Source organism: Stutzerimonas azotifigens DSM 17556 (genome assembly GCF_000425625.1).
Lineage (GTDB): Bacteria > Pseudomonadota > Gammaproteobacteria > Pseudomonadales > Pseudomonadaceae > Stutzerimonas > Stutzerimonas azotifigens.
In genome coordinates, this window is record NZ_KE384415.1 from 41,061 (window position 1) to 95,787 (window position 54,727).

General features: G+C 67.9%; 56 protein-coding genes and 2 pseudogenes. 26 read left to right on the forward strand and 32 right to left on the reverse strand.

Features of this window, described 5'->3' with window-relative positions; translation table 11 throughout:
- Positions 1–251: 251 nt before the first annotated feature.
- The 3 genes from nfuA to H610_RS0118130 all read left to right on the forward strand — a co-directional run bounded on the left by nfuA (position 252) and on the right by H610_RS0118130 (position 2,939).
- Positions 252–836, forward strand: a complete 585-nt coding sequence (gene nfuA, locus H610_RS0118120) for a Fe-S biogenesis protein NfuA (protein ID WP_028240970.1) — start codon at positions 252–254, stop codon at positions 834–836.
- Positions 837–997: 161 nt separating this feature from the next.
- Complete coding sequence (locus H610_RS0118125; protein ID WP_028240971.1) at positions 998–1,981, forward strand: response regulator; 984 nt, start codon at positions 998–1,000, stop codon at positions 1,979–1,981.
- A gap of 1 nt (position 1,982) precedes the next feature.
- Entirely contained in the window at positions 1,983–2,939 is a 957-nt protein-coding gene (locus tag H610_RS0118130) for a sensor domain-containing diguanylate cyclase (RefSeq protein WP_028240972.1), read from the forward strand.
- On the opposite strand, the gene H610_RS0118135 is transcribed toward H610_RS0118130, so the two are convergent.
- The 7 genes from H610_RS0118135 to H610_RS0118165 form a co-directional block, all read right to left on the reverse strand.
- Positions 2,927–4,111: an MFS transporter gene (locus H610_RS0118135; protein ID WP_028240973.1), complete on the reverse strand. Its 1,185-nt coding sequence runs from the start codon at positions 4,109–4,111 to the stop codon at positions 2,927–2,929. The genes H610_RS0118130 and H610_RS0118135 overlap by 13 nt on opposite strands.
- Complete coding sequence (locus H610_RS0118140; RefSeq protein WP_028240974.1) at positions 4,108–4,338, reverse strand: DUF1272 domain-containing protein; 231 nt, start codon at positions 4,336–4,338, stop codon at positions 4,108–4,110. The genes H610_RS0118135 and H610_RS0118140 overlap by 4 nt, the downstream gene beginning before the upstream one ends.
- A gap of 12 nt (positions 4,339–4,350) precedes the next feature.
- Positions 4,351–5,343, reverse strand: coding sequence for a GlxA family transcriptional regulator (locus H610_RS0118145; protein WP_028240975.1), 993 nt, complete (start codon positions 5,341–5,343; stop codon positions 4,351–4,353).
- Positions 5,344–5,472: 129 nt separating this feature from the next.
- Positions 5,473–5,637 carry a hypothetical protein gene (locus H610_RS25835; protein ID WP_169338866.1) on the reverse strand — a complete coding sequence of 55 codons (165 nt, stop codon included), beginning with the start codon at positions 5,635–5,637 and terminating at the stop codon, positions 5,473–5,475.
- Between the two features lie 114 nt (positions 5,638–5,751).
- Positions 5,752–6,447, reverse strand: a complete 696-nt coding sequence (locus tag H610_RS0118155) for a DUF421 domain-containing protein (protein ID WP_028240976.1) — start codon at positions 6,445–6,447, stop codon at positions 5,752–5,754.
- A 12-nt stretch (positions 6,448–6,459) separates the two neighbouring features.
- On the reverse strand, positions 6,460–6,747 hold the full coding sequence (locus H610_RS0118160; protein ID WP_028240977.1) for a hypothetical protein: 288 nt from the start codon (positions 6,745–6,747) through the stop codon (positions 6,460–6,462).
- A 16-nt stretch (positions 6,748–6,763) separates the two neighbouring features.
- Complete coding sequence (locus tag H610_RS0118165; RefSeq protein WP_028240978.1) at positions 6,764–7,048, reverse strand: hypothetical protein; 285 nt, start codon at positions 7,046–7,048, stop codon at positions 6,764–6,766.
- A gap of 605 nt (positions 7,049–7,653) precedes the next feature.
- Here H610_RS0118165 and H610_RS26090 point away from each other — a divergent pair.
- A complete protein-coding gene (locus H610_RS26090) occupies positions 7,654–7,785 on the forward strand; it encodes a hypothetical protein (protein ID WP_256380916.1) in 132 nt (43 codons plus the stop codon).
- On the opposite strand, the gene H610_RS24175 is transcribed toward H610_RS26090, so the two are convergent.
- Positions 7,782–8,135 (reverse strand): BRO-N domain-containing protein, encoded by a 354-nt coding sequence (locus H610_RS24175; RefSeq protein ID WP_201768377.1) that lies wholly within the window; start codon positions 8,133–8,135, stop codon positions 7,782–7,784. The two genes, H610_RS26090 and H610_RS24175, sit on opposite strands and share 4 nt — an antisense overlap.
- 221 nt (positions 8,136–8,356) lie before the next feature.
- Between H610_RS24175 and H610_RS0118180 the strand changes: the two genes are divergently transcribed.
- Entirely contained in the window at positions 8,357–8,776 is a 420-nt protein-coding gene (locus tag H610_RS0118180; protein ID WP_028240979.1) for a transcriptional regulator, read from the forward strand.
- Positions 8,777–9,216: 440 nt separating this feature from the next.
- On the opposite strand, the gene H610_RS0118185 is transcribed toward H610_RS0118180, so the two are convergent.
- On the reverse strand, positions 9,217–9,804 hold the full coding sequence (locus H610_RS0118185; RefSeq protein WP_028240980.1) for a hypothetical protein: 588 nt from the start codon (positions 9,802–9,804) through the stop codon (positions 9,217–9,219).
- Between the two features lie 458 nt (positions 9,805–10,262).
- Between H610_RS0118185 and H610_RS0118190 the strand changes: the two genes are divergently transcribed.
- The 3 genes and pseudogenes from H610_RS0118190 to H610_RS26170 form a co-directional block, all read left to right on the forward strand.
- The gene (locus H610_RS0118190) at positions 10,263–11,453 is read left to right on the forward strand and encodes a sugar transporter (RefSeq protein WP_028240981.1); all 1,191 of its coding nucleotides are present in this window, start codon (positions 10,263–10,265) and stop codon (positions 11,451–11,453) included.
- 92 nt (positions 11,454–11,545) lie between these two features.
- Positions 11,546–12,832 carry a beta/alpha barrel domain-containing protein gene (locus H610_RS0118195; protein ID WP_028240982.1) on the forward strand — a complete coding sequence of 429 codons (1,287 nt, stop codon included), beginning with the start codon at positions 11,546–11,548 and terminating at the stop codon, positions 12,830–12,832.
- A gap of 62 nt (positions 12,833–12,894) precedes the next feature.
- Positions 12,895–13,086: pseudogene (locus tag H610_RS26170) on the forward strand (sensor domain-containing diguanylate cyclase); the annotation flags it as partial.
- 75 nt (positions 13,087–13,161) lie between these two features.
- On the opposite strand, the gene H610_RS0118205 reads toward H610_RS26170, so the two are convergent.
- The 9 genes from H610_RS0118205 to H610_RS0118245 form a co-directional block, all read right to left on the reverse strand.
- Positions 13,162–13,497, reverse strand: a complete 336-nt coding sequence (locus tag H610_RS0118205) for a DUF3325 domain-containing protein (protein ID WP_051231863.1) — start codon at positions 13,495–13,497, stop codon at positions 13,162–13,164.
- A complete protein-coding gene (locus H610_RS0118210; RefSeq protein ID WP_028240985.1) occupies positions 13,494–15,104 on the reverse strand; it encodes a PepSY-associated TM helix domain-containing protein in 1,611 nt (536 codons plus the stop codon). The genes H610_RS0118205 and H610_RS0118210 overlap by 4 nt, the downstream gene beginning before the upstream one ends.
- Positions 15,104–15,391: a hypothetical protein gene (locus H610_RS0118215; protein WP_028240986.1), complete on the reverse strand. Its 288-nt coding sequence runs from the start codon at positions 15,389–15,391 to the stop codon at positions 15,104–15,106. The genes H610_RS0118210 and H610_RS0118215 overlap by 1 nt, the downstream gene beginning before the upstream one ends.
- Positions 15,388–16,302, reverse strand: a complete 915-nt coding sequence (locus tag H610_RS0118220) for an alpha/beta hydrolase (RefSeq protein WP_028240987.1) — start codon at positions 16,300–16,302, stop codon at positions 15,388–15,390. Before H610_RS0118220 ends, H610_RS0118215 begins: the two co-directional genes overlap by 4 nt.
- Before the next feature lie 7 nt (positions 16,303–16,309).
- Positions 16,310–17,608, reverse strand: coding sequence for a class I SAM-dependent methyltransferase (locus tag H610_RS24180; RefSeq protein WP_043238998.1), 1,299 nt, complete (start codon positions 17,606–17,608; stop codon positions 16,310–16,312).
- Positions 17,609–17,747: 139 nt separating this feature from the next.
- Positions 17,748–19,742, reverse strand: a complete 1,995-nt coding sequence (locus H610_RS0118230; RefSeq protein ID WP_084166503.1) for a TonB-dependent receptor domain-containing protein — start codon at positions 19,740–19,742, stop codon at positions 17,748–17,750.
- Between the two features lie 190 nt (positions 19,743–19,932).
- Complete coding sequence (locus tag H610_RS0118235) at positions 19,933–21,264, reverse strand: HAMP domain-containing sensor histidine kinase (protein ID WP_028240989.1); 1,332 nt, start codon at positions 21,262–21,264, stop codon at positions 19,933–19,935.
- The gene (locus H610_RS0118240; RefSeq protein WP_028240990.1) at positions 21,264–21,965 is read right to left on the reverse strand and encodes a response regulator transcription factor; all 702 of its coding nucleotides are present in this window, start codon (positions 21,963–21,965) and stop codon (positions 21,264–21,266) included. The genes H610_RS0118235 and H610_RS0118240 overlap by 1 nt, the downstream gene beginning before the upstream one ends.
- A 1,185-nt stretch (positions 21,966–23,150) precedes the next feature.
- Positions 23,151–24,503, reverse strand: coding sequence for a class II 3-deoxy-7-phosphoheptulonate synthase (locus H610_RS0118245; RefSeq protein ID WP_028240991.1), 1,353 nt, complete (start codon positions 24,501–24,503; stop codon positions 23,151–23,153).
- A 122-nt stretch (positions 24,504–24,625) separates the two neighbouring features.
- Here H610_RS0118245 and H610_RS0118250 point away from each other — a divergent pair, with 122 nt between their 5' ends.
- From H610_RS0118250 to H610_RS0118260, 3 genes are all read left to right on the forward strand, one after another.
- Entirely contained in the window at positions 24,626–25,375 is a 750-nt protein-coding gene (locus tag H610_RS0118250) for a spermidine synthase (RefSeq protein WP_028240992.1), read from the forward strand.
- A 273-nt stretch (positions 25,376–25,648) separates the two neighbouring features.
- On the forward strand, positions 25,649–27,322 hold the full coding sequence (locus tag H610_RS0118255) for a DEAD/DEAH box helicase (protein WP_028240993.1): 1,674 nt from the start codon (positions 25,649–25,651) through the stop codon (positions 27,320–27,322).
- Positions 27,323–27,340: 18 nt separating this feature from the next.
- The gene (locus H610_RS0118260; protein ID WP_028240994.1) at positions 27,341–27,958 is read left to right on the forward strand and encodes a tRNA-uridine aminocarboxypropyltransferase; all 618 of its coding nucleotides are present in this window, start codon (positions 27,341–27,343) and stop codon (positions 27,956–27,958) included.
- On the opposite strand, the gene H610_RS0118265 is transcribed toward H610_RS0118260, so the two are convergent.
- Both H610_RS0118265 and H610_RS0118270 read right to left on the reverse strand, forming a co-directional pair.
- The gene (locus tag H610_RS0118265) at positions 27,955–28,359 is read right to left on the reverse strand and encodes a YbaN family protein (protein WP_028240995.1); all 405 of its coding nucleotides are present in this window, start codon (positions 28,357–28,359) and stop codon (positions 27,955–27,957) included. The genes H610_RS0118260 and H610_RS0118265 overlap by 4 nt on opposite strands.
- Before the next feature lie 13 nt (positions 28,360–28,372).
- Entirely contained in the window at positions 28,373–28,960 is a 588-nt protein-coding gene (locus H610_RS0118270) for a UPF0149 family protein (protein ID WP_028240996.1), read from the reverse strand.
- 176 nt (positions 28,961–29,136) lie between these two features.
- Between H610_RS0118270 and recQ the strand changes: the two genes are divergently transcribed.
- Positions 29,137–31,257, forward strand: coding sequence for a DNA helicase RecQ (recQ, locus tag H610_RS0118275; RefSeq protein WP_028240997.1), 2,121 nt, complete (start codon positions 29,137–29,139; stop codon positions 31,255–31,257).
- Between the two features lie 27 nt (positions 31,258–31,284).
- Here recQ and H610_RS0118280 read toward each other — a convergent pair whose 3' ends face one another.
- Positions 31,285–31,986: a FadR/GntR family transcriptional regulator gene (locus H610_RS0118280; protein ID WP_028240998.1), complete on the reverse strand. Its 702-nt coding sequence runs from the start codon at positions 31,984–31,986 to the stop codon at positions 31,285–31,287.
- A 52-nt stretch (positions 31,987–32,038) separates the two neighbouring features.
- On the reverse strand, positions 32,039–32,773 hold the full coding sequence (locus H610_RS0118285; protein WP_028240999.1) for an SDR family NAD(P)-dependent oxidoreductase: 735 nt from the start codon (positions 32,771–32,773) through the stop codon (positions 32,039–32,041).
- A 168-nt stretch (positions 32,774–32,941) separates the two neighbouring features.
- Here H610_RS0118285 and H610_RS0118290 point away from each other — a divergent pair, with 168 nt between their 5' ends.
- The 13 genes from H610_RS0118290 (at position 32,942) to H610_RS0118350 (ending at position 46,057) form a co-directional block, all read left to right on the forward strand.
- On the forward strand, positions 32,942–33,739 hold the full coding sequence (locus H610_RS0118290; protein ID WP_028241000.1) for a shikimate dehydrogenase family protein: 798 nt from the start codon (positions 32,942–32,944) through the stop codon (positions 33,737–33,739).
- Positions 33,740–33,811: 72 nt separating this feature from the next.
- The gene (locus tag H610_RS0118295; protein ID WP_028241001.1) at positions 33,812–35,041 is read left to right on the forward strand and encodes a branched-chain amino acid ABC transporter substrate-binding protein; all 1,230 of its coding nucleotides are present in this window, start codon (positions 33,812–33,814) and stop codon (positions 35,039–35,041) included.
- A 90-nt stretch (positions 35,042–35,131) separates the two neighbouring features.
- Positions 35,132–36,073 carry a branched-chain amino acid ABC transporter permease gene (locus tag H610_RS0118300; RefSeq protein ID WP_028241002.1) on the forward strand — a complete coding sequence of 314 codons (942 nt, stop codon included), beginning with the start codon at positions 35,132–35,134 and terminating at the stop codon, positions 36,071–36,073.
- A 10-nt stretch (positions 36,074–36,083) separates the two neighbouring features.
- Positions 36,084–37,370: a branched-chain amino acid ABC transporter permease gene (locus H610_RS24185; RefSeq protein WP_043239003.1), complete on the forward strand. Its 1,287-nt coding sequence runs from the start codon at positions 36,084–36,086 to the stop codon at positions 37,368–37,370.
- A complete protein-coding gene (locus tag H610_RS0118310; protein WP_028241003.1) occupies positions 37,367–38,128 on the forward strand; it encodes an ABC transporter ATP-binding protein in 762 nt (253 codons plus the stop codon). Before H610_RS24185 ends, H610_RS0118310 begins: the two co-directional genes overlap by 4 nt.
- Complete coding sequence (locus H610_RS0118315) at positions 38,128–38,838, forward strand: ABC transporter ATP-binding protein (RefSeq protein WP_028241004.1); 711 nt, start codon at positions 38,128–38,130, stop codon at positions 38,836–38,838. Before H610_RS0118310 ends, H610_RS0118315 begins: the two co-directional genes overlap by 1 nt.
- 71 nt (positions 38,839–38,909) lie before the next feature.
- Positions 38,910–39,689 carry an SDR family NAD(P)-dependent oxidoreductase gene (locus H610_RS0118320; RefSeq protein ID WP_028241005.1) on the forward strand — a complete coding sequence of 260 codons (780 nt, stop codon included), beginning with the start codon at positions 38,910–38,912 and terminating at the stop codon, positions 39,687–39,689.
- 22 nt (positions 39,690–39,711) lie between these two features.
- Positions 39,712–41,892, forward strand: a complete 2,181-nt coding sequence (locus tag H610_RS0118325) for an alpha-ketoacid dehydrogenase subunit alpha/beta (protein ID WP_028241006.1) — start codon at positions 39,712–39,714, stop codon at positions 41,890–41,892.
- Between the two features lie 42 nt (positions 41,893–41,934).
- Positions 41,935–42,411 carry a VOC family protein gene (locus tag H610_RS0118330; protein WP_028241007.1) on the forward strand — a complete coding sequence of 159 codons (477 nt, stop codon included), beginning with the start codon at positions 41,935–41,937 and terminating at the stop codon, positions 42,409–42,411.
- 4 nt (positions 42,412–42,415) lie between these two features.
- On the forward strand, positions 42,416–43,723 hold the full coding sequence (locus H610_RS0118335) for a pyruvate dehydrogenase complex dihydrolipoamide acetyltransferase (RefSeq protein WP_028241008.1): 1,308 nt from the start codon (positions 42,416–42,418) through the stop codon (positions 43,721–43,723).
- A gap of 18 nt (positions 43,724–43,741) precedes the next feature.
- Complete coding sequence (lpdA, locus tag H610_RS0118340) at positions 43,742–45,136, forward strand: dihydrolipoyl dehydrogenase (protein WP_028241009.1); 1,395 nt, start codon at positions 43,742–43,744, stop codon at positions 45,134–45,136.
- A 281-nt stretch (positions 45,137–45,417) separates the two neighbouring features.
- Positions 45,418–45,762, forward strand: a complete 345-nt coding sequence (locus H610_RS0118345) for a MarR family transcriptional regulator (protein WP_408055005.1) — start codon at positions 45,418–45,420, stop codon at positions 45,760–45,762.
- 13 nt (positions 45,763–45,775) lie between these two features.
- Positions 45,776–46,057 carry a SelT/SelW/SelH family protein gene (locus H610_RS0118350; protein WP_028241011.1) on the forward strand — a complete coding sequence of 94 codons (282 nt, stop codon included), beginning with the start codon at positions 45,776–45,778 and terminating at the stop codon, positions 46,055–46,057.
- On the opposite strand, the gene H610_RS24190 is transcribed toward H610_RS0118350, so the two are convergent.
- The 9 genes and pseudogenes from H610_RS24190 to H610_RS0118395 form a co-directional block, all read right to left on the reverse strand.
- The gene (locus tag H610_RS24190) at positions 46,042–46,971 is read right to left on the reverse strand and encodes a DMT family transporter (protein ID WP_084166504.1); all 930 of its coding nucleotides are present in this window, start codon (positions 46,969–46,971) and stop codon (positions 46,042–46,044) included. The genes H610_RS0118350 and H610_RS24190 overlap by 16 nt on opposite strands.
- On the reverse strand, positions 46,968–47,303 hold the full coding sequence (locus H610_RS0118360) for a tRNA-binding protein (RefSeq protein ID WP_028241012.1): 336 nt from the start codon (positions 47,301–47,303) through the stop codon (positions 46,968–46,970). Before H610_RS0118360 ends, H610_RS24190 begins: the two co-directional genes overlap by 4 nt.
- Positions 47,304–47,370: 67 nt before the next feature.
- Entirely contained in the window at positions 47,371–48,129 is a 759-nt protein-coding gene (locus tag H610_RS0118365; RefSeq protein ID WP_028241013.1) for a helix-turn-helix domain-containing protein, read from the reverse strand.
- A 234-nt stretch (positions 48,130–48,363) separates the two neighbouring features.
- Positions 48,364–48,789, reverse strand: coding sequence for a type II toxin-antitoxin system death-on-curing family toxin (locus H610_RS0118370; protein WP_028241014.1), 426 nt, complete (start codon positions 48,787–48,789; stop codon positions 48,364–48,366).
- A 10-nt stretch (positions 48,790–48,799) separates the two neighbouring features.
- The gene (locus H610_RS0118375; protein ID WP_028241015.1) at positions 48,800–49,021 is read right to left on the reverse strand and encodes an AbrB/MazE/SpoVT family DNA-binding domain-containing protein; all 222 of its coding nucleotides are present in this window, start codon (positions 49,019–49,021) and stop codon (positions 48,800–48,802) included.
- A gap of 241 nt (positions 49,022–49,262) precedes the next feature.
- Positions 49,263–50,651, reverse strand: a complete 1,389-nt coding sequence (locus H610_RS0118380; RefSeq protein ID WP_028241016.1) for an adenylate/guanylate cyclase domain-containing protein — start codon at positions 50,649–50,651, stop codon at positions 49,263–49,265.
- A 166-nt stretch (positions 50,652–50,817) separates the two neighbouring features.
- Positions 50,818–51,135, reverse strand: a pseudogene (locus tag H610_RS24195) (phosphohydrolase); the annotation flags it as partial.
- A complete protein-coding gene (locus tag H610_RS26040) occupies positions 51,129–51,656 on the reverse strand; it encodes a hypothetical protein (protein ID WP_236614324.1) in 528 nt (175 codons plus the stop codon). The gene H610_RS26040 and the pseudogene H610_RS24195, both read right to left, overlap by 7 nt.
- Positions 51,657–51,699: 43 nt before the next feature.
- Entirely contained in the window at positions 51,700–52,020 is a 321-nt protein-coding gene (locus H610_RS0118395; protein WP_028241018.1) for an Mpo1-like protein, read from the reverse strand.
- A gap of 117 nt (positions 52,021–52,137) precedes the next feature.
- Here H610_RS0118395 and H610_RS0118400 point away from each other — a divergent pair, with 117 nt between their 5' ends.
- Positions 52,138–53,139: an AraC family transcriptional regulator gene (locus H610_RS0118400; RefSeq protein WP_028241019.1), complete on the forward strand. Its 1,002-nt coding sequence runs from the start codon at positions 52,138–52,140 to the stop codon at positions 53,137–53,139.
- Positions 53,140–53,143: 4 nt separating this feature from the next.
- Here H610_RS0118400 and H610_RS0118405 read toward each other — a convergent pair whose 3' ends face one another.
- Entirely contained in the window at positions 53,144–54,595 is a 1,452-nt protein-coding gene (locus tag H610_RS0118405; RefSeq protein WP_028241020.1) for a TrkH family potassium uptake protein, read from the reverse strand.
- Positions 54,596–54,727 lie beyond the last annotated feature (132 nt).

A 54,727-nucleotide genomic window follows, 5' to 3' on the forward strand; every position in this document is an offset into this window, starting at 1 on the left:
CCGAGGTAGCACGAACCCTGTGATCTCGACCGCGAACCGGCATGCACCAGGCCGCGGGCAAACGCCATACCATCCCCCTCTCCCTTCGGGAGAGGGCCGGGGTGAGGGCTTGCGTGCACGCGTCCCTCATCCGGCCCTGCGGGCCACCTTCTTCCGCGGGGAGAAGGGAGAGACATACTTGACCGATTTGCTTGGTCTTTAAATGCACAGTCGCATTGCGTACACTGCCGGCATATTTGCGAGGAGTCCCCATGAGCGCCATCACCGTCACCGACGCAGCCCACGATTACCTCGCCGACTTGCTGGCGAAGCAGAACACCACCGGCATCGGCATCCGCATCTTCATCACCCAGCCGGGCACGCCCTACGCGGAGACCTGCATCGCGTACTGCAAGCCGGGCGAGCAGAAGCCCGACGACATCCCGCTGGGCCTCAAGAGCTTCACCGCCTGGATCGATGCCCTCAGCGAGCCGTTCCTCGAGGACGCCGTGGTCGACTACGCGACCGACCGCATGGGCGGCCAGCTGACCATCAAGGCGCCGAACGCCAAGGTGCCGATGGTCAACGAGGACAGCCCGCTTAACGAGCGCATCAACTATTACCTGCAGACCGAGATCAACCCCGGGCTGGCCAGCCACGGCGGGCAGGTCACCCTGGTGGACATCGTCGAGGAAGGCGTGGCGGTGCTGCAGTTCGGCGGCGGCTGCCAGGGCTGCGGGATGGTCGACATGACCCTGAAGGACGGCGTCGAGAAGACGCTGCTCGAGCGCATTCCCGAGCTGAAGGGCGTGCGCGACGTGACCGACCACAGCAACCGCGAAAACGCCTATTACTGATCGGCCCCCGGCCGCCCGCGTGCGGCCGGGGCAAGCACTTCAGCGCCTTCTTCGGGCCCTTTTGTGCTTCCTCTTTGTGGCGATATGCCAGTATATTCGGCAAGGCGCGCCAAGGTCGGTGCAGCCCCGCCGGGCCGGTGCCGGCACCGAGAGGTCGTTCAATGCCCGTCACCTCCGTACTCATCTGTGATGACTCGAGTCTCGCGCGCAAGCAATTGCTGCGCGCGCTGCCGGGTGGCTGGAATGCCGAGATCGAACAGGTCAGCGACGGCCGCGAGGCCATAGAGCGGATCCAGCAAGGCGGGATCGAGCTGCTCTTCCTCGACCTGACCATGGAGGAGATGGATGGCTTCCAGGTGCTGCAGGCCCTCGACGCGCAGGAAATCCGCCTGCCGGTGATCGTGATCTCGGCCGACATCCAGGACGAAGCGGTGCGCCGCGTGCTCGACTACGGTGCGCTGGCCTTCCTCAAGAAGCCCGTCGATGCCGAGCAGCTGCACCAACTGCTGGCCAGCCATCGGCTGATCGATCCGCACACGGCGTTGGCGGAGCGTTCTTCGGACCAGCCGCTTCCCTTCCGTGAGGTCTTCGCCGAGGTGGTGAACGTCGGCATGGGCCGTGCCGCGGCGCTGCTGGCCCGCGTGCTGGGCGTCTACGTGCAGCTGCCGATCCCGAACGTGAACATGCTCGAGGTGGGCGAGCTGCAGATGGCGCTGGAAGACGCGGCACGCGGCGAGAAGCTCACCGCCGTGTGCCAAGGCTACATCGGCAGCGGCATTGCCGGCGAGGCGCTGCTGATCTTCCACGATTCCGAAGTGGACGACATGGCCCGTTTGATGCAGCTGCAGCGCTACCAGGAAATGGAGATGCTGCTCGACCTGTCCAGCCTGCTGATCAGCGCCTGCCTCAGCGGCATCGCCGAGCAGATCGGCGTGGTGTTCTCCCAGGGCCACCCGCAGGTGCTCGGGCAGCGCGCCTCCATCTCCGAGCTCATCCACCTGAACCGGCAGCGCTGGAACAAGACGCTGGCGGTCGAGATCAGCTACAGCCTCGAAGGGCACGACATCCATTTCGACCTGCTGCTGCTGTTCACCGAGGATTCGGTCGGCCTCCTGTCCCGCAAACTGTCCTACCTGATGAACTGACATGACCGACGCGCTCGATCTAGGCGAATTTCACTGGATGCTGGCGATCGTCCAGAGCATCGACGTCGGCGTGGTCGTGTTCGACCGCGACTACCGCGTCGAGGTGTGGAACACCTTCATGGAAAACCGCTCCGGGCGCCTGCCGGCCGACGCGCGCCTGCAGTCGTTCTTCTCGCTGTTCCCCGAAGTGGAGGAGCAGTGGTTCCGGCACAAGGTCGAGAGCGTGGCGACACTCGGCACCCCGTCGTTCACCATCTGGGAACAGCGGCCCTATCTGGTGCGGTTCAAGAACTACCAGCCGATCACCGGGCTGGAGGACTTCATGTACCAGAACACCACGCTGCTGCCGCTGAAGGCCACCAGCGGCGAGATCGAGCACATCGGGCTGATCATCTACGACGTCACCGACGTGGCGATCAACCGCAAGCGCCTGCAGAAAGCCAACGAGGAACTGCAGTGGCTGTCGAGCACCGATCGGCTCACCGGGCTGTTCAACCGCGGGCACTGGGAGGAGCGGCTGCGCCAGGAGCATCTGCGCCACAGCCGCTACGGCGGACGCGCCGCGCTGGTGATGTTCGACATCGACCATTTCAAGCGGATCAACGACACCTATGGCCATCAGGCCGGCGACCGGGTGATCCGCACGGTGGCCGACGTGATGCGGGCCGGCATGCGCGACACCGACGTGGCCGGCCGCTATGGCGGCGAGGAGTTCGCCCTGCTGCTGCCGGACACCGACTGCCGCGGCGCCGCGATGGTCGCCGAGCGCCTGCGCCAGGCGGTGGAGAGCCTGGTGGTGGAGTACCAGGAACAGGACATCCGCTTCACCATCAGCCTGGGCGTGGCCGACCTGTCGCTGCCGACGACCACCCATGCCGAGCTCATCGAACGCGCCGACGCGGCCCTGTACCGCTCCAAGAGCGCAGGGCGCAACCGGGTGACGCTTCAGGAATGCTGAGCCGGCGCGCCGCGCCGCAGGCCCGCCGGGAACAGGTGCACCAGTACCACCAGGGCCAGCACCGGCAGCACGCCGAGGTTCACCGCCTCCCAGCCGAGCCCGGTGACCAGCGCGCCTGAACCGAACGACATGATCGCCGCCATCGAGCCGTTGCCGAGCTCCATCAGGCTCTGAGCCTGGCTGCGCTCTTCCGGCGCGTGCCCGGCCCCGAGCAGGGTGGTGCCGGCCACCAGCATGAGGTTCCAGCCCATGCCCAGCAGCAGGCTGCTGACCAGGAAGTGCGGCTGCGTCAGGCCGCTGAGCGCGACCAGCGCGCTGGCGGCGATCAGTGCGGCGCCGAGCCAGGCGACGCGGCGGCCGCCGAGGCGGTCGACCAGCGGCCCGGCGATGAACGCCGGCAGGAACATGCCGAGCATGTGCCACTGGATCACCTCGGCGCCGGTCTCGATGTCGAAGCCGCAGAAGCTCATGGCCAGGGGCGTGGCGTTCATCACCAGCACCATCAGTCCATGTCCGACGGCGGTCGTCAGCATCGCCGCGCGAACCACCGGGCGGCGCAGCAGCCCGCGCGGGCCGCTCGACGCCATGGCGCCGGCCGCCGGCGGTTGTTCCCGGCGCAGTCCGGAGACGGCGAGCCAGCCGAGCAGTGCCAGCAGGCTGACCAGCAGGTAGGCGCCGGCGAAGGGGACCGGCAGGGCGTTGCGCGCGGCCTCGCCGAGCGACGGGGTGGCCAGCGCGGCGATCACGCCGCCGCCGATGACCCAGGCCGTCGCGCGTCCCTTGAAGGCGTCGCCGACCGACTCCAGGGCGGCGAAGCGGTAGTACATCGCGGAGGCCTGATAGCCCCCGAGCAGCAGGGCGCCCAGGCACAGCAGGGCGAAATCCGCGTGGGCGACCGCCACGGCCAGCAGCAGGCCGGCGACGACCCCGGCGCCTGCGCCCAGCTGGAAGCCGGCCCGGCGCCCGGCACGCTGCATGCGCCGGGCCAGCGGCTGCAGCGTCAACAGATGCCCGAGCACGGTGAGCGCCAGGGGCAGGGTGGCCAGCGTTCGATCCGGTGCCAGCTGCAGGCCGACGAGCGACGTCAGGGTGATGCCGATCATCGCGCACGACCAGAACAGCGCCTGGGCAAGGAAGAGCCGGACGATCTGCCCGTTCAGGTAGCCGTTCATGCCTGGTCTCCCGGTTCGCTCTTCGTGCTTGCGCGCTCGGTGGAAGCCGGGCAGGCCGCCGGCCTGATCGGGCGACGCACCAGTTCGCCGCCGCAGTTGGGGCAGGCGCCCAGCCGCGCCGCGCAACGGTCGCAGAAGGTGCACTCGTACGAGCAGATCGTCGCCAGGTGGGAATCGGGCGGCAGGTCGCATCCGCAACCTTCGCAGCGGGGTTTCATCAGCAGCATGGTCGGTCCTTGTCAGCCGAAGCGGGCGGTGAGTTCCTGAGGGCTTACGGAAAGGTGCTTGCGGAACGCGCGGCGCATGTTTTCCGGGTGGCCGAAGCCGGTCAGCCGGGCCACCGTGGCGACCGACGTCCGGGCGCCGAGCAGCAGGCTGCGAGCGGCCTCCAGGCGCACGCGCTCGACGTAGCGGCCGGGGCCCATGCCCAGCTCGCGGCTGAACAGCCGGCAGAGGGTCCGCGGCGTCATGTGCACGCGCTCGGCCAGGGCCTCGATCGACAGGTCGCCGGTGAGGTTGGCGGGAATCCATTCGAGCAGTGCGGCCAGACGGTCGCGCGCGCCGCCGCTGGGCGCGAGCAGGGGGCTGAACTGGGCCTGGTCGCCGGGCCGGCGCAGGAACATCACCAGGCGCTGCGCAACGGCCAGCGCCAATGCGCGCCCCAGGTCCGCTTCGACCAGCGCCAGCGCGAGGTCGATGCCGGCGGTCACGCCGGCCGAGGTGAACAGGTGGCCGTCGGCCGGGTCGAGCGGGTCGTAGGTATGCAGCCGGTCGCCCTGCACTTCGACGTCCGGGAACTGGTTGCCGAGCGCGTCCACATCCGCCCAGTGGGTGGTCGCCCGGCGGCCGTCGAGCAATCCGGCCGCGGCGAGCACCAGCGCCCCCGAGCACACCGATCCCAGGCGTCTGACCTGCGGCTCGGCCAGGCGCAGCCAGGCGAGCAGGGCGTCGTTGTGCATCTGCGCCTCGACGCCATGGCCGCCGGGCATCAGCAGGGTGTCGATCTCCACCGCGGAGGTCGATGGCCAGAGGGCGTCGGGGCAGAGGCGAATGCCGCAGGATGTGGCGACGGGCGCCAGGGCCTCGGCGAGCAGCCGGATGCGATACGCGGGTGGCTGGCCCTGACGCTCACGCTCGACGTTGGCCGAGGCGAACACCTGCATGGGGCCGGTGACGTCCAGGCTCATGACGTCCGGGTAGATCAGGCAGGCGACGGTACGGAGCGGGCTCATGCGACACCTCGTGGGCGGGGAGTCGCCGCAGTGTCACCGGAGTGCGGGAGGTGCGCAATGACAAGGATCCCACGGATCTTGCCACTCGCGCGGGAAGGCATGGCGCCGGCGGGGCCGGCGCCATCTCGGTCACTCTTCCTTTTCGGAGGTGTTGCGCATCAGTATCTCGATGGCCGCGACCATCTCGTCGATGGCTTCGCGGTATTGCGCGGGATTGTTTTGGGTTTCCGCCTGGTCGGCGTGGGTACGTGCGGCAGTGAGGTGGTCACGAACGGATGAATAGTCGCCCAGCATGTTGATGTCTCCTGGTCTGGATGGTTGATGACCGGTTGTATCCGCCTGGCGGTGTCGGCCGACCCGCCTGTCTATCTAGTGACACGGGCCCGTGGCGCGGGTTCGGGCCGGGCGTCAGCGGGCGCGGGGATGATTCGGTGCCTTGGCCCAGGTGATGTTGCTGCAGCGTGGGCAGGCGGCCTGCCCGCCACTGTCCAGCGGCTGCGGGAAGCCGCAGTGCGTGCAGGCATAGATCCCGCTGGCCGGCACGGTGTCGTACTGCACGCTGAGTTCTGGCGGCAGCACCGGTAATCCGGGGCGCACGTCGGCCGAATCGAAGAAAAACAGGCTCACGTTCCCGTCGATTTCGAGAATGCCGAGGCGCACCTGGCCAAGATGCTCCACGCCCTGCTGGCGCAGCTCCATGAAGAATTCGTCGGAAGAGATGTTCATCCGGTCCAGATTCCGGAGCTCGTACAGGCCATCGCGGATGATGAGGATGGGTTGCCCTTCGAGCAAGGCGCCGAAGCGCGGAAACAGCCCCATGAACCAGACGCTCAGGCGGTACAGCACCAGCAGCGTGACGAACACGGTGGCGATCGGCAGCAGCGGCACGTCTTCGTAGAAGGCGACGTCGCCGGCGGCCGAACCCAGCGTGAGGATGATCAGCACCTCGAACAGCGAGAGCTGACGAATGCCGCGCCGCCCGGATATGCGCAGGAACAGGAAGACCACCCCGAAGGAGAACAGGGTGCGCATCGCCACTTCGCCGAGGAATAGCAGGTCGAAGTTGTCGAGCAGGATGCGCTGCCAATCGAAGGGGACGGTCATCGGCCGCGGGCGTCAGGCGCCGGTGCCAGGCTGGTAAGGCATGGACCAGGGCGCCAGCAGGTGGCCGTCCTTGCTGAGCTCGAGCCGCGCCTGCTCCAGCATGCCGGCGAGATGGACCGGGTCGGCATACTGGCTGCGGGCGATGTGGGCGATGGAAAGCAGGGCATTGCCGAGGTCGTCGACGACCTTCAGCGAGAAGCTGACGTCGTCCAGGTCGACCACCGTCTCGGCGCGCAAGGGCAGGAAGGCCATTTCGCTGATGCCGGTGGCTTCCTCGAGCGACAGGGGAACGTGAGGCATGGGCGCGTATCCTCGATCAGGCGCTGGCAGGGTCGACGCGGTAGGACAGCTCGATGCCGTCGCCGCTTCCATCGCCGATGACCGACCCCTGAGTCGGCTCGGCATGCACCGGGCGCCCGGGATAGGCCTCGCACAGATGCTGCCTGGCCGCCTCGGCGATGCGCTCGATCAGGGCGGTGGTCTGCGCGTCGCGCGGCACGACGAAATGCAGCGTGACCCGCAGTGCTTCCGAGCCTTGCGGAAGATCGGCGAGCCCGCAGCTGTTCCACTGGTCGTTTACGTAGGCCTCTGCGCCTTTCATGGATGTCCTCCTGGCTGCGTACAGGAGTTCAGACACGGATGGGTGCCGCGGATTCACTCGCGTGGGCACCGTTTGCTTGCGTGGGAGGCCCGCCCTCGCGGCGATGCTCTTGTGGTCTCGACCGAACTGGTGGCCTGAAGCGGAGCGCCGCCGGGCCACGACTCGCGTCCCGGCCAACTACGCGCCTGCAGGGCTCATCGGCTTGCGTGGGAGCAACTGTCTCGACCAGAACGAATCCCGATCGCCGTTCGCAGCCAAGGTCGCTCGGCCCCAGTCGCCGCGAGGGCACGCAATCCACACGGACGTGGTGAATGCCGCAAGCCCGTCGGGAACGGGCGCGGCCTCCCACGGGATTCGACGGGCACCGTTTGCTTTCGTGGGAGGCCCGCCCTCGGGGCGATGCTCTTGTGGGAGTGGTCTCGACCGCGAACGGCCCGCGCATGGCGCCAAGCCAACCCAGAGGGCAGGGGGGAGTGCAGCCACATCAGCCCCACGCGCGCGTCAGCTCGCACGCTTCTTTCCCTTTTCCCTTTTCGCCGGATGCAGTGCATGCTCTCGCCCGCTGTCGCCGCAAGGCATGTCATCCGGTTAGAGGTAGTCGAGTCGTGAGAAAGAAGAAGCCAGTGGACCCCATTCGGCAGGCAGAGAAGAATCGGGCCCACCGGATCGGCTGGCTGATCGCCCTGGCGGGGATCGTCTGCGGGTTCGTGCTGTTGGCCTTGAAATCCGGCGCCTAGCCCATCGCCTCTCGCCTCGTTTTCGGGCGCTGGTGATAGTGATCGGCCTGGTTGCTGCTGAAGTGCGGGAGCAGCCAGTGGCTGATCCAGTGCAAGAGGCGCTCGGCCTTGGGTGATCCGCTCTGGTAGGCCAGGTGATGGGCGTTGCGCACGTCGATCCAGATCGTCGGCCGCGGCTGGTTGCCGAAGGCGATGCCCTCGATACGGCAGTGTTCATGCAGCGCCTTGAGGTCGTCCTCGTAGCCGAGCACCTGCGCCAGGGCCGGCCCTTCGAGCAGCAGCACGCCATCCGGACGATGCAGCACCGGGATGACGTGACCGTCGAAGGCCAGGTGGTGTAGGTCGGACATTCCGTTATCTCCCCCTTGATCGGCATCTCCGGCGCCGGCCCCGCGGCTGCGCCCGCGTGGCGCGCGCGAGTCTCTCATCGCCCGGCAAGGTACCCGGGCAGATCGGTCCGCGTGGCCACGAGCCACTGAAATGCCATCGCCATCGATGAAAGCATGTATTTCATCTTAAATACAAGCGAATGTTCAATAAAGCATGGAAGCGGAATTTAACGTCCGCGTCCATGAACGAAAAAACCGAATTTGCCCAGCGCCTGCGCAGCGCCATGCTCGCTGCCGGCTACCCCGATCGGCCTGCCGTCCTGGAGAGGGAATTCAATTCCCGCTACTGGGGGCGGTCGGTGACGTTCCAGGCCGTGTCACGCTGGCTGGGGGGCAAATCCATTCCCTCCCAGGACAAGCTGCAAGTGATCGCACAATGGCTGAAGGTCGAACCCCAGGCGCTGCGTTATGGCGAACAGGCCGCGTCGGCCATTCGCGAGCAGCGGGGCCGGTGGGAAGATCCGGCGTTCTATCCCGAGCGTGAAGCCATCGAGGCCTTCCTTGCGCTGCCCGCCGAGCAGCGCAAGGTGGTCCGCGACGTGATCAAGGCCTTCGCCAAGGCGAGCCAGGCCCCAGTGGCGGATGGCAAGAAAGGCCGCTGATTCCGGCGTTGCGTGGTGGTGAGTCGAGCAAGGCGCCTGCGGAACCGGCCCGCGGCCAGTGCCTTGTGGGGAGGCGGCCAGCTTGCATGGCCGCGGTAATCAGGGCGGCGCCACTCCATTCATCAGACCGAGCTCACGATCTGCTCGCGCGGCCATTGGTTCATGCCAGAGCATGGCCATCTCGTAGCGGGGCTTCCAACCACCTGTAGCGTGGTGCTGCGCTGTACCAGCCGTTCGGGAAGCAAGCATGGCCGCCACCAGGTCCGTGCTTTCCAGCACCGCGACATCGTGCAGGCCGGTTAGCGATCGAGACCCACGAACGAAACCCCGTCGCCCCGGCGCAGGCCGGGGCCCAGTTGCCCCCTGCGGATGCCTGCCAGGCACCTGGATACGGGCCTGCGCCGTATGACGTCCGGCGCCCTCCCAAAGAAGAGAAGGGCTCAGTGCGTGACGATATGCACCCGGTGCACGCGGCTGTCGCGTCGGCCGGCGCGGTCGTTGGCGGCGCGGCCGGGGATGGCGCCTTCGCCGGCGCGCAGGTCGCCCAGGCTGGTGTCGTCCGCCTCGCTCAGCCCGGTGCTGCTTTCGGTGGCTTCCGGATAGCCGGTGGTCAGTGCCTCGGTGCTGGCGGTCAGCGGGCGGGCGTCGCCGGCCTTCCAGTTGGCGCTGCGCTCGTCGATGTCGATGGCGCCGTGGCGCTGCAGCACCTCTTCGACAGGATCGGCATCGGCCTCGTCGGGCAGGGTCACGGTAACGATGGTCGAGCCGCGCCGCATCGCCTCCGGAAAGTCGCGCGCGTGCCGGGTGTGCTCGCTGCCGAACACCGAATGGAAGAAGTCGCTGACCAACTGGCTGACCGAGTCGCGCGACTCCGCGGCGGCGTCCACCCGGCTCGCCATGATGGTTTTCGGATTGCTCGAGGCGGACAGGCGCACGTCGTCGGCGGGAATGCCGGCGTCGAGCAGGTCGTGCTTGGCTTGTTCGGCGTCGTCGTAGCGGTCGAAGGCGGCAATCAGAATCTGGGACATCGAAGCGCTCCTGCAGGCCGGTGGCGGGAAGGCGGCGAGCCGAACGGCATGCGGCACCGCCGATGTGCGAACGTCTGCTGTATTGGTCGCATCCGGCCGGCCAATGGTTCATGCGCGTTCCTTACCGGACATCGAAGCGGTGCCGGGCAGCGCTTCGGCAGGGCCCGAACGGGGGCGCTGCGCTCCATCCGTCGCACCGCTTCGTCTGCCGCGCAGCGCTCTATTGAGCGGGTTGCAGGGGCGGGCGTAGAATCCGCGCGCTCAGGTCGTAGCATCACACCCTCGCACCCAGACACCCTCCGTCGCGCCAGGCGTTTTCCGCCTCGGGGCCGCACGGTCCGTGCGCGCGTGCCCGTGTGTGAATCTTCCCTTTTCGCTCATTCCGGACGGTGACCCGCGGCGCAGGCCGGCGGGCGACGACTCCCGTGCGGCATGCGCACCTTGCAGACATCGCCCGAATGAACCCATCCGCGCAAACGCGTGCCGGTGGCTGGATCAGCGTGATCGCGCTGGCCCTGGCCGCCTTCATCTTCAACACCACCGAGTTCGTGCCGGTGGCGCTGCTGACCGACATCGGCGCGAGCTTCGCCATGACGCCGGCCCAGGCCGGCCTGATGCTGACGCTCTATGCCTGGGTGGTGGCCCTGATGTCGCTGCCGATGATGCTGCTGACGCGCAACATCGAGCGACGCCGGTTGCTGGGCTTCGTGTTCCTGCTGTTCATCGGCAGCCACCTGCTGTCCAGCGTGGCCAGCAGCTTCGGCATGCTGATGCTGAGCCGCATCGGCATCGCCCTGGCGCATGCGGTGTTCTGGTCGATCACCGCGTCGCTGGCGGTGCGGGTGGCGCCCGAGGGGCGGCAGGCGCAGGCGCTCGGCCTGCTGGCGACCGGCAGCGCGCTGGCGATGGTGCTCGGCATTCCGCTCGGGCGGGTGGTGGGCGAGGCGCTCGGCTGGCGCACTACCTTCCTGGCCATCGGCGGCGTGGCGACCCTGACCATGCTCTGCCTGATGAAGGCGCTGCCGCTGCTGCCGAGCCAGAATTCCGGCTCGCTGCGCAGCGTGCCGATGCTGTTCAGGCGGCCGCCGCTGGTGGTCGTCTACCTGCTCACCGTGCTGGTGATCACCGCGCACTTCACCGCCTACAGCTACATCGAACCCTTCGCCCAGCGCATCGCCGGCCTGAGCGGGGAGATGACCACCGGCCTGCTGCTGCTGTTCGGTGGCGCGGGCATCCTCGGTTCGCTGCTGTTCAGCCGCTACAGCACGCGCTACCCGCGCGGCTTCGTGATCGCCGCGCTGGCGGTGCAGGCGCTGTGTCTGCTCCTGCTGCTGCCGGCCTCGCGCGACGCCTCCTGGCTCGGCGCGCTGGCGGTGGTCTGGGGCATCGCCGGAATGTGCTTCGGCCTGTCGCTGCAGGCGCGCGTGCTGGCGCTGGCGCACGACGCCACCGACGTCGCCATGTCGATGTTCTCCGGCATCTACAACATCGGCATCGGCGGCGGCGCCTTGCTCGGCAGCCTGGTGAGCAGCCACCTCGGCCTGCCGAACATCGGCATGGTCGGCGGCCTGCTGGCGCTCGGCGGCCTGCTGCTGTGCTGCTTCGCCACCTACCGCCTGGCCCGGCCGGCGGCGCCCACGGCGATGTGAACGCCCGGTCCGAAAAGGGTGGTCCGGCGTGATCGCTTTGCGCCAAGATCGCGTCCTGCACCCTCGAGGATGACCGCTGGGGAGACGCGCGGATGGAGAAGGCACACGCAAGGACGGCCGCCCTGGCCAAGCTGGCGGAGGCGGATGGGAAGCTCGAGCGGCTGCGCGCCATCGAGCCCTATCTCATCGATCTGTCGCTGCGCGAGAATCCGACCGGCGCGCCGGTCGGCCAGACCCTGGCGGACAAGCTGGCGATCTTCCCCGAACTGCGCGCCTTCGGCTTCACCAACATCCTGCTCGGCACGCTTGACTACGCCTTCCCGGAAGAGCCGGAAGTCGACGACCAGTTCATGAGCCACCTGCGGACCAGCGGCGCCCGGCTCGATGGCTGTTTCGCCGCCACCGCCGTCGGCCTGTGCTCCGCCGACGGGATCTTCGTCCCCGACACCTCGCAGCTCAAGCTCCAGGCCTACGGGGTGCCGAACACCCTGCACGAGATCTACCTGAGCCGCGAGGGCATGGCCGGCCTCTACGACTTCGCCACCCTCGAGCGCAGCCTGCCGGCGAGCATCGACTGGCTGCTGGCGCACATCGTTGGCGACGCCGGCGGCCAGCCGCGCATCATCGTCAACATCGTCGATGGCTGCGACGCGCTGATCGAAGACCCGGAAAGTACCTTCCGCATCCTCGAACTGCTGGCCGGCCTGCCGATCGAGGGGGTGAGCCTCGAGGACGACCGCGGCACCTACCTGCCGTTCCAGGTCGGCGCCTGCGTGGCCGCGGCCCGGGCGCTGCTGCCGCCACCGCTCAAGCTGCTGGTGCACGTACACGCCGGTGCCGGCTTCGAGAACGCCTCGGTGATCGAGGCGCTGCTCAACGGCGCCGACGGCGTGTGGGGCGGGCTGGCGAAGCCGGCGGCAGTGATCGGCCACGCGTCGCTGGGCGAGCTGATCGCCAACCTCGCGCGCCTCGGCAACCGGTACATGCAGGGCTACCGGCTCGAGCGGCTGGCGCCATTGGTCAACGCCCTGCAGCAGCTCGACGACGCGCAGCCGTTGGCGGACGACACGCCGATCTTCGGGCGCAACGCCTACCGCCTGCCGCTGAGCGCCTTCCGCCAGCGTGCCGGGCGCTTCATGGACCTGCCGCCGGAAACCATCGGCGGCAGCTACCGCTATCGCATCTGCCCGGTGGTCAGCGACCCGCCGGTGATCGCCGGGCGCCTGGCGGAAGTCACCGGACGGCCGGTGGCGAGCTTCCCGACCACGGTCATCCGCCGCATGATCGCGCTCATGCGCCAGGACTTGCGCGCCGGCAAACGCATCGCCTACGACCGCCCCGACGAATTGCTCAAGCTCTACACCCGGGCGCTGGCCTGACCCACTTCCCAAAGCAGGTCAGCGCCATCCTCGCCGATGCGGCCAGCCGCCCGCGCGACCTGCTGGCGCGTTTCGGCGGCGTGCTGCTGCCGGACACCGACGCCGCCGCCGCACGGGTGGTGGCCGAGCGCTGCCGCCAGGCCCTGTGCGCCGCCGAGCTGGCTCATGAAGACTCGCCGCTGGGCCAGCGGGTGACCCTGAGCATGGGCGTGGGCACGCGGGTGCCCGACCGCGGCATGGCGCGCATGGCCTTTCTCGAACAGGTCGACCGGCTGCTCTACCAGGCCAAGCGGGCCGGGCGCGACGGCCTGGTCGCCGGACAGGGCCGCTCAGAACAACGCGAACAGGCCCGCCAGCAGGCCACCGGCCAACGGCAGGCCGAGCACCAGGCGCGGCGCGTAGGGCAGCAGCAGGAGCAGCGCCAGGCCGGCCAGGGAGATCAGCCCGAACCAGGCGACCAGCGCCATGCCGCCCGGCCAGACGAAGCTCGCGGCATAGCCGGCGAGCACCAGCAGCAGGGCGCCGAGCGGCCGGCACAGCCGCTGCCAGCGCGGTGACAGGCGTGCGCTGCCGAGCTGCTTCCAGTGCCGGTCCATGCCCAGGCAGAGGCCGAGCATGCCGGCATAGGCCAGCGCCAGGCTGGTCATCAGGGCGGGGGCGCTCATCGTTCGGCTCCTGCGATCTGCACGGCGGGTGTGCGTCGAGCACGGCTGGTCGCGATTCGTGGCAGCTGCCAGGCGACCCAGGCGAGCGTGGCGCCGAGGAGCAGGGCGGTGACGTCCAGTCCGAGGCGCGCCCTGTCCGCCGCGCCGGGGGCCAGCAGCAAGTCCAGCAGCGGCAGGGCGACCCCCAGCGCGGCGGCAACGAACAGCTGCTCGCGCCAGGCCTGCAGCGGCGCGCGCAGGCGCGCATGCGCCAGGCTCAGCAGCCAGACGCCGAAGAACAGCCGCAGCTCCCAGAATTCGCGCCCGGCCAACTCCGCCGGCAGCAGCCGGTTGCCCCACAGCAGCGCGGCGCAGGCCAGCGACAGCCCGGCCACCGCCGCCACGTTGAGGCTCTCCACCAGGCGCAGGAAGGCCCGGCCTTCGCTGGAGTCGGCCTTGACCTGGCGGCGCTTCTTCACCGTGTAGAGCACCAGCCCGCTGGCGATCATCACGCAGCTGACCAGCCCGCAGAGGAAGTACAGCCAGCGCATCGGATAGCCGCCGAACTGGGCGAAATGCAGCCCGGCGATCACCCGCTGGGTCAGCAGGCTAGGGCGCGACGGCTCGGGCGCGTCGAGCAGCCTGCCGCTGACGCCGTCGAACACCATGCCTTCGCCCTTGGTCAGCTCGATGCGGCTGCCGAGCAGCGGACGCACCGTCACCCGGGCATCGGCGCGCCCGGGATTGCTCACCGAGAGGCCGGCGACCATGCCTTCGCCATAGTGCGCCTCGCCGCGCTCGATGAAGCCGGCCAGCGGCAGCAGCTCGGCCGCCGGCGCCTGCGGGCGGGCGCCTTCGCCGCGCCCGCGCGGCTGCCCCTGTTCGGCCCCCGCTCGTCGCGCCCCGCCACCCGCTTGCTGCGCCTGTTCGGCACCCGGGCGCGACTCGCGGAACATCGCCTGGCGGTCGCCGTCGTACAGCGCGTCGACCGCGGCCGGCATGTAGATCGCCGAGAAGATCGCCAGCCCCGAGTAGGTGATCATCAGGTGGAACGGCAGCAGCAACACCGCGCTGGCGTTGTGGCCGTCCAGCCAGGAGCGCTGGCCCTTGGCCGGGCGGAAGGTGAAGAAGTCCTTGAAGATCTTCTTGTGGATGATCACGCCGCTGATGATCGCCACCAGCATGGCCATGGCCGCGAAGCCCACCACCCAGATGCCGATCATGCGCGGCAGGTGCAGGGTGTAATGAAAGTGGAAGAAGAAGTTGCCGCCGACCGTTTCGCGCACCGGCAGCGCCTCGCCGGTCGCCGGGTCGAGCTGGGTGCGCTCGCCGCGCCGCTGTTCGCCGCTGGAAACCGACAGCTGCGGCGCACGTTCGGTGGGCAGGCCGATGTTCCAGCCGGAGGCCTGCGGCTTTTCCCGCTCGAGCCAGCGCTGCGCGACCTCGGCGGCCTGCGCCTGGCCGAGGCCGCGATCACTCAGTTCGGGCTGCATCCACCAGTCGATCTCCTTGTCGAACACCGCCAGGGTGCCGGTCAGGAAGATGGCGAACAGCGCCCAGCCGAGCAGCAGGCCGGCCCAGGTATGCAGCCACGACATGGACTGGGTCAGCGAACGCTGGCGCTCCATCAGCGCATCCCCCCGAGCAGCTGCGGCCAGAATGCGATCGCCGCCAGCGGCACGCTCAGCGCCACCCCCGCCAGCACCTGCCCCAGCGTGCGCGCGGAAAACGCCCAGAGCACGAACACCAGGTAGACCACGAACGACAGCAGCGTGGCGACCGCCGCCGCGTCGTAGCGGGCGAAAGGCAGCAGCCGGGCCAGGGTGGCGGTGGTGGCGTAGGTGAAGGCGTAGCCGCCGAGGATGGCGGCCAGGACGCGGACGATCACTGGCCAACGTGAGTGGATGGCTTTCATCGATGATTCTCTTGGGTGATCAGCCGTAGCGCGGGTAGCAGCGATGCCGACAACATCGGCCCGTGGCCAAGGCCGGCGAGTTCGCGATAATCGACTTGCATCCGTGGATAGGTAGACAGCCGCTCAGCCATTCGCCGAGCTGCATCGGCAGGAACGGCGGCCATGGCCCTGGCCCGCGCCGACGGCATGTCGTCCGCCGCGCGTGGACGGGTTTCGCCAGTACCACGCAGGATCAGGAGCCGCGCAGCCGTATCGACCGGTAGTTCCTTTTCGGTCCGCAGCAGCAAGCCGGATTGCCACCACAACGAAGGCTCGGCCGCGACATAGGTCTGGAATGCCTGTGGGCGGGTAAACAGGGCGTTGAGCACGAAGGCGCCGCCATAGGAGTGGCCCCATAGGCCTTGGCGTTGCGGGTCGACCGGGTGGTGCAGCGCAACGTGGGGCTTGATTCGTTGTTCGATCAAATCGAGAAACTGGGCGGCGCCCCCAGCCGGGCGCCGCCGCTCTTCATCCTCCAGCAGCGGCTGGCCGGGCTGCGGCGCCGGGGTATAGTCGTAGACACGCGCATCGACATCGAAGCGCAACTCGGTGGCATAGCCGATCATCACCAGCAACGGCGGACCGCGTTCATCCATTTCCGCCAGCCAGTCTTCGCGCAGCTCCGCGTTCACTGCATTGCCGTCCAGTAGATAGAGCGCCGGATAGCCTTCGGCAGGCGCGGCGCGTTTGGGCACGGCCAGGTGGATGCGGTAGTGGCGGCGCCCGTCGGTGGAGTCCAGTTCGAAGCGCTCGAAGCGGTAATACGCCGACCCGGTGTCGGCAAGCGTCGGGCCGACCTTCTGGCTGAGATCGGGCCTGGCCAGGGTGATCAATGGCAGGCAGCCAAGCGCAATCCACCCCCAATGCTTCATGGCCGTTTCATGCCTGCTCGAGTGGATGATGGACCGCCGTTCCGCAGTCCTCGACAACCTTCACCTTCAGCTCGCGCTTCTCGATCCACTCCTTCAGCCGGCTGACCTGCGCCCTGTTCGACAGGCCGTCCTGACGTTGCGGATGGACGTAGCCGCGCCACATCAGCATCTGCAGGGATTGGGAGAGCATGCCCAGGTTTTCGGAGAAGACAGGCAACTGCCTCAATTCGTCGAAGGTGGCCGGACGCTCGGCCAGTCTTTCCAGCAAAGGAGAAAAAATCTCGCCAGGGCCCTGGATGTTCCCTATGGGCGTAGCGAAAACCACGCTGCCTGAACGAGGCGCGCCGGGTAAAAGCTGGAACCGAAACGAGCCCACCCGCTCCAGATGCTCCTGCGCCGACAGGCGCGCGGGGGCGCGCTGAAACAGATCCTGGCGCTGGTGCTGATTTCTGGCCAGGTCCTTCACCATTTCTCTCAAAGCGGGTGAAGTAAGGGTCGACAGCACAGGCTGCACCGCACCGGGGATGGAAAGGCCGTCCAGGTTTTCGAACGTGCTGGCGCTGCCCAGATAGACGACGCCAGCCTGCGCGACCAGCCGATGCAGGTCGACCGAATGCTGCGGCCTCCAGTGATCGTTCAGGAAATCATGGGCCAGATAGGAGGCATTCTTCTGCTTGAGTGCCTCCAATCTAGCGCCGAAGTTCGGCTGGTCCACGAATACTCCGGCAGCGTCCAGTTGGCTGACGAAATCGAGGCCGGCTCGAATGTTCTGCTCGGATGTGCCGGGCAGGTGTTGCGCGAGGTCATTCAGCAGCTTCTGCACGGGTATCATCTGGGTTGCCCCCGGATGACACATGTAATGCAGATAAAGCAGGCCTCTGGGCTTCAATGATCTGGCCGCTATCTGCAGGATGCTTTTTTGCTGGTTTGGCGCAATCCAGGACCAGACGCCGTGGCTCACGACGAAATCGAAGAACAGGTTGTTTTCCTGCGAAAACTGGGCGAAGTCGGCATGGATGAAACGAATGTTTTTCAAGCCGATGAGCCGGGCAGCATCCTTTGCGATGGCCAGGTGAGCCTCATTGAAATCCACGCCCACGAACTGGCCCTGCGGATTGGTGGCTGCGGCAATCAGCAAGTTGATGCCCGTGCCGCAACCTAGTTCGCAGTAAGCGTAGGGTTTGTTGATATCGGGTGCCGCCGCGCCCAGAAAGTGCACGAGGCTGGCTAGCCAGACGGGTTGTATTTCCTTGTGGAAATGGGGTGGGTAGGGCACATCCACCACGTATCCGGTTTCCTTATGCATGCCGTCTTAACCTCTGAAGCCGAGCCAACTGAAAACCCGCCAGAACCTGAGTCTGCCTGCCCAACCATCGAGAACGGGCCCAACATGCAAATGCTCCCTGCCAGACGCAAGTTCGACAGGGAGCATCGACATCGATGGATCAGAACGCCTGGGTCAGGGAGAAGATGTACCGCCTGCCATCCAGGTTGTAGGCGTAATCGTCGTCCGTGGTGACTTCTTTGTTGGTCACGTTGTACACGCCTGCCTTCAGGCTGAGGTCCCGGTTCGGCCGGAATACCATGCCGATGTCCACGAAGCTGTAGGCCGGGTACTGGATTCCATTGGTGTCGGAACCGCTGGTACCGGTCTGCCAGCGGCCGGAGGTCTTGCCGCGGTAGTTGTACTGTGTCCAGAAATTGAGGCGATCGGTGGCCTGCCAGTCCAGCGAGGCGTTGAACATGTGCTTGGCCGTGTCGTTGAGCGGCTCGCCCTTGTATTCACCCGATTTCTGCTCGGTCTCGGTGTAGGTGTAGCTGTGGCGGTAGATCAGGTTGTCGAGGATGTTGTAATCGAGCGTGAACTCGATACCACGCAGTTCCGCCTCGTCCACGTTCTCGTACGCGGTATAGCCGTACTGGTGGGCCGGGTAGAAGGTGCCGTTGTAATAACAGGGTTGGTTCTGCAGGCAGACGCGGCCGGTACGGTTGATCTTGTCCTCGTAATCGATCACGTAAGCCGTCAAGGTGGTGAGCAGGCCGAGTTCCTGATTCTCGTAGGCAATGCCGATTTCGCGGTTCAGGCTGGTTTCCGGTTTCAGATCCGGGTTGCCGATGATCACGCCACCCATGGAAGTGGAACCGAAATCGGTGGCGCTGGAGCGCAGGTCCGGTGCCTTGTATCCGGAGGTGACGCCGCCCTTGAGCGTGAAGTTGTCGTTCAGGTGGTAGACGGCGTAGACCTTGGGGCTGAACTGGCCGCCGAAGGCCTGGTTGTCGTCGTAGCGTCCGCTCAGGGTCAAGGTGAGATCATTGGTCAGGCTCCAGTTGTCTTCGAGGAAGATGGAGTTCTGGTATCGGTTCATCTCGACGGTAGCGTTTGCGTCCGGAACTACCGGCTCGCGCAGACCATTGGAGTTGTCTTCCAGGTTTTCGTACTTATGGGTCAGGCCACCGGTAATGGCGTGGGCGCCGATGAAGCGGGTCGCCTGCGTGTTGGCCGTGATCACTTCGTACTCGATGCCCTTGCCGGTCACGGAGTTCGTGGTGGTCGGATTCTCCGAGTGGTCGTAATTGACGTACGACTTCAGCAGCAGACCGTCGTAATTGCCTTCATGATCGATGAAGAAGTTTCGCTTGATCGACTCGCTGTAAGTCGGATCCGACGTTTCGTCCAGACTCCTTCCGGGATTGTGCCAGCGCTCCTGCTTGGTATAGGTATGCCCGACGGTCAGGGCGTTCTGGTCGTTGACGTTCCAGGACAGCTTCGCACCGGCATTGCGCTTCTCGTATTTCGGGTCGGCTGACGCGCTGTCGCTTCCACCGACGAAGCGGCTCTCGTCCTGATCGTGGAAGGCACCGGTCAACTGCAGGCCCAGCACGTCCTGAATCAATGGCATGTTCAGGTAGGCGCTGGTCTGGAAGGTGTTCTCGTTGACCTTGTTGGAGCTGTCGGCCAACGTGTATTCGCCGGTGATGCTGCCGGTCAGCTCGTTGGCCACCTTCTTGGTGATGATGTTGATCACGCCACCCATGGCATCGGAACCATAGAGCGCGGATGCCGGACCGCGGATCACCTCGATCCGCTCGATGGCCTCGATCGGCGGCAGGAAGTTGATCGGCGTGCCAGCCTGCGAACCGCGCTGGGAGAAGGCATCGTTGCCCTGTGCCGGGCGGCCGTCGATCAGGAACAGCGTATAGGCCGAGGTCATGCCCCGGATCATGATGGACTGTTCGACGCCACCCCCGGCGATCTGCACGCCGGCGACGTTCTTCAATGCGTCGGTGATGTCCGTGTAGGACCGCTTCTTCAGTTCCTCGGCGCTGATGACAGAGATGGTCGCCGGCGCATCCTTGATGTTCTGCTCGAAGCCGGCGGCGGTGACCACCGTGGTCGGCTGCAGCTCTAGCGGTTCCTGAGCCCAGGCCGTGTTGCCCATCGAGGCCGCCATCGCGACCGCGCACGCCAATCTGTGTCGACTGAAAACCATCATTTCCGCTCCCGTGACCACATTCCGTTGGGCGGGCGACCCGTACCCGCGGATCGCGCGCAGGGCGGCAGCCCTACCTCACCGTCGTCCCGGCGCAAATGCTAGTTATTCTCATTCGAGAGTAAAGATCATTTACATTCTATACAGCTTGCAAGCGGATCTTCACGTTCAGCCCCGGATGGCCGTTCTCCGCCCAGATGCGGCCGCCCTGCAGGCGCACCATGCCCTGGGCGATCGCCAGGCCGAGGCCAAAGCCGTCGCCGCCGGGCCTGGCTTTGCTGAGGCGGGCGAAGGGGCGGAAGATGGTCTTCAGTTCGTCCTCGGCCACGCCCGGCCCGCTGTCGGCGATGCACAGGCACCAGCAGGCGCGCTCGCGCTGGGCGGTCAGGCATACGCTGCCGCCGGCCGGCGAGTAGCGGATGGCGTTGCGCAGGACGTTTTCCATGGCCTGCGCCAGGGCGTTGAGGTTACCCAGCACGCGGCAGTCGTCCGGCAACTGCGAGCGGATGCGCTCTGGCGCCCAGCCCGACTCGAACAGGGCGTCCTCGCGGAGCATGTCCCACAGGGCCGCGACATCCACCGGTTCGAGCTGCAGCGTCGGCTGCTCGCTGTCCAGCCAGGCCAGTTCGAGGGTGTTGTCCACCAGCAGTTGCATGCTCGCGGTCTCGCGCTCGACCCGTTCGCGCATCTCGGCGGCCGGCAGGTCGCTTTCGCAGGCCACGCGCAGGCGGCTGAGCGGGGTGCGCAGTTCGTGGGAAAGGTCACGCAGCAGTTGCTGTTGCTGGGCGATGGAGTCGCGCAGGCGCCGGGTCAGGTATTCCAGCGAGTGGCCGAGTTCGCCGAGCTCGTCGCGGCGGCCGGCGATGGAGGGCGGCAGCAACGTATCGAGCCGGTCGGCGCGCAAGGCATTGGCCTGCCGTCGCAACTGCCCCAGCGGGGAAATCAGCTGCGCGTAGAGCAGGGCGCAGAACAGCAGCGAGAGCAGCACCGGCAGCACGTAGAGCACCAGCCCGGTCAGCAGCGCATGGCTGCGCCACGGGCGAAAGCGCTCCGGCAGGCGCATGATCAGCTGCGCGCCGCTGTCGCCCAGCGGCACCGATACCAGCGGCAGGTCCAGGCTGCGTCGGCTCATCGGCCATTCGTAGTGACGCACGAAGGTCAGCTGGCTGCGCTCCTCGTCGCTGAGTGGCTGGCTGCCCAGCGGCTGCAACTGCCGGTCCACCACGACCAGCCAGCCGGGCTCTCGCTGGCGCATCCCTTCGCGCCAGCGATCGAGTGCCTCGGGGCCCTGGTTCAGGGCGACCTCGGCCTCGGCCGCATAGCCGGCGAGGGTCGAACGGGCCTCGTTCGAGAGGTAGGAGGTGTAGCGGTCGATGTGCCTGCCGAGGTAGTCGGCGGCAGCGATCATCGCCAGGCAGAAGCCGGCGACCAGCACCATGAGGCGCCAGTACAGCGAATGCCGGCCGGGCATCAGGCCGGTTGCCTGTTCAGCAGATAGCCCTTGCCCCATACCGCTTCCAGGCGCAGGTCGGCGACGTTCTCGCGCGCCAGCTTGCGGCGGATGTTGCTGACGTGCATGTCGAGGCTGCGGTCGTGCCGGGAATAGGCGCGGTACAGCACCTGCCGGTAGAGGAAGGGCTTGCTCTGCACCTCGCCGAGGTTGGCGTAGAGCAGCTTGAGCAGGCGGTATTCGGTGGAGGTGAGGCCGATCCAGCGTCCGTGGTGGCAGAGGTCGCTGCGCTGTTCGTCGAATAGCAGCGTCTCGTCGTCGGCGACTTCCGGTTGCGCCCGCTCGTAGTCGACGCGGCGCAGGATGGCGGCAACCCGCACCCGCAGCTCCTCGACGCTGAATGGTTTGGGCAGGTAGTCGTCGGCGCCGTTGTCGAAGCCGCGGATGCGGTGCGCCTCGTCGCCGAGGGCGGACATCATCAGCACCGGGGTGCGCTGGCGGCTGCGCAGGCGGGTGAGCACTTCCATGCCGTCGAGTCCGGGCAGCAGGACGTCCAGCAGGATCAGGTCGAACTGGGCCTGGCTGGCCAGCGCCAGTCCGGCGTCCCCCTGATCGGCGAGCGTGACCTGGAAGCCCTGGTGCTCCAGCGACGTCTTGAGGTGCGCCCCGAGCACGGGGTCGTCTTCGATGGCAAGGATGTGCCGGTCGGTATGAAGCTGCATGGTAGCCATTCGAATACGAACAAGAACACTTCTAGTTTGCGTCGAATGGGCCGGCGGTGGCTAGGGGCTGTGTGGATGGGAGTGTTCGCGAGCAAGCTCGCTCCTACGGGCATGGTGAATGATGACGGGCAACGGCCGGCTTTTCCCTTCTCCCTCGGGGAAAAAGTGGCCCGCAGGCCCGGCCGGATAAGGGCAGGCTCATCGCGGTCGAGGCCACGGATTACCCGAAGTCCGGCGACTGCTCCATGTAGGAGCATGCTCTGCATGCGACCGCTTTGCGGCAGCGCTGCGCCGGGTCGCGGGCAGAGCCCGCTCCTACAGGGGTGGCGAGGCGAGAGGACTTTTCCCTTCTCCCGCCGGGAGAAGTGGCCCGCAGGGCCGGATGAGGGCAGGCTCATCGCGGTCGAGACCCACGGATTACCCGAAGTCCGGCAACTGCTCCATGTAGGAGCATGCTCTGCATGCGACCGCTTTGCGGCAGCGCTGCCCGGGTCGCGGGCAGAGCCCGCTCCTACAGTGGGTGGCGAGGCGGGAGGACTTTTCCCTTCTCCCGCGGGGAGAAGGTGGCCCGCTGGGCCGGATGAGGGCAGGCTCGATCGCGGTCGAGGCCCACGGATTACCCGAAGTCCGGCAACTGCTCCATGTAGGAGCATGCTCTGCATGCGACCGCTTTGCGGCAGCGCTGCGCCGGGTCGCGGGCAGAGCCCACTCCTACAGTGGGTGGCGAGGCGGGCGGGCTTTTCCCTTCTCCCGCCGGGAGAAGGTGGCCCGCAGGGCCGGATGAGGGCAGGGCTCCATCGCGGTCGAGGCCACGGATTACCCGAAGTCCGGCGACTGCTCCATGTAGGAGCATGCTCTGCATGCGACCGCTTTGCGGCAGCGCTGCGCCGGGTCGCGGGCAGAGCCCGCTCCTACAGTGGGTGGCGAGGCGGGAGGACTTTTCTTTCCCGCTGGGAGAAAGTGGCCCGCAGGGCCGGATGAGGCAGGCTCCATCGCGGTCGAGGCCACGGATTACCCTGAGTCCTGCAACCGCTGCATGTAGGAGCATGCTCTGCATGCGACCGCTTTTATGGCGGCGCTGCTCCGGGTCGCGGTGGCGAGGCGGGCGGGCTTTTCCCTTCTCCCGCCGGGAGAAGGTGGCCCGCAGGGCCGGATGAGGGAGAGGGCGCGGCGCGCCCCTCGCACCTATTCGGCCGGCCGCACGCGCTTGAGGGTTTCGGCGATCATGAAGGCCAGCTCCAGCGACTGGTCGGCGTTCAGGCGCGGGTCGCAGTGCGTGTGGTAGCGGTCCGACAGGCTGTCCTCGGTGACCGGGCGGGCGCCGCCGATGCATTCGGTGACGTTCTGCCCGGTCATCTCGATGTGGATGCCGCCCGGGTAGCTGCCTTCGGCGCGGTGCACCTCGAAGAACTGCCGGACCTCGGCGAGGATGCGCTCGAAGTCGCGGGTCTTGTAGCCGCTGGAGGCCTTCATGGTGTTGCCGTGCATCGGGTCCGAGCTCCACAGCACCTGGCGGCCCTCGCGCTGTACCGTGCGCACCAGCCGCGGCAGCCCGGCCTCCACCTTGTCGGCGCCCATGCGCACGATGAGGTTGAGCCGGCCCGGGTCGTTGTCCGGGTTGAGGATGTCGATCAGCCGGATCAGTTCGTCGCTGTCCATGCTCGGGCCGACCTTCACCCCGATCGGGTTGCCGACGCCGCGCAGGAACTCGACGTGCGCGCCGTCGAGTTGGCGCGTGCGGTCGCCGATCCACAGCATGTGCGCCGAACAGTCGTACCAGCCGCCGCTCAGGCTGTCCTGGCGCACGAAGGCCTGCTCGTAGTTCAGCAGTAGCGCCTCGTGGGCGGTGAAGAAGGAGGTCTCGCGCAGCTGCGGCGCATCGTCCAGGCCGCAGGCGCGCATGAAGGCCAGCGTCTGGTCGATGCGGTCGGCGAGTTGGTGGTACTTCTCGGCCAGCGCCGAGTTGGCGATGAAGTCCAGGTTCCACTGGTGCACCTGGTGCAGGTCGGCGAAGCCGCCGCCGGCGAAGGCGCGCAGCAGGTTCAGGCTGGCGGTGGACTGGTGGTAGGCCTGCAGCAGGCGCTCGGGGTCCGGCACCCGGCTGCGCGCGTCGAAGCCGATGCCGTTGACGATGTCGCCGCGGTAGGCGGGCAGGGTGACGCCATCGATCGTCTCGTCGCCGGCGGAGCGTGGCTTGGCGAACTGCCCGGCCATGCGGCCGATTTTCACCACCGGGCAACCGGCGGCGAAGGTCATGACGATGGCCATCTGCAGCAGCACCTTGAAGGTGTCGCGGATCTTCGGCGCGGAGAATTCGGCGAAGCTTTCCGCGCAGTCGCCGCCCTGGAGCAGGAAGGCGCGGCCCTGGGTGACCTCGGCGAACTGCTTGCGCAGGGCCCGCGCCTCGCCGGCGAAGACCAGCGGCGGCAGGCTGGTCAGCGTCGCCTCGACGCGGGCGAGGTGCTCGGCATCCGGGTATTCGGGTTGCTGCTGGATCGGCTTGCCTCTCCAGCTTTGCGGGCTCCAGGGTTGGCTCATGACGCGGTAATCCTTTCGTACTTCTCGGCAGGTCTCGGATGGTAACCGATCACATGGGCCCGCGCTGATAGCCGCCGGGCATCGGCCTGTTAAGATGCGCCAATCGAAAGGGCGGGTGTGCGATGAGCGATCAGGAGCGGTTACTGGCCGAGGTGCGGGATGCGTTCGGCGTCGTCCGGGTCATCGAAGTGGGGGACTACCGGTTCCTCGAGTTCGGCGAGGGCATCGAGCAGAGCTGCGTGTTCACCGCCGATCCGGCCTGGCTCGAATACGACTACACCCGCGCGATGCTGATCGGCGGGTTGTGCCATGCGCATCCGGAAAGTGCGCTCTTCCTCGGCCTGGGCGCCGGCACCCTGACCCGTGCCTGCCTGGACTACCTGCCGCTGGAGGACGTCGAGGCCATCGAGCTGCGCGACGCCGTGGTGCGCGTCGCCGGCGAACTGCTGGGCCTGGCCGACGACCCGCGGCTGTTCGTGCGCGTCGGCGATGCCATCGAACTGCTGCCCTCGGCCGAGCCGGCCGACCTGTTGTTCGTCGACCTCTATACCGACGCTGGCCCGGCGGCGGCGCACCTGGCCTGGAACTTCCTGCAGCGCTGCCAGGAGAAGCTCAACCCCGGCGGCTGGCTGGTCATCAACCAGTGGGCGGGGCAGGACGACAAGCCGCTGGGCGCGGCCCTGCTGCGCGGGCTGTTCCACCGGCACTACTGGGAGATTCCGGTGAAGGAGGGCAACGTCATCCTGCTGGTGCCGGCCGATCTGGAGCAGACGCTCGACCTGCCGGGGCTGCACGAGCGCGCCGAGCGGCTGGCGCCGCGACTGGGCTACGACCTCGGTCCGTTGATCGACGCGTTGCGGCCGGCCAGCTGATGCCCGACGAACAGTCGTATTTGCCGAAGAAATAACTGACCTCGCAGGCAAATTCCGGTATAGTGCGCGCCGGCCAAACGGCCCCGTTCAGGTTTATGCATTCACGAAGCGCTGCTTCGGCTGTTGTCCGCTTCTCGCGGCTATCCTTGACGTTCCACTTCTTGTTTATCTTTCGCAAAGCCAGCGACCGAGCTGCCAGGGTGACCTACGGGTCTTGCACGGCATGCGCAGCTTCGGATCATGGGTCTTTGCGGATGCATCAGAGGCAGACCCATGACCCAGGAATCCGGCGGCTTCGCCGCGCTCGGCATTCATCCCTCCGTTCTCGCCGCCATCTCAGCCGTTGGCTATGAAGAACCGTCCCCCATCCAGGCCCAGGCTATCCCGGTGATCCTCGGCGGCCGCGACATGATCGGCCAGGCCCAGACCGGCACCGGCAAGACCGCCGCCTTCGCCCTGCCGATCCTGTCGATGATCGACCCGCAGCGGCGCGAGCCGCAGGCGCTGATCCTCGCGCCGACCCGCGAGCTGGCGCTGCAGGTGGCGACCGCGTTCGAGTCCTATTCCGCGCAACTGCCGGGCGTCAGCGTGGTCGCCATCTACGGCGGCGCACCCATGGGGCCGCAGCTCAAGGCGATCCGCCAGGGCGCGCAGATCATCGTCGCCACGCCCGGCCGCCTGGTCGACCACCTCAGCCGCAACGCCGGCCTGCTGGCCTCGATCCGCTTCCTGGTGCTCGACGAGGCGGACGAGATGCTCAAGCTCGGCTTCATGGACGATCTCGAAGTGATCTTCGAGGCGATGCCGGAAAGCCGCCAGAGCGTGCTGTTCTCGGCCACGCTGCCGCACTCGATCCGCGCCATCGCCGAGAAGCACCTGCGCGACCCGAGCCACATCAAGATCGCCGCCAAGACCCAGACCGTGGCGAAGATCGAGCAGGCGCACCTGATGGTCCACGCCGACCAGAAGATTCCGGCCGTGCTGCGTCTGCTGGAAGTCGAGGACTTCGATGCACTGATCGCCTTCGTGCGCACCAAGCAGGCGACCCTGGACCTGGCCACCGCGCTGGAGGCCAAGGGCTACAAGGCCGCCGCGCTGAACGGCGACATCGCGCAGAACCAGCGCGAGCGCGTGATCGAATCGCTCAAGGACGGCCGCCTGGACATCGTCGTGGCGACCGACGTGGCCGCGCGCGGCATCGACGTGCCGCGCATCACCCACGTGCTCAACGTCGACATGCCCTATGACCCGGAATCCTACGTGCACCGCATCGGCCGTACCGGCCGCGCCGGCCGCGAGGGGCGGGCGCTGCTGCTGGTGACCCCGCGCGAGCGGCGCATGCTGCAGGTGATCGAGCGCGTCACCGGGCAGAAGGTCGCCGAAGTCCGCCTGCCGACCCCGCAGCAGGTGCTCGATGCGCGCATCCGCAAGCTGACCAACAGCCTGGCGCCGCTGGTCGGCGATGCCGAGGCCAGCCACGGCGAGCTGCTGGACAAGCTGATCGCCGACATCGGCTGCAGCCCGCGCGCGCTCGCCGCCGCGCTGCTGCGCAAGGCCACCAACGGCCAGGCGTTGACGCTGGCCGAGGTGGAGAAGGACCAGCCGCTGGTCCCGGGCGCGCCGCGCGAGCGCAGCGAGCGTGGTGAGCGTGGTGAGCGTGGTGGCGACCGCGATCGCGAACGCCGCGCGCCCATGCCGCTGGCCGAGGGGCGCGTGCGCTGCCGCACGTCGCTGGGCGCGCGCGACGGCATCGCCGCGCGCAACCTGCTCGGTGCCATCCTCAACGAGGGCGGCCTGCCGCGCGAGGCGATCGGCCGGATTCAGGTGCGCGACAGCTTCAGTCTGGTCGAGCTGCCGGAGGAAGGGCTCGAGCGTCTGCTCGGCAAGTTGAAGGACACCCGCGTCGGCGGCAAGCAACTCAAGCTGCGCCGTTACCGCGAAGACTGATCGCCACAGGCCCGGGCAATGGCGCGAAGCGAATGCGAACGGTGCCGGCGCCCGGCCGGCCACTGTCTCTGTTCGTCGATTCCCTGCCTGGATAGCCGCACCCGGGTGCTGGTCCTGCAGCACCCGAGCGAGGCGCGTCATGCGCTGAACACCGGCCGCCTGGTGGCGCTCGGCCTGCGCCATGCCGAACTTTGGGTGGGTGAACGTTTCGACGGCCTGGCCGAGCGGCTGAGCGAGCCGGGCGTGTCCGCCGCGCTGCTGTTCCCGGGGGAGGGCGCGACGGTGGTCGAGGATGCCTCTGCCTGGCCGGCCGGGCAGCGCCTGCTGGTCGTGCCCGACGGTACCTGGCGCAAGGCGCGCAAGCTGCTGTATCTCAATCCCGTGCTGGAAACCCTGCCGCGCCTGACCCTGCCCGCCGGGCTGGCCAGTCGCTACCGGCTGCGCAAGGCCCCGGGGCCCGAGGCGCTGGCGACCGTCGAGGCGGTCGCGCAGCTGTTGCAGCGTCTGGATGCGCCCCTCGATTTCCGGGCCCTGCTCGAGCCTTTCGAGACGATGATCGAGGGTCAGATCGAGGCCATGGGCGAGCAGACCTATCGCCGCAACCATGCGCCTGCGAAGGGCGGGGACACCGGCTAGCCGGGGCGGCGCAGGGTCTTCTGGCGGAGGATGTAGACCGTCACCAAGGTGGCGCTGACGAGCATGCCGGCGCGCGCCCAGGGCAGCGGCACCAGCCAGCAGGACACGCCGATGCTGATCCACATGGTGCCGATCGCCAGCACCTTGCCGCGCAAGGGAATGCCGTTGCCTTCCAGATAGTCACGCACCAGCGGGCCCAGTACCCGGTGTCCCACCAGCCATTCGTAGAAGCGCCGCGAACTGCGCACGAAGCAGGCGGCCGCCAGCAGCAGGAAAGGCGTGGTGGGCAGCACCGGAAGGAAGATACCGACGACGCCGCAGACGACGCTCAGCGTGCCGATCGCGAGCAGCACGTAGCGCAATACCGGATTGCGCCACTGGCCGATGTCGCGATGCGCCATGACGCCTCGCGTGTCAGTGCCGGCGTGGCTTGAGCAGCGCTGGCTTTTCTTCGGGGGCGTGGCAGAGCAGGTAGAGGGCGGTGAGGATCTCGGGGATCTGCGCCACCATTTCGTCGACCAGGCGCTCGTCGGCGGCGATCTCGGCGAACTCCGGTTGCTCGTCGAACAGGCCCGAGCCGACCATGATCGGCAGCAGCAGCTCGCTGACTTCCTCTTCCGCCTCCTCGAACCACACCGCTTCGCGGAGGAACACGCCTTCCATGAAGCCGATGCACCAGCCGCGCAGCTCGGAATCGTCCGGGTCGTCGCCGAGGTCGAGTTCGCAGGGTAGCTCCATGTCCTCGTCGCTGGCCAGCTGGCGGGCGATGTGCGCCTTGAGCTGCACCAGCGTGGCCTCGATGGCCTCGCGCTCGGTGTCGTCGGAGTAATGCGGCGGTTCGGCGAACAGCGCGTCGATCCACTCGCGTTCGGGCACCGGTTCGGGACAGATGCACAGCGCGGTCAGGTAGCCGTGTGCGGCGATGTAGTCCAGTGCTTCTTCATGCAGGTCGTCGGCATCCAGAAACACTTGCAGACGGGCGAGTTGCTCGGCGAAAGACATCGGGGACTAACCTAAGGACGGGATCAGAGGCGATTCTAGTCCAGCCCGCAGGCGCCGGCTACCGTTGCCGCCTGCGATGCCCGGCCGCATCGGCCCGCAGGTGCGACCGTTCGCGCCTATGGCCTGAAGCGACGGAGCGGGTCGCGTATACTGCCGGCCTCGTTTCGGAGACCGGCATGCTCGACCAAGCCCAGCGCATCCTCAAAGACGTATTCGGCTACGACGCCTTCCGCGGCAACCAGGCGGCGATCATCGGACGCGTGGCCGGCGGTGGCGACGCCCTGGTGCTGATGCCCACCGGCGGCGGCAAGTCGCTGTGCTACCAGGTGCCGGCCCTGCTGCGCGGCGGCGTGACGGTGGTGGTGTCGCCGCTGATCGCGCTGATGGAGGACCAGGTCGCCACGCTCGACGAACTCGGCGTGTCGGCGGTGGCGCTCAACTCCAGCCAGAGCGCGGACGAGCAGCGCGAGATCGCCGAGCGCCTGCGCCAGGGCGAGATCAAGCTGCTCTACCTCGCCCCGGAGCGGCTGGTCCAGCCGCGCATGCTGGCCTTCCTCCAGCGCCTGGAGATCGGCCTGTTCGCCATCGACGAGGCGCACTGCGTGTCCCAGTGGGGGCACGATTTCCGTCCGGAATACCTGCAGCTCGGCCAGCTCGCCGAACTTTTCCCGAACGTGCCGCGCATTGCCCTGACCGCGACCGCCGACAAGCGTACCCGCGAAGAGATCGTCCAGCGCCTGCAGCTCGAGCGTGCCGAGCGCTTCCTGTCGAGCTTCGACCGGCCGAACATCTTCTACCGCATCGTGCCCAAGGATCAGCCGCGCAAGCAGCTGCTCGGCTTCCTCGCCGAGCGCCGCGGCGACGCCGGGATCGTCTACTGCCTGTCGCGCAAGAAGGTCGAGGAGGTCGCCGCCTTCCTCAGCGAGCAGGGCTTCCCGGCGCTGCCGTACCACGCCGGGCTGCCGAACGAACTGCGCGGCCATCACCAGAGGCGCTTCCTCAACGAGGAAGGCCTGATCATGGTGGCGACCATCGCCTTCGGCATGGGCATCGACAAGCCCAACGTGCGCTTCGTCGCCCACATGGACCTGCCCAAGTCGCTGGAAGCCTACTACCAGGAAACCGGCCGCGCCGGCCGCGACGGCCTGCCGGCCGACGCCTGGATGGCCTACGGCCTGCAGGACGTGCTGTTCCTCAAGCAGATGCTCGCCAACTCCGAAGGCGACGAGCGCCACAAGCGCGTGGAGCGGCACAAGCTCGACGCCATGCTGGCGCTGTGCGAGGAGACCCGCTGCCGCCGCCAGGCGCTGCTGGCGTACTTCGACGAGGAACTGCCGAACCCCTGCGGGCACTGCGACAACTGCGTCGACGGCGTGCAGACCTGGGACGCCACCGAGCCGGCGCGGCAGGCGCTGTCGGCCATCTACCGCAGCGGCCAGCGCTACGGCGTCGGGCACCTGGTGGACATCCTGCTCGGGCGCGACAACGAAAAGGTCCGCAACCTGGGCCACCAACACCTCTCGGTGTTCGGCATGGGCAAGGGCCTGTCCGAAGGCGAATGGCGCTCGCTGTTCCGCCAGCTCGTCGCCCGCGGCCTGGCCGACATCGACCTGGACGGCTTCGGCGGCCTGCGCCTGGCCGATGCCTGCCGGCCGCTGCTGCGCGGCGAAGTGAACCTGGAGCTGCGCAAGGACCTGTCGAGCAAGGCGCCGAAACCCGCCAGCAGCGCCGCCAGCCAGCTGGTGCGCAGCGAGGAGCGCGAGCAGTGGGAGGCGCTGCGCGCGCTGCGGCGCAAGCTCGCCGAGGAGCACAGCGTGCCGCCCTACGTGATCTTCCCCGACGCCACCCTGCTGGAAATGCTGCGCAGCCAGCCGGCCAGCCTCGCCGACATGGCGCGGGTCAGCGGCGTCGGCGCGCGCAAGCTGGAGCGCTACGGGCAGGCCTTCCTCGAGGTGCTGCAGGGCGGCGCCGAGCCGCCGAAGGCGCCGGTCGACATCCGCCACGAACTGGCCAGCCTGGCCCGCGCCGGCATGACCCCGACGCAGATCGCCGCCCAGCTCAATTGCAGCGAGAAGAACGTCTACAGCCTGCTCGCCGAACTGATCGGCCGCCAGCAGCTGTCGATCGAGCAGGCGCTGGATCTGCCGGAGGAACTGCTCGGCGAGATCCAGGACGCCTTTCTCGATGGAGAGGGCGAGCTGCCACCGGTGGCCGAGATCGCCGAGCGCTTCAGCCGCGTGCCGGTGGGCGTGCTGCACTGTGTCCGGGCCGCCCTGGAGGCGGAGTTCGAGTCCTGATTCGCGCCGGCCAGATGCCGCCGCGGGTTATCGGGCCTGCAGCCGCTTGGCCGCGTTGATCAGGTGCTGACGGGCGGCGTGCCGCGCCGCCTCGGGGTCCTGCCGCTCGATCGCCTCGAAGATCGTCCGGTGCTCGTCCTGGGCCTGCCTGACCCAGCCGGCATGCCGCGCCGTGTTGGTGCGCGCGGCGCGGATGAGCCGGCGCACCCGGGTCTCGAGGAAGTTGCTGAAATCCAGGAAGTGCTCGTTGTGCGTCGCGCGCATGATCGACTGGTGGAAATGCATGTCGTCGTCGATGCCGCTGCCGTTGGTGCGGATCGCCTCTTCGAGGGCTTCCAGGTGGCCGCGTATCTCTTCCAGTTCCGCCGGCGTGCGGCGCATCGCCGCCAGCTCGGTGCCGACCACTTCCACCGACATCAGGAATTCGATGGTGCTGGCCAGGTCCTCCTGACTGTCCAGGCGCGCCTCCAGGCGGAACACGCTGCTGCCCTCGGGATTGACGAACTGGCCGCGGCCCTGCTGGGAGATGATCAGGCCTTCGGACTTGAGCAGGGATATCGCCTCGCGCACCACCGGGCGGCTGACCCCGTATACCTGGCACAGCTCCTGCTGGCTGGGCAGGCGTTCGCCGGGCTGCCAGGCGCCGCTTTCGATGGTCGCGCGCAGCCGCAGGGCCACCTCGTCGGGCAGTGAATGGCCGCGCTGGATGATTTCGCTGTTGCTGGACATGCTGGCTCGTTTCCTTGGTGCGGACGGCGCGTGGCGCGGCCGCGTCCTCTATTCAGGCGCTGTAGAGCCCACCGTTCACGTGGATGGTCTCGGCGGTCACGTAGCTGGCGGCCGGGCTGCACAGAAAGCTCACCACCGAGGCCACCTCGCGCGCCGTGCCGAGCCGCTTGAGCGGCATCGCGGCGGTCATCGCCTCGCGGCGGCCGACGTCGAGGGACTGCATCATGCGGGTGTCGATCAGGCCCGGCGAAACCGCGTTGACCCGCGTGCGGGGTGCCAGCTCCTGGGCCAGGGAACGGGTGAGGGCGAGCACGCCGCCTTTGGCGGTGGCGTAGGGCGTGTGGTCGGCGCTGCCGCGATGGCCGGCCAGCGAGGCGATGTTGACGATGGCGCTGCCTTCGGCGAGCAGCGGCCGCAGCGCCTGGACGGTGTAGAACACGCCGTCGAGATTGACCGCCAGGCTGCGCCGCCAGGTCTCGGGCTCGAGGCCGGCGAGCGGCAGGTGTTCGTAGAGGCCGGCGCCGGTGACCAGGTAGTCGACCCGGCCGAAGGCTTCCCGGCAGCGTGCCGCCAGCGCCTCGGCGTCCTCGACGCGCGCCACGTCCTGGCGTTGGCCCAGGCAGCGGGGCTCGCCGCCGAGGGATTCGACCAGGGCCGCGAGCGCCGGCTCGTCGAGGTCGCTCAGCAGCAGGCGCATGCCGCGGGCGGCGAACTGGCGGGCGATCTCCGCGGGTATCTCGCCGGCGGCGCCGGTAATCACTGCAACGGCATCCTCTAGGTCAGCCATGGGGGGTCTCCTCGGCGGAAGCTTGCGAGTGAACTTGTCATATAACATTACCATCTGCTAGGTTTTTGACTACCGGCGCCGCATGCCTCCGAGCGCCGGGGTACTCAAGCTACCCGCGCGAACGCGACGCGGGATCGAACAAGAACAACGAAGCTGGAGGAATTGCGGATGCCCGCAATTACAGGCACCACCCGTCTCGTCGGCGTCCTCGCCGACCCCGTCAGTCATGTGCGCACCCCGGAAGTGATGAACCAGCGCTTCGCCGCGACCGATATCGACGCGGTGGTGGTGCCCCTGCATGTGAATGCGCACGGGCTGGGCGCGGCCTGGCAGGGGCTGTGCCAATTGCGCAACCTCTCCGGGCTGGTGGTCACCGTGCCGCACAAGGCGGCGGTGGTTGGCCTATGCGACGAACTCCTTCCCAGCGCGCGCCAGGTTGGCGCGGTCAATGCCGTCCATCGGCTGCCCGACGGGCGCTTCGTCGGCGCGATCTTCGACGGCCTCGGTTTCGTCGAGGGACTGCGCCGGCAGGGGCGCGATCCGCAGGGCCGGCGTGTCCTGCTGCTCGGCGCCGGCGGGGCCGCCTCGGCGATCGGTTTCGCATTGGCCGAAGCCGGCATCGCTTCGCTCGACATCTTCAACCGCTCCCCCGACAAGGCCCGGCGCCTGGCTGACCGTATCGCGGCGGCGTACCCGCAGCTGCCGGTCGCCGTCGGCGACGGCCAGCCGGCCGGCCACGACCTGCTGGTGAACGCCACTTCCCTCGGCCTGAAGCCGGACGATCCGCTGCCGCTCGATCCCGAGCGGCTGAAGCCCGGGATGACGGTCGCCGAGGTGGTCATGCGGCCGGAGCGCACCCGGCTGCTGGAACAGGCCGCCGCCCACGGCTGCGATACCCATGAGGGGCTGCACATGCTGCAGGCCCAGCTCGATTTGTTGGCGCGTTTCGTACTGGAAGGCCGCTGAGCCGCAGCTAGGGCTCGGTAATAACAATAAAGCGAACAGCTCGTCGCACGACGAGCGAAGGAGGACAGACCCATGCGTCATGCACTTTCCGCCCTGGCGATCGCCACCGGCCTGATCGCCCCCGCTATCCACGCAGAGCCCCTGAAGGTCGCCATCATCGAGTCGCTGTCGGGCTCGCAGACCTCCACCGGGCGGATGTACTCCAGTGCCGCCCGCTACGTGCTGGAGCAGATGAACGAGCAGGGCGGCTACAACGGCGAGCCGATCCAGATCAAGGACTACGACAACGGCGGCAACACCTCGGGCGCGGCCAGCCAGTTCCGGCAGGCAGTGGCGGACGGGGCCCACGTGATCATCCAGGGCTCGTCCTCGGCGGTGGCCGGGCAGATCACCGAGGACGTGCGCAAGCACAACATCCGCAACAAGGGCAACGAGATCGTCTATCTCAACATGGGCGGAGAAGCCCTGGAGCTGCGCGGCGACAAGTGCCACTTCCACGCCTTCCACCTCACCACCACCGCGCCGATGCGGGTGGGCCCGCTGGTGAAGGTGATGGCGCAGGAGGGCGACCTGGGCGATCGGGTGTACTCGATCAACCAGGCCTATTCCTGGGGCCAGGACATGGAGCAGGCGATCAAGTCCTACGCCGACACCTACGACTACGAAGTCGTCGAGACCGTGCTGCACGAGGTGAACCGCATCCAGGACTTCGCCCCCTTCGTCGCCCAGATCCAGGCGGCCAAGCCCAGCTCGGTGATCACTGGCAACTGGTCCAACGACCTGCTGCTGCTGATGAAGGCGGTGGGCGATTCGGGGCTCGACGTGACCTTCGGCACCACCTTCCTGGACCAGGTCGGCAACGTCGCCAACGCCGGCAAGATGGCCCTCGGTCACTACGTGGCGCATCCCGGCAACGCCGAACTGAACAAGGACCCGCAGGACGCCGAGGACTACAAGGCCTTCAGCGGCCATTACCCGGTCTACGTCGAGCCCGGCACCATCAACGGCATCCGGCTGTTCACCGAGGCGTTGCGCGCCAACGACTTCAAGGGCGGCGACATCGACGTCAACCGGATCGCCCTGGCCATGGAGCAGGCCCGGCTGGAGACCGACATCGGCCCGGTGTCCATCCGCAGGGAAGACCACCAGGCGATCATGCCGGTGGTGGTCTCGCGGGTGGAGCAGGGCGTGAAGTACCCGGCCGACGGCACCGACATGGGCTTCAAGCCGATCCAGGTGGTGTCGCCCGAGGATGCCATCTACCCCGTCCAGGAATCCTGCCGGATGCGCCGGCCGGATTGACGTCGTGCCTGGCCCGCGCCGCATCCGGCAGGCGCGGGCATCGGCGGCGACCGCGGGTCGCCGATCTGGCAGGTCCAGGGGAGGGTGGTAATGGAGTTCCTGATCGTCTCGACCATGAACGGCGTGATCTACGGCATGCTGCTGTTCATGGTGTCGGCCGGGTTGACGCTCATCTTCGGCATGATGGGCGTGCTGAACTTCGCGCATGCGTCCTTCTACATGCTCGGCGCCTACTTCGCCTACACGCTGTCGGGCCTTTTCAACTTCTGGGTCGGGCTGATCGTCGCGCCCCTGCTGGTGGGGCTGATCGGCGTGCTGGTGGAACGCTACATGCTGCGGCGCATCCACAGGTTCGGGCATGCCCACGAGTTGCTGCTGACCTTCGGCCTGGCGTTCATCTTCGAGGAGCTGGTGAAGCTGTTCTATGGCAACTACCCGGTCAACTACCGGATGCCGGACAGCCTCAACTTCGCCGCCTTCAACGTGTTCGGCGCCGACTATCCGTTCTACCGGATCTTCATCGGGCTGATCGCCGTGGCCATGTTCGCGCTGCTGCTGATCCTGCTGACGCGCACCCGGATCGGCCTGGTGGTGCGTGGCGCCGAGCGCCTGCCGCAGATGGCCCAGGCCCTCGGACACAACGTTCCGCTGGTGTTCATGGGCGTGTTCGGCACCGGCGCGGCGCTGGCGGGCCTGGGCGGCGCGGTGGCCGGGGCGTTCTTCCCGACCAACCCGAACATGGCGCTGGAACTGGGGGTGATCGTCTTCGTGGTGGTGGTGGTCGGCGGGCTCGGCTCGCTGGCCGGCTCGCTGATCGCCTCGGTCCTGATCGGCGTCTTCAGCTCATTCGCCGTGGGGCTGCACTGGACGCTGGCCGGTGCGCTGTCGTGGGTCGGCCTGGGCGGGTGGGCCGAAGGCGTCGGCGGGCTGCTCACCCTGCCGCTGTCGTCGATATCGGGCACGGTGCCCTTCCTGCTGATGCTGATCGTGCTGCTGGTGCGGCCGGCCGGCCTCATGGGCTCGAAGAACTGAGGACGGTCCGATGCGCTACAGATTCCTGCTGCTCGCACTGCTGGTCGTCGCCCTGGTCGTGGTGCCGCCGTTCCTCGGGCTGGGTTGGCAGTACACGCTGGTGAATGCCCTGATCGCCGCGCTGTTCGCCGCCGCCTTCAACCTGCTGATGGGGCAGGGTGGCATGCTCTCCTTCGGGCACGCGGCCTACTACGGCCTGGGCGCCTTCGGCGTGCTGCACGTGATGCAGCTGATCGAGTACGGCGACTCCCGCTTCCCCACCGTGCTGCTGCCGCTGGTCGGCGGGCTGATCGGGCTGGTCTCCGGGCTGCTGGCCGGGTTCTTCGCGGCCAGGCGCTCGGGGGTGTACTTCGCCCTGGTCACGCTGGCGCTGGCCCAGCTGCTGTACTCCCTGGCCCCGCACTGGTCCGGCATGTTCGGCGGCGAAGCGGGCCTGTCGTCGATGCGCATGCCGTCGCTGGGCCTGGATTTCGGCAGCAACCTGCAGGTGTACTACCTGACCCTGGCCTGGACCCTGGTGTGCATCTCCCTGCTGTACGCCTACACCTTGACGCCCTTCGGGCGCCTGACGCAGGCGCTGCGCGACAACGAGCAGCGGGTGCGTTTCATGGGCTACAACGCCCACGCGACCAAGGTGCTGGTGTTCGGCATCTCGGCGATGTTCGCCGGCATCGCCGGCGGGCTGACGGCGATCGCCAACGAAACGGCCAACTACCAGATCTTCAACAGCCACGTCTCCGCGCAAGTGGTGCTGCATACCTTCATCGGCGGTTCGGCGCTGTTCTTCGGGCCGATCATCGGCGCGGCGGTCATCACGGTGTTCACCTTCGTGGTGTCCGGGGTGACCCACTCCTGGATGCTCTACCTGGGCGCGCTCTTCGTGCTGGTCATGCTGTTCGCGCCGAACGGCATCGGCGGGGTGATCCAGGCGCACGTCCAGCGCCGCGACTCGTTGCCCTGGCGGCGCCTGGTGGCGCCCTACGCGGTGGCGACCGGCGCGCTGGTGCTGGTCGCGCTGGGCACGGTGTTCATCGTGCAGAGCCTGGAGATCGTCTTCTCCGAGCAGTATCGGGCCGCGGTGGCGCGCACCGGCCAGTACGCCGACTACAGCCTGTTCGGGATGAAATGGGCCCTGTTCAGCCCGCTGACCTGGCTGACGCCGCTGCTGCCGCTGGTGGCCGGCTTGCTGCTGCTGCGCAGGACCGCGGCACGGATCCGCGAGCTCTGGGCCGGCGGCGGCGACCCGTCTGCCTGTCCGCCGAAGGTCCCGGGCGCCACGCTGAGGAGCCGAGCATGAGCACAGCAAGCGACAACGTGCTGGTCGCCCGCGACCTGCAAAAGAGCTTCGGCGGGCTTTCGATCGTCAAGGGCGTGGACCTTGAAGTGCGCCGCGGCGAGCGGCACGCGATCCTGGGGCCCAACGGCGCCGGCAAGTCGACCCTGTTCAACCTGTTCTCCGGGGCCTTCCCGCCGAGCGCGGGCAGCATCGAACTCAATGGACGCCCGATCGGCGGGCTGTCCCCGGAGCAGATCAACCGCGCCGGGCTGGCCCGCTCGTTCCAGATCACCAACGTGTTCGGCAAGCTCTCGGCGCTGGAGAACATCCGCATGGGCGTGCTGGCCCGCCACGGCGTGCGCTTCAATCTCTGGCGCCGGGTCAGCGGCATGCAGGCCATCAACGACGAGGCCCGGGCGCTGCTGGAACAGGTGCGGCTGGGGCACCGCGCCGACACCCCGGCCGCCGACCTGACCTACTCGGAGCAGCGTTCGCTGGAGATCGGCATGACCCTGGCCACCGGCGCCGAGATGATCCTGCTGGACGAACCCACCGCCGGCATGTCGCGCGCGGAGGCGGCCTACATCGTCGAGCTGATCCGCCAGGTCACCGTCGGCAAGACGCTGATGATGGTCGAGCACGACATGAGCGTGGTGTTCGGCCTGTGCGACCGGATCTCGGTGCTGGTGTACGGCAAGATCCTGGCCACCGGAACGCCGGACGAGATTCGCGCCAACCGCGACGTGCAGGAAGCCTATCTGGGCGAGGAGGTGCACTGATGCTGCTGGAGGTCAAGGCCCTGCACGCCTACTACGACAAGAGCCACATCCTGCACGGCGTGAGCTTCGCGATGCCCGAGGCGGCGATCGTCGCCCTGCTGGGGCGCAACGGCTCGGGCCGTTCGACCACGCTCAAGGCGATGATGGGAATCGTCCCGCCGGCCGAGGGCAGCGTTCGCCTGCAGGAGCGGGAGCTGGCCGGCAAGGCCAGCCATGTCATCGCCCGTTGCGGCCTGGGTTACGTCCCGGAGGAGCGCCTGGTGTTTCCCAACCTGAGCGTGGAGGAAAACCTCTACATGGGCATGCAGCCCGGCGCCGCGGGCGCGCCGCAATGGACGCTCGAGGACATGTTCGCCTACTTCCCTCGGCTCGAGGAACGCCGCAACCAGCGCGCCGGCTACCTGTCCGGAGGCGAGCAGCAGATGCTCACCATCTGCCGCTCGCTGCTGGGCAACCCCCTGGTGCTGCTGGTGGACGAACCGACCGAGGGCCTGGCGCCGATGATCGTCGACGTGGTCGCCGAGGTAATTCGCGACATCCAGGCCAGGGGCGTCGGGGTGCTGCTGGTCGAACAGAAGATGAGCATGGCCATGCGGGTCGCCAGCCGGGTGCTGGTCATGGGGCACGGCGAGATCGTGTTCGACGGGCCGGTGGCGGAAATGCAGGCCCGCGAGGACATCCGTCGCGACTGGCTGGAGGTTGCCGCCTAGCCGGCGCGGCGATCCGGTGCGGGCTTGCGCGCCACCTTGTAAGACAAGCTGACAGGTACGAGGACGAGACGATGAGCGCAGAGAGCGAAACCGCGCGGCAAGGCGCGGTGATGGTCACCGGCGGTGGCAACGGCATCGGGCGCGCCATCGCCCTGCGTTTCGCCCAGGCCGGCGAGCCGGTGCTGATCTTCGATCGCGACGCCGGAGCCGGCGAGCAGGTGGTCGCCGAACTGGCCGGCCGGGGCCTGAGCGCCGTCGCCTGCGCCGGCTCGGTGCATTCGGAGGCGGACGTCGACGCCGCCTTCGCCCTGGCCGAGACGCGCTACGGCGGGGTGCGCGTGCTGGTGAACAACGCCGGCATCTCCTGCAACCGGCCGACGGTGGAGCTGGAGCTCGGCGACTGGCAGCGCACGCTGGACGTCAACCTCACCGGCGTCTTCCTCTGCGCCCGCGAGGCGGCGCGCCGGCTGCAGGCGCAGGGGCGCGAAGGCGTGATCGTCAACATGGCCTCGATGTATGGGGTGGTCGCGGCGCCCAACCGGGTCGGCTACTGCGCCACCAAGGCCGCGGTGGTGATGATGACCAAGGCGCTGGCGGTGGAATGGGCGGCCGCCGGCATCCGCGTCAACGCCGTCGCGCCGGGCTACGTGCAGACCGCGCTGACCCAAGAGCTGATGGACAGCGGCCGGCTGGATGCCGCGGCGATCAGGCGCCGCACCCCGCAGGGGCGCTTCGGCACGCCCGAGGAGGTGGCGGACGTCGTGCACTTCCTGGCCTCCGAACAGGCCCGCTACGTCACCGGACAGACCCTCGGCATCGACGGTGGCTGGTCCGCCTATGGCTATCTCTAGATAAAGCGGAGGAGAAGGCAGCATGCCCCGCACGAACGCATTGAGCGCCGAAACACCCTGGCGAGAGTTGATGACCACCGACGAGGACTGGCAGGCTGCAGACCCGCGTCTGCTGCGCACCCTGCTGGTGAGCATGCAACTGATCCGCGCCTTCGAGGAAAAGGTGCTGGAGCTGGCCAGCCAGGGCCTGGTCCACGGGCCTGCGCACTCCAGCATCGGCCAGGAAGGCGGCGCCGTGGGCTCGGTCCTGGCGCTGCGCGGATCGGATCAGGTCAACGGCTCGCACCGCGCGCACCACCAGTTCCTCGCCAAGTGCCTGCATTACCTGGCGCCCGAGGGGCTGGACCCGGCCCGGCCGGTGAATGCCGAGGTGCAGGAGCTGCTGCAGCGCACGCTCGCCGAGATCCTCGGCCTGGCCCAGGGATACTGCCGCGGGCGCGGCGGCTCCATGCACCTGCGCTGGGCCGAGGCCGGCGTGCTCGGCACCAACGCCATCGTTGGCGGCGGGGTGCCGTTCGCCGCCGGGGCCGCCTGGGCGCACCGGCGCGCGGGCACCGGTGATGTCGCCATTACCTATTTCGGAGATGGCGCGATCAACATCGGCTCGGTGCTGGAAACCATGAACCTGGCCGCGGCCTGGGGGCTGCCGCTGTGCTTCTTCGTTGAGAACAACCGTTATGCGGTGTCCACCCGGGTCGAGGAGGTCACCGCCGAGACGCGGCTGTCGTCGCGCGGCCAGGCGTTCGCCATTCCCGCCTGGAAGGTCGACGGCATGGACCCGCTCGCCGTGTACCTGGCCATGCAGGAGGCGCTCGAGGTGATGCGCAACGGCGGCGGGCCGACGCTGATCGAGGCCGAGGTCTACCGCTTCTTCCACCAGAACGGGCCGCTGCCGGGCAGCGCCTTCGGCTACCGGAGCAAGGAGGAGGAGCAGGGCTGGCGCGCCCGCGACCCGCTGGAGCTGGTCGGCCAGCGGCTGATCGGCCGCGGCCTGATGGCCCCGGCGGCCCTGCAGGACCTGCGCGGCGCAGCCCAGGCGGCGATGGAGCGGGCCGCCGCCGAGCTACTGGACGGCTCTGGCGCCAAGCCGGTCATCCGCGCCGAGCAGTGGCCCTCGCCGGACTTCCGCGATGCCCACGTGCGCGGCGACCTCTCCGAGTTCGAGGGGGTGCGCTTCGTCGAACAGGAGCAGTTCCAGGGCGCGCTCGAGCCGCGCAAGTTCGTCGACGTGGTGGCCGACGTGATGAACCGGCGCATGGCCGAGGACCCGCGCATCGTCGTCATGGGCGAGGACGTCCATCGGCTCAAGGGCGGCACCAACGGCGCGACCCGCGGCCTGGCGCAGGCCTTCCCCGACCGCTGCCTGGGCACGCCGATCAGCGAGAACGCCTTCGTCGGGCTGGGCGGCGGGATGGCCATGGACGGCCGCTACCGGCCGGTGGTCGAGTTCATGTACCCGGACTTCATGTGGGTCGCGGCCGACCAGGTGTTCAACCAGATCGCCAAGGCGCGGCACATGTTCGGCGGTGACGGCAGCATGCCCCTGGTACTGCGCACCAAGGTAGCGATGGGCACCGGCTACGGCTCGCAGCACTCGATGGACCCGGTCGGCATCTTCGCCACCTCGCCCGGCTGGCGGATCGTCGCGCCCAGTACCGCCTACGACTACGTCGGGCTGATGAACAGCGCCCTGCGCTGCGAAGACCCGGTGCTGGTGCTCGAGCATGTCGACCTCTACAACCTCGGCGACCCGGCGCCGACGGAGGATCTCGACTACTTCATTCCGCTGGGCAAGGCCAGGGTGGTGCGGCCGGGCAGGGCCGTCACCGTGCTCGCCTACCTGTCGCTGGTGCGGCAGGCGGTCGCCGCCGCCGAACGGCTGGGGGTGGACGCCGAGGTGATCGACCTGCGCAGCCTCGACCGCGCCGGGCTCGACTGGGCCACCATCGGCGCCAGTATCGAGAAGACAAACAACGTACTGATCGTCGAACAGGGCCCGCTGGGAACCTCCTATGGCGGCCTGCTGGGCGACGAGATCCAACGCCGTTATTTCGATTACCTCGACCAGCCGGTGCAGCGGGTGTACGGCGGCGAGGCATCGCCGAGCATTTCCAAGGTCCTCGAGCGTGCCGCCTGCGCCGGCCCGGAAGAAATCGAGGCCGGCCTGCGCCGGGTGATGGCCGAGCAGGGGCGTCCGCTGTAGCCGCGCGCCCATGAATGAGACTGAACGCTAGGAGATACGTGCATGAAGATGGTCGCCCCCCTGGAAGTCGGCATCTGCTGTGAGAACCTGGAATCGCTCAAGCGCTTTTACGTCGAGCAACTGGGCTTCGACGAAATCAGCCACTTCGCGATACCGGCGGAGAAGGCCGGCGACACCGGGCTGAGCAGGGGCGGCTACCAGGTCGTGCGCCTGCAGACGCCCTGGGGCGAGCGGCTCAAGCTGCTGCAGGCGGATGCGCCGGCCGAGCCGCGAGTGGCCAGTCAGTGGATTCTGCAGCGCCTGGGCAACAGCTACCTCACCTTCATCGTCGACGACCTGGGCGACATGCTGAGCCGGCTCAAGCGGCTCGGCGTACCCCTGCTCAGCGGCGACGACCGGGTCGAGGTACGCCCGGGCACCTGGCTGGTGTTCGCCCGCGACCCGGAGGGCAACGTCATCGAGTTCGTCGAGTACGCGGACATCGCGGCCTATCGGCCAGACCTGAAGGCAGGGAGCTGAAACCATGGCGAGCGAAATCCTGATGCCGTCGCTGGCGGCGGGCATGGAACAGGCCACGCTGGTGCGCTGGCTGAAGCAGGAAGGCGACCCGGTCAGCCAGGGCGAAGTGATCGCCGAGATCGAGACCGACAAGGCGGTGATGGAAATGGAGGCCCAGGCCGACGGCAGCCTGGGGCGCATCCTGGTACCGGCCGGGAGCGAGGAGGTTCGCGTCGGCACGCCGATCGCGATCCTGCTGGGCGCCGGTGAGGACGCCTCGGGGCTGGCGAGCCACAGCGCAGCCGGCCAGGCAGTCAGGCCCGATGCCACCGAAGCCCCCGCGGTACCGACCCCCGAGCCGGACCCCACGGCGCCCGCTTCGGCGCAACTCAACGAGCCGCTGACGCAGGCGCCAGCGCCGGCTCCAATGCGGGCCGCGGCGCAGGATGACGAAGGCGAGCGCCTGTTCGCCAGTCCGTTGGCGCGGCGAATGGCCTGGCAACAGGGGGTCGATCTCGCCGGCATCAACGGCAGCGGGCCGCATGGTCGGATCGTCAAGCTGGACGTCGAGCGGGCGGCCGCCGGTGCCCCGGGGCCGGTTGCCCAGCCCGCCGATCCAGTCATGGCCCCCGACGCCACGAGCGTCGAGCGCATCGCCCATAGCGGCATGCGCAGGACCATCGCTCGTCGCCTAACCGAAGCCAAGCAGCAGCTGCCGCATTTCTACCTCACCCTTGACGTGCAGATGGATGCGCTGCTGGCCCTGCGCACCCAGCTCAATGCCAAGGCCGCCCAGGCGACGCCCGCCTACAGGCTGTCGGTCAACGACTTCATTGTGTTCGCCGTCGCCAGGGCCCTGCGTCGGGTGCCGGAGGTTAACGCGAGCTGGGGAGAGGAGGCGATCACCCGCTATCGCGACGTCGACGTCTGCGTCGCCGTGGCCACCGAGGCCGGATTGATCACGCCGGTAATCCGCGAGGCCGACCGCAAGGGGCTGGCCGAGATCGCCGGCGAAATGCGTGTACTGGCCGAGAAGGCGCGCGCCGGCAGGTTGCAGCCAAAGGAGTACCAGGGCGGCGGCTTCACCATCTCCAACCTGGGCATGTACGGCATCCGCGAGTTCGCCGCGATCATCAACCCGCCGCAGGCGGCGATTCTCGCCGTGGGCGCGGTGGAGAAGCGGGCGATCGTGCGGGACGACCAGTTGGCCGTCGGCAGCATGATGACGCTGACCCTCTCCGCCGATCACCGCGTGGTGGACGGCGCCGTGGGCGCGCGCTTCATGGCCGAGCTGAAGAGCCTGCTGGAAGAGCCATTGAACCTGCTGGCGTAGGCGGCGCGGGAACCCGAAATGGATGATTACGAGGTTCTGGTGATCGGCGCCGGCCCCGGCGGCTACGTGGCCGCCATCCGGGCCGCCCAACTGGGCATGAAGGCGGCGGTGGTCGAGCGCGCCGAACTCGGCGGGGTATGCCTGAACTGGGGCTGCCTGCCGACCAAGACGCTGCTGCGCTCGGCCGACATCCTGCGTCTCGCCCGCGAGGGGGCGGTCTACGGGCTGCTGCTGGACAGCCCGCCGCGCTTCGACCTGGCCGCCGCGGTCAGGCGCTCGCGGGAGGTCGCCGGCCAGCTCAACCGCGGCGTGCGCGCGCTGCTGAAGAAGAACCGGGTCGCGGTGCTGAACGGGCATGCGCGCCTGCTGGGCCAGGGCCGGGTGGCGGTGGAGAGCGGCGGCGACGTCCGCCACCTGCAGGCTCGGCACGTCATTCTCGCCACCGGGGCCCGTCCGCGAGTCCTCGCCGGTTTCGAGCCGGACGGCGAGCGCATCTGGACCGCGCGCGAGGCGATGACGCCCGGCGCCTTGCCCAGGACGCTGGTGGTGATCGGCGCCGGCGCCATCGGCGTCGAGTTCGCCAGCTTCTATGCCACGGCTGGCTCGCAGGTCACGCTGATCGAAGCGGCCGGGCGCATCCTGCCGGTCGAGGACGAGGAAATCTCCGAACTGCTCGTCCAGCGCTTGCGCAAGCAGGGCATCGCCATTCACACCGGCGCGCAGGTCGAGGGGCAGAAAGCCGGCGACGGTGGGCTAATGGTGAGTTTCCGCCAGGGCGGCGAGCCCCGGACGGTGGAGGCCGAGCGCGTGATCATGGCCGTGGGCATCGTCGGCAACGTCGAGGACCTGGGCCTGGAGAACACCCGGGTGCGCGTCGAGCGCAATCACATCCGGGTGGACGCCTGGTGCGCCACCGACGAGCCGGGCGTCTACGCCATCGGCGACGTGGCGGGGCCGCCGTGGCTCGCGCACAAGGCCAGCCACGAGGGCGTGATCTGCGTCGAGCGAATCGCCGGCCTGGCCGAGGCGCATCCCCTGGACCCGCATTCGGTTCCCGGCTGCACCTACTGCCACCCGCAGGTAGCCAGCGTCGGCCTGACCGAGGCGCAGGCCAGGGCAGGGAGCTACGAGGTTGGCGTCGGCCGTTTCCCCTTCGTCGGCAACGGCAAGGCGCTGGCGCTCGGCGAGCCCGAGGGACTGGTCAAGACGGTGTTCGACAGGCGCACCGGCGAACTGCTCGGCGCCCACCTGATCGGCCCCGAGGTGACCGAGCTGATCGGCGCCTATGCGCTGGCGCGGACCCTGGAGACCACGGAGCTGGAGTTGACCCGGACGGTGTTCCCGCATCCCACGCTGTCCGAGGCGCTGCACGAGTCTGTGCTGGCGGCCTTCGGGCGCGTCGTGCACGTCTGACGGTATGTCCATGGTGGGCTGAAGCCCACCCTACTGCGGTGTGTAGGATGGGCCGCGCGGCGTTCCGCTTCAGCCCACCAGAGCGACCACCCGACGACCTTTGAAGCGTTTTGCGGCGATTTCCCGCTTGTGACGGCCGTTCGGCTATGCTTAGTTGCCTAATAATAAGCACTACCTGGAATCGTTCTGCCATGCTGCAGTACTCGCAACACTCCTTCGGATTGCAACTCGCCCTCCTGTCCCGCACCTGGCGGGCCGAACTCGATCGCCGGCTGGCCGGCCTGGGATTGTCCCAGGCACGCTGGCTGGTGCTTCGCCACCTGTCGCTGATGAAGGAGCCGCCGACCCAGCGCGAGCTGGCGCAGATCGTCGGTGTCGAAGGCCCGACGCTGGCCCGCCTGCTGGACAGCCTGGAATCCCAGCGGCTGGTGCGGCGGGTGACCGTTCCCGAGGACCGCCGCGCCAAGCGCGTGACCCTGACCGAGCAGGCGCGGCCACTGATCGAGCAGATCGAATCGATTGCCGCGCAGATGCGTGATGAAATGTTCTCCGGCATCGAAGACGAGGACGTGCGCCGCTGCGAGGAGGTGCACCTGAAGATCCTCGCCAACCTCACCCGCAGCTGACCGGAGACACGCCATGACGCCCGCCAAGCCCGAGATCGTCATCACCTACTGCACCCAGTGCCAGTGGTTGCTGCGGGCGGCCTGGCTGGCGCAGGAGCTGCTATCGACCTTCTCCGACGAACTCGGCCGGGTCGCGCTCGAGCCCGGCACCGGCGGGGTGTTCCGCATCACCTGCGACGGCATGCAGGTCTGGGAACGCAAGGCCGACGGCGGTTTTCCCGAGGCCAAGGTGCTCAAGCAGCGGGTGCGGGACCTGATCGATCCCGGCCGCTCGCTGGGTCACAACGACCGCTGAACTCTTTCCTTCGGCTCGTCGAGCCCCGGCAATGCCTGGTCGACCTCGACCGGGCGTGCCGCGGGTGCCTGCTTGAGCCGGCTGGCGGCGAGGCTGGCGAGAATGATCAGCGCGCCGCCGACGAGCATGCGCACCGTCGGTTCCTCGTTGAACAGCCACCAGGCGATGGCGATGCCGTACACCGGTTCGAGCGCGAAGATCACCGCGGTGGTGCGGGCGTTGAGCACGCGCAGGCTGGCGACGAACAGGCTGTGCGCGAGGCCGGTGCAGAGCACGCCGAGCATGCCGATCCACAGCCAGTCCGACGCGGCCACCTGCGGGACGCCGGCGGCGGCGAAGGGGGCCAGCGCCAGGACGATGGCGAGGTTCTGCCACAGCGCCGCCTGCACCGGGTCGACGCCGCGCGTGCTGGCGCGATTGAGCAGCGAGAGGATGGCGAACATCAGGCCCGAGGCGATGCCGTAGAGCAGGCCGAGCGTGGCGTCGCTGGCCAGGTCCATCGAGGGCGTGACCAGTGCCAGCCCGAGGCACACCAGCCCCACCAGGGCGAATTCGAGCGGCCGGGTGCGTTCGCGGAACAGGGTGCCTTCGAGCAGGATGGTGAAGGCCGGGAAGCTGGCGAAACCCAGCGTGGCGATGCCGACGCCGGCGATCTTCACGGAGGCGAAGAAGGTCAGCCAGTGACCGCCGAGCAGCAGGCCGGCGAGCAGCAGGCTGCCGCGCTGGCGCCAGCGCAGCGTGGCGGCGCCGCTGCGCAGCACGAGGCCGGCGATGGCCAGGGCGAGCAGGGCGAAGCCCGCGCGACCGAAGGTGATGGTCAGCGGCGTGGCGGCGGCGAGTTTGCCGAACACGCCGGCAAGGCCGAACAGCAGGGCGCCGAGGTGGATGGACAGCAGGGCGTGGCGGCGCGTCATGCCAGTCGTGCCCCGTTGGGCAGCGGCCGGTCGAAGCCGGCCAGGACCACGCGCTGCTGTTCGTCGTAGGCGCCGGTCACCAGCACGTCCGAGCGGACCCCGGCGATGCGCTTGGGTGCGAAGTTGCAGACGCACAGCACCTGGCGGCCGATCAGCTCGCCGGGGGTGTAATGGGCGGTGATCTGCGCGCTGGAGGCCTTGACTCCCAGCGGCCCGAGGTCGACCTCGAGCACGTAGGCGGGCTTGTGCGCCTTCTCGTTGAGGCGGGCGCTGAGCAGGGTCCCGACGCGCAGTTCGACGCGCTCGAAATCGGACCAGTCGATCATGTCCACGAGTTGTCCTTGGAATTCGGCAGGGGGAAGCGAATGCTCGCAGCCGCGGGCCTTGCTGTCTGTCGCATCAGTGGCCGGATTTGTCGCGCGCCTCTCGTCGCAGGCTTCGTGGCGTACAGCCGAAGGCGCGGACCAGTGCCGCGGTGAAGGCACTCTGCGAGGCGTAGCCCACCTGCGTGGCAATCTCGCCCACCGGCAGGGCGGTGTCGCGCAGCAATTCGCGGCCGCGCTGCAGGCGCCGCTGGCGGACGAAGGCAATCGGCGTGGCGCCGGTTTCCTCGAGAAAGCGCGCATGCAGGCGCGACACCGACAGCCCGGCCTGCAGCGCCAGGTCCTCGACTGCCAGCGGGTGCGCCAGGTGCCGGTCGATGTAATGGTAGAGGGCTTCCAGCGTGGCGCGCGGCGCCGGGGGCGGCAGGCGGCGCTCGCGCACCAGGGTGGTCAGCAGCAGGGCCGCGCCCTGCTGGGCGATCGCCGGGTCATGCAGTGCGCTGGCGGCGAGCCAGCCGACCAGTTGCTGCTGGCTGGCGTCGAGCGCCAGGGTACCGGGGCGCTCCAGCAGGCGCAGGCCGTCGTCGGCATGCTCGCCGAGACGTTCGCGCAGCCAGGGTTCGCCGGGCAGGTCGAGCACCAGGCAATCGCTGCCGAGCCGACTGTCGCAGGCGTGGTGCGCCCGCTCGGGAATCACCGCCATCATCTGCCGCAGCACCTGGTTGCCGTGTCCGTCCACCTCCATGTCGAGCCGCCCGTGCAGGCCGAACACCAGCTGCACGTGCGAATGGCTGTGGGCGATCACCTCTCGGGTGTAGCGGCGCAGGGAAAGGATCGGGCGCACGGTGGGGCACTCTCTGACGGATGCACCAGTGTAGCGCAGCAGGCGGCCGTCGGCGTTCACCGGCGCGAACGCTGCAAGGATCGGCATATCGGCACGAACGACCCGAGCGGATGGCCGGTGTGCACGAGGGCAACAAACATCCCGGCGAACGTCTTTATGTCTATGAGATCAGCGACAATCCAACGGCCCCGGCCGCATCGATACCTCCGCATGGCTCCACCGGCCTCAACGGTATCCGGCATTCCCTTCCTGCACCTGGCCCGGCCTGTCGATGACGATTCGGGCGCGCAGCCAGCGGGCGAACTCGGCTTGCTCGATGGAGCCTTCGGCCAGGCCGATCATGACGGTATATTTTTCTTCGTCGCTGGCGACCAGCTTGCAATTGTTGAGCTGAAGGAAGACCCGATAGCAGACATGCGCTGTGCGTTTGTTGCCGTCGACGAAGGGATGGTTGCGGGCCAGACCGAAGGCCAGGCTGGCGGCGAGATCGGCCAGATCCGGCGCCGGTTCGCCGTAGGCGTGGAGCTGCTGCGGTCGGGCCAGCGCCGAGTCGAGCAGGCCTTCGTCGCGTATGCCGCTGCCGCCGCCGTGCTCGGCCAGTTGACGGTCGTGAATGGCCAGCGCCAGCGCCTTGCCGATCCAGACGATCATGCTGCGATCCTCATTGCGCCAGCTTGTGCAGAACCTGCCGGTCTTCGCGCATGATCCGCTCGGCCACTTCCATCTGTTCGGCCAGCGTGGGGTCGAATACGCTGAGCTTGAGCCCGTCCGGCGTTTCCAGGGCGTACAGCTCGTCTCCCTTCTCCAGGCGCAGGCGCGCCAGTAGTTCCTTGGGCAGGATGACACCGGCGGAATTGCCGATGGAGGTGATCTTGAGCTTCATGGGAGGAGTCTCCGTTGGCGTTAGTACGGATGGTATAACCGAGGCCGGCGCCGTGCAATGGAGCTTGAACGGGCGCTACGCCGGGGGCTGATATACCCGTAGGGCGGGCTTCAGCCCACCGCAAGCCGGACGAATAACAATGGTGGGCTGAAGCGGAACGCCGCCCGGCCCTCCCTACGACGGGAGTCGCAGCGTTCCGTCACAGCGATGCCCTCGGGCGGATGCCAGGCTGGCAGGTCGCTCAGAGGATGACTTTGTCGCGCAGCTTTTCGGCCGCCTGCTGCAGCGCCTGGATGACCCGCTCCTTGTCGAAGTTCTGCACGCCGTTGGTGTCCAGGTACATGGAGAAGCCGGGCAGTTCGTGCTCGACGTAGCTGGACGTGGCGCCGAGATCGCGGCGGAAGTCGACCACCTGGTAGATCTGCACCGGGCGGGAGAAGCCCTTGACGCTGATCTGGCCCTTGTCGCGGCACATGATCACGTCGCGCACCAGCGAGTAGGTCTCGTGGGAAATGAGAATCTCGCCGGCCTCGGCGGCGCTTTCCAGGCGGCTGGCGAGGTTCACTTCGCGGCCGATGATGGTGTAGTCCATGCGGGTGTCGGCGCCGAAGTTGCCCACGGTGCAGTAGCCGGTGTTGATGCCCATGCGGATCTCCATGGGCTTGGTGATGCCGCGCGCGCGCCAGTGCTGGCGCAGCACCTTCATGTGCTTGCGCATGGCGATGGCCATGGAGACCGCCGCCACCGCGTCCTTCTTGGCGCCCTGCGTGGTGGGGTCACCGAAGAAGATCATCACGCAGTCGCCGACGAACTTGTCGATGGTGCCGCCGTATTTCAGGGCGATCTTCGACATTTCGTTGAGGTAGTTGTTGAGCAGGTCGGTCAGCGCCTCGGCTTCAAGCTCCTCGGAAAGCTCGGTGAAGCCCTTGATGTCGGAAAAGAACACCGACATCTTTTTGCGCTGCGTTTCCAGGCGCACATGCCGCTTGCCGCTGAAGATGGATTCCCACACCTGCGGCGACAGGTACTTGGCCAGGTTGCGCGCCAGCCGCGCCGCCTTCGCCTGTTCGGCCTCGATGACCCGCCGCGCCTGCGCCAGGTGCAGCTCCTGCTTGTTCACGTAGTAGGCGGCGACGAAGACGTAGAGGGTGGCGAAGGCCAGGCTGGCGATCGCCACCAGGGTGTCGGTCGGGGCCTTGAACTGCAGGGGCACCACCAGCAGGGTCAGGCCGGCGCCGGCCAGCGTGGCCAGCAGGCCGATCATCAGGCGCCGCACGCCGCCGTCGATCAGCGCGCTGAAGCCGAGGATGAGTACGAAGACGAAGCTCGGCACCGGGCTGAAGCCGAGCAGCGCCATGGCCGCGCCCGCGTTGAGGCCGTCGAGGCAGAGCAGCACCTGCGCGGTGCGCTCGGCGTGTTCGCGGCGGAAGCGGTAACTCAGGTGATAGGCGAGGTGGGGGTAGAGCAGGGCATAGGGAACCAGCCACAGCTGGTCCATCGAGTAGAACTGGGTGTGGGTGCCCGCAGCCAGCCCGGCCGCACACGCCAGGTAGCCGAGCACGCGGGAGTAATACTCGCGCAGGGGGCGCGAAGCGAGCCCCTTGCGTCGATCACCTAAGACGAAGGTCATGATGTCTCTCGATCCCTGATTTCTACCGACGCTTATTCGCTGCGTCTTGCGTGCCGGCATGATAGCGCTAGCTCGAATGGGCGCGATCATAGCGAAGCGGCTTGCGAACGCCAAATTATCTACGCCGAAAAGCCGTCGGACCGGTTGCCGGCGAGCGAGAACGGTATCAGCCGGCCTTTCGATAGAGGGAGCGTCTGGGGGCGGCGAACACCCGGCGCAGCATCGGCTCGAAGAATTCCAGCGGCAGGCTGTCGTACGCCGGATCGAAGGCGGCGGCATCGTACCTGGCGCAGAATTCGGCGGTGCGCTGGTACAGCGGGTGGCCGTCGAACTGCTCGCGCAGATGCCGATCCATGCCCAGGTGGTGGAAAAAGTAGTAGCCCTGGAACACCCCGTGCTTTTCCACCATCCAGTGGTTTTCCTCGCTGACGAACGGCTTGAGAATCGCCGCCGCGATGTCCGGATGGTTGTAGGAGCCTAGGGTCTGTTGCCATTTCGTTTGCGGCCGCGCCGGAGCCTGTTTTTGCGCGAGGCAAGGCACGAGGAGCGAAGTTTGGTCATTCCAAATAAGCGACGAGTAACGCCGCATCGCGCAAAAGCAGGCCCGTCCCGTAGGGTTGCGCGGCAAATGGCGCCATGCGGTGTTGCGGGACTTGGCAAGGGATCACCATTGCCTGCGTCCCGCGCCTGGCCTGGCGCCATTTGACGCGGCAACGCGGCTCGCGACGAAACGGCAACAGACCCTAGGGTATCGCCGATGTCATGCAGCAGCGCGCAGACCACGTATTCCTCGTCGCGGCCGTCTCGGTGCGCGCGCGTAGCGGTCTGCAGCGAATGGGTCAGGCGGTCCACCGGGAAGCCGCCGAAGTCGCCGTCGAGCAGCTGGAGGTGGGCGAGGATGCGGTCGGGCAACTGCCTGGCATAGCCGCCGAAGTCCCGGGCGATGATGGCCCAGTCGTCGGCGGTGCCGTCCTGCATGTGGGTGAAGCGGGCGCGGGCGGTCATCGGCTGTTCTCTTTGTTGTTGTCGATCGGTGGTGCGCTCGGGCTCAGAAGCGGATGCGCCCGGTGAGGATGTCCCTGAACATCACCCAGTCGCCCATGAGACTGTAGAGCGGGTACTGGAAGGTCGCCGGGCGGTTCTTCTCGAACACGAAGTGCCCGACCCAGGCAAAACCGTAGCCGACCACGGGCAACGCCAGCAACCACAGCCACTGGCCGCTCCACAGGGCGTAGGCGAGGAGGGCCAGCACCAGCAGGCTGCCGATGAAATGCAGCCGGCGGCAGGTCTGGTTGCGATGCTCCTCGAGATAGAACGGGTAGAAATCGGCGAAGCGGGTGAAGCGGCGCTCGGCGCTCTGCGTGCTCATGGCGCACCTCCTGTCATTGTTCTTGGAGTCTAGGTCGAGTGGCTTTGGAGGCCAGTGACAATGCGAGACAGTCTAGTATCCTTCGTCGCCAGGCCGGACGATCAGAAGAACAATGTAATGACCGAGCGCACCACATCTTCGAGCTGGGCCCTGGCGATCGTCCGTGCGCTGGAGGCCGGCGGTGTCGACTGCCGCGGGCTGTTCGCCGAACTCGGGATGGACTACGCCGCGCTGGCCGACCCGGACGCGCGCTTTCCGCAGGACGGCATGACCCGCCTCTGGCTGCGGGCGGTGGAGGTGTCCGGCAATCCGGCGATCGGCCTGAACATGGGCCGTGAACGGCATCCCGGCGCGCTCAGCGTCGTCGAGTACGCGATGATGTCGAGCCGCAATCTCTGCGAGGGCTACACCCGGCTGGTACGCTTCCAGCGCATCGTCGCCGAGGGTGCTGACCTCGACTTCCGGCCCCTGGGCGACCGCTACGCGCTGATCCTGACCATCCATGGCGACCGTCTGCCGCCAGCCCGGCAGAGCGGCGAGGCGTCGCTGGCCAGTGCGCTGGCCTTCTGCCGCTGGCTGACCGGCAAACCGATCGAACCGCTGGAGGTGCGTCTGCAGGGCGAGCCGCCGCACGACCTGGCGCCCTACCAGGCGCTGTTTCGCGCGCCGCTGCGCTTCAACGCACCGCATTACGCCCTGGTGTTCCGCCGGTGCGACATGGAGGCGCCGTTGCCGACGGCCAACGAGGCGCTGGCGCGCCTGCACGACCGCTTCGCCGGCGACTACCTGGCACGTTTCTCCGGCAGCCGGGTGACCCACCAGGTGCGCCAGGTGCTGTGCCGGCTGATGCCGCAGGGCGAACCGAAGCGCGAGGCGGTGGCGGGCTTGCTGCACCTGTCGCAGCGCACGCTGCAGCGCCGCCTGCAGGACGAGGGCACCAGCTACCAGCAGCTGCTGGACGACACCCGGCGAGAGCTGGCCGACCAGTACCTGGCCCAGCCGGGCCTGACCCTGCTGGAGATTGCCTACCTGCTCGGCTTCGCCGATCCGAGCAACTTCTTCCGCGCCTTCAGGCGCTGGTTCGGCGTCACGCCCGGGGAATACCGCGCGCGCCTCTGAAGCCTCAGTGTTTCCAGAAGGCGCGGGTGAGCAGCACCAGCACGGTGATGATCTCCAGGCGGCCGAGCAGCATGCCGGCCGACAGCAGCCACTTGGCGGCATCCGGCAGGGTGGCGAAGGTGCCGGCCGGGCCGATCACCGGGCCGAGCCCGGGGCCGACGTTGCACACCGCGGTGGCAGCGCCGGTCAGCGCGGTGATCGGATCCAGCCCCAGCAGGGCCAGCGACAGCGCCAGCACACCGATGGTGATGGTGAAGAAGAACGAGAAGGTCAGGATCGAGCGGACGATCTCTTCGTCGAGGTTGTGCCCGTTGTACTGCTGCTTGATCACCGCGCGCGGGTGCACCAGCTGCTGCAGGTAGGCGCGCAGCAGGCTGTAGGCGACCTGGAAGCGGAACACCTTCAGCCCCCCGGAGGTCGAGCCCGAGCAGCCGCCGATGAAGGTCAGGTAGAAGAAGGCGAGGATGGCGAAGTCGCCCCACTGCGTGTAGTCGCCGAGGGCGAAGCCGGTGGTGCTCACCACCGAGACGACGTTGAGTGTGACGATGCGCAGGGCGTCGAGGAAGGCGAAGTCCGAGTGCATCCAGTACCACAGGGCGAACAGCAGGCAGATCGCGGCCATGCCGCCGACGAACCCGCGCACCTGCTGGTCCCTGAGCAGGGCATAGCGGTTTCCGCGCACGGTGGAGACCATCAGCATGAACGGCAGGCCGCCGAGGGTCATGAAGACAATGGCGGTCCAGTGCGCGGCCGGGCTGAAATGGGCCATCGAGGCGTCGGAGGTCGAATAGCCGCCGGTGGCGATGGTGGTCATCGCGTGGTTGATCGCCTCGAACGGCGTCATGCCGCTCAGCCAGTAGCACAGGCCGCAGAGGAAGGTCAGCGCCAGGTAGATCGCCAGGATCAGCTTGGCCATCACGTGCGAGCGCGGCAGGGCCTTCTGCGACCAGTCGGACGACTCGGTCTGGAACAGCCGCATGCCGCCGATGCGCAGCAGCGGCAGGATGGCCACCGCCATGCCGATGAAGCCGATGCCGCCCAGCCACTGCAGCATCGAACGCCACATCAGCAGGCCCGGCGAGGTGTCGTCGAGGCCCACCAGCACCGTGGAGCCGGTAGTGGTGATGCCGGACATGGTCTCGAAGAAGGCGTCGGTGTAGCTGATGTGCTGGATCAGCATCATCGGCAGCGCGGCGAAGCAGCAGACCACCAGCCAGCTGATGGTGGTCAGGAAGTACATGTCGCGCGGGCGCAGCAGGGTCAGCGTCGGCCGGCCGGGTACCACCAGCGCCATGCCGCTCATGAAGGTGATGAGGCTGCCCCAGAGAAAGGCCTCGAGGTCGTCGGTGCGCTCGAATACCACCAGGGTCAGCATGGGGATGACCATGCTGACGGCGAGGGTGATGAGGAAGATGCCGAGGATGAATCCGATGATGCGCAGCGTCGGCAGAGGCATGGGAGCGGCTCGGCGAAAAAGAGGGCGCCAATTCTACCCGCGTCCCCCTGCCTGTAAACCGGTCGCGGGCCCTGCCCGGCGAGGCGTTGGGAGCGGCGACGGCCGGCCTCTTCACAAGCGTTCGCCGCTCAA

Coding starts and splice junctions, on each gene's coding strand:
- H610_RS0118300 (WP_028241002.1), top strand. CDS start 35,132: ATGGAGTTCCTGATCGTCTCGACCATGAACGGCGTGATCTACGGCATG.
- H610_RS0118210 (WP_028240985.1), bottom strand. CDS start 15,104: ATGGAGCGCCAGCGTTCGCTGACCCAGTCCATGTCGTGGCTGCATACC.
- H610_RS0118215 (WP_028240986.1), bottom strand. CDS start 15,391: ATGAAAGCCATCCACTCACGTTGGCCAGTGATCGTCCGCGTCCTGGCC.
- H610_RS0118180 (WP_028240979.1), top strand. CDS start 8,357: ATGAACGAAAAAACCGAATTTGCCCAGCGCCTGCGCAGCGCCATGCTC.
- H610_RS0118265 (WP_028240995.1), bottom strand. CDS start 28,359: ATGGCGCATCGCGACATCGGCCAGTGGCGCAATCCGGTATTGCGCTAC.
- H610_RS0118395 (WP_028241018.1), bottom strand. CDS start 52,020: ATGAGCACGCAGAGCGCCGAGCGCCGCTTCACCCGCTTCGCCGATTTC.
- H610_RS0118185 (WP_028240980.1), bottom strand. CDS start 9,804: ATGTCCCAGATTCTGATTGCCGCCTTCGACCGCTACGACGACGCCGAA.
- H610_RS0118155 (WP_028240976.1), bottom strand. CDS start 6,447: ATGACCGTCCCCTTCGATTGGCAGCGCATCCTGCTCGACAACTTCGAC.
- H610_RS0118405 (WP_028241020.1), bottom strand. CDS start 54,595: ATGCCTCTGCCGACGCTGCGCATCATCGGATTCATCCTCGGCATCTTC.
- H610_RS0118320 (WP_028241005.1), top strand. CDS start 38,910: ATGAGCGCAGAGAGCGAAACCGCGCGGCAAGGCGCGGTGATGGTCACC.
- H610_RS0118400 (WP_028241019.1), top strand. CDS start 52,138: ATGACCGAGCGCACCACATCTTCGAGCTGGGCCCTGGCGATCGTCCGT.
- H610_RS0118255 (WP_028240993.1), top strand. CDS start 25,649: ATGACCCAGGAATCCGGCGGCTTCGCCGCGCTCGGCATTCATCCCTCC.
- H610_RS0118330 (WP_028241007.1), top strand. CDS start 41,935: ATGAAGATGGTCGCCCCCCTGGAAGTCGGCATCTGCTGTGAGAACCTG.
- H610_RS0118335 (WP_028241008.1), top strand. CDS start 42,416: ATGGCGAGCGAAATCCTGATGCCGTCGCTGGCGGCGGGCATGGAACAG.
- H610_RS24175 (WP_201768377.1), bottom strand. CDS start 8,135: ATGTCCGACCTACACCACCTGGCCTTCGACGGTCACGTCATCCCGGTG.
- H610_RS0118350 (WP_028241011.1), top strand. CDS start 45,776: ATGACGCCCGCCAAGCCCGAGATCGTCATCACCTACTGCACCCAGTGC.
- H610_RS0118205 (WP_051231863.1), bottom strand. CDS start 13,497: ATGAGCGCCCCCGCCCTGATGACCAGCCTGGCGCTGGCCTATGCCGGC.
- H610_RS0118285 (WP_028240999.1), bottom strand. CDS start 32,773: ATGGCTGACCTAGAGGATGCCGTTGCAGTGATTACCGGCGCCGCCGGC.
- H610_RS0118380 (WP_028241016.1), bottom strand. CDS start 50,651: ATGACCTTCGTCTTAGGTGATCGACGCAAGGGGCTCGCTTCGCGCCCC.
- H610_RS0118250 (WP_028240992.1), top strand. CDS start 24,626: ATGAGCGATCAGGAGCGGTTACTGGCCGAGGTGCGGGATGCGTTCGGC.
- H610_RS0118270 (WP_028240996.1), bottom strand. CDS start 28,960: ATGTCTTTCGCCGAGCAACTCGCCCGTCTGCAAGTGTTTCTGGATGCC.
- H610_RS0118240 (WP_028240990.1), bottom strand. CDS start 21,965: ATGCAGCTTCATACCGACCGGCACATCCTTGCCATCGAAGACGACCCC.
- H610_RS0118140 (WP_028240974.1), bottom strand. CDS start 4,338: ATGCTGCTGATGAAACCCCGCTGCGAAGGTTGCGGATGCGACCTGCCG.
- H610_RS25835 (WP_169338866.1), bottom strand. CDS start 5,637: ATGCTGGGCGACTATTCATCCGTTCGTGACCACCTCACTGCCGCACGT.
- H610_RS0118290 (WP_028241000.1), top strand. CDS start 32,942: ATGCCCGCAATTACAGGCACCACCCGTCTCGTCGGCGTCCTCGCCGAC.
- H610_RS0118220 (WP_028240987.1), bottom strand. CDS start 16,302: ATGAAGCATTGGGGGTGGATTGCGCTTGGCTGCCTGCCATTGATCACC.
- nfuA (WP_028240970.1), top strand. CDS start 252: ATGAGCGCCATCACCGTCACCGACGCAGCCCACGATTACCTCGCCGAC.
- recQ (WP_028240997.1), top strand. CDS start 29,137: ATGCTCGACCAAGCCCAGCGCATCCTCAAAGACGTATTCGGCTACGAC.
- H610_RS24180 (WP_043238998.1), bottom strand. CDS start 17,608: ATGCATAAGGAAACCGGATACGTGGTGGATGTGCCCTACCCACCCCAT.
- H610_RS0118125 (WP_028240971.1), top strand. CDS start 998: ATGCCCGTCACCTCCGTACTCATCTGTGATGACTCGAGTCTCGCGCGC.
- H610_RS0118310 (WP_028241003.1), top strand. CDS start 37,367: ATGAGCACAGCAAGCGACAACGTGCTGGTCGCCCGCGACCTGCAAAAG.
- H610_RS0118375 (WP_028241015.1), bottom strand. CDS start 49,021: ATGAAGCTCAAGATCACCTCCATCGGCAATTCCGCCGGTGTCATCCTG.
- H610_RS0118260 (WP_028240994.1), top strand. CDS start 27,341: ATGGCGCGAAGCGAATGCGAACGGTGCCGGCGCCCGGCCGGCCACTGT.
- H610_RS0118195 (WP_028240982.1), top strand. CDS start 11,546: ATGGAGAAGGCACACGCAAGGACGGCCGCCCTGGCCAAGCTGGCGGAG.
- H610_RS0118190 (WP_028240981.1), top strand. CDS start 10,263: ATGAACCCATCCGCGCAAACGCGTGCCGGTGGCTGGATCAGCGTGATC.
- H610_RS0118280 (WP_028240998.1), bottom strand. CDS start 31,986: ATGTCCAGCAACAGCGAAATCATCCAGCGCGGCCATTCACTGCCCGAC.
- H610_RS0118135 (WP_028240973.1), bottom strand. CDS start 4,111: ATGAACGGCTACCTGAACGGGCAGATCGTCCGGCTCTTCCTTGCCCAG.
- H610_RS0118235 (WP_028240989.1), bottom strand. CDS start 21,264: ATGCCCGGCCGGCATTCGCTGTACTGGCGCCTCATGGTGCTGGTCGCC.
- H610_RS0118230 (WP_084166503.1), bottom strand. CDS start 19,742: ATGGGCAACACGGCCTGGGCTCAGGAACCGCTAGAGCTGCAGCCGACC.
- H610_RS0118130 (WP_028240972.1), top strand. CDS start 1,983: ATGACCGACGCGCTCGATCTAGGCGAATTTCACTGGATGCTGGCGATC.
- H610_RS0118160 (WP_028240977.1), bottom strand. CDS start 6,747: ATGCCTCACGTTCCCCTGTCGCTCGAGGAAGCCACCGGCATCAGCGAA.
- H610_RS26040 (WP_236614324.1), bottom strand. CDS start 51,656: ATGACCGCCCGCGCCCGCTTCACCCACATGCAGGACGGCACCGCCGAC.
- H610_RS0118165 (WP_028240978.1), bottom strand. CDS start 7,048: ATGAAAGGCGCAGAGGCCTACGTAAACGACCAGTGGAACAGCTGCGGG.
- H610_RS0118295 (WP_028241001.1), top strand. CDS start 33,812: ATGCGTCATGCACTTTCCGCCCTGGCGATCGCCACCGGCCTGATCGCC.
- H610_RS24185 (WP_043239003.1), top strand. CDS start 36,084: ATGCGCTACAGATTCCTGCTGCTCGCACTGCTGGTCGTCGCCCTGGTC.
- H610_RS0118370 (WP_028241014.1), bottom strand. CDS start 48,789: ATGATCGTCTGGATCGGCAAGGCGCTGGCGCTGGCCATTCACGACCGT.
- H610_RS24190 (WP_084166504.1), bottom strand. CDS start 46,971: ATGACGCGCCGCCACGCCCTGCTGTCCATCCACCTCGGCGCCCTGCTG.
- H610_RS0118325 (WP_028241006.1), top strand. CDS start 39,712: ATGCCCCGCACGAACGCATTGAGCGCCGAAACACCCTGGCGAGAGTTG.
- H610_RS0118315 (WP_028241004.1), top strand. CDS start 38,128: ATGCTGCTGGAGGTCAAGGCCCTGCACGCCTACTACGACAAGAGCCAC.
- lpdA (WP_028241009.1), top strand. CDS start 43,742: ATGGATGATTACGAGGTTCTGGTGATCGGCGCCGGCCCCGGCGGCTAC.
- H610_RS0118145 (WP_028240975.1), bottom strand. CDS start 5,343: ATGAGCCCGCTCCGTACCGTCGCCTGCCTGATCTACCCGGACGTCATG.
- H610_RS0118245 (WP_028240991.1), bottom strand. CDS start 24,503: ATGAGCCAACCCTGGAGCCCGCAAAGCTGGAGAGGCAAGCCGATCCAG.